Raw genomic sequence first — 57671 nt, 5'->3', positions numbered from 1 at the left:
CGGTGACTTCGGCTTCGATCTGCGATTCCAGGCAGAACACATGCCCGTCGTCCTGGGTGAAACCGCGCACGCGCAGGATGCCGTGCAGCGCGCCGGACGGCTCGTTGCGGTGACAGGCGCCGAACTCGCCGTAGCGGATCGGCAGGTCGCGGTAGCTGTGCAGGCCCTGGTTGAACACCTGCACGTGGCCGGGGCAGTTCATCGGCTTGACCGCGTAGGTGCGCTTCTCCGACTCGGTGAAGAACATCGCATCCTGGTAGTTGTCCCAGTGGCCGGACTTCTGCCACAGCGACACGTCCAGGATCTGCGGGCAGCGCACCTCGCCGTAGCCGCTGTCGCGGTAGACCTTGCGCATGTACTGCTCGACCACCTGCCACAGCGACCAGCCCTTGGGATGCCAGAACACCAGGCCGGGCGCCTCTTCCTGCAGATGGAACAGGTCCTGCTGCTTGCCGATGCGGCGATGGTCGCGCTTGTCGGCTTCCTCCATGCGCAGGATGTAGGCGTCCAGCTGCTTCTTGTCGGCCCAGGCGGTGCCGTAGATGCGCTGCAGCTGCTCGTTCTTGGCATCGCCACGCCAGTAGGCGCCGGAAATGCGGGTCAGCTTGAAGGCCTTGAGGAAGCGCGTGTTGGGTACGTGCGGGCCGCGGCACATGTCCACGTATTCCTGGTGGTAGTACAGGCCCATCGCGGTGATGTCGGCGGACATGTCCTCGATCAGGCGCAGCTTGTACTCCTCGCCGCGCTGGGTGAACACCTCGATCACCTCGGCGCGCGGGGTGACCTTCTTGATCACCTCGTAGTCCTGAGCGATCAGCTCCTGCATGCGCTGCTCGATCGCGGCCATGTCTTCGGGCGTGAACGGGCGCTCGCTGTAGATGTCGTAGTAGAAGCCTTCGGCGATGACCGGGCCGATCACCATCTTGACCTCCGGGTACAGCTGCTTGACCGCATGCCCGACCAGATGCGCGCAGGAGTGGCGGATGATCTCCACGCCTTCGGGGTCCTTGGCGGTGATGATGCGCAGGCTGGCATCGTGGTCGATGACGTCGCTGGCATCGACCAGCTGGCCGTCGACCTGGCCGGCGATGGTCGCCTTGGCCAGGCCGGCGCCGATCGACTGGGCGACCTGCATCACCGAGACGGGGGATTCGAATTCGCGGCGGCTGCCGTCGGGGAGCGTGATGTTGATCATGGGCAAGAATGAGGTCTGGGCTGGCTGCAGCGCGATGGCTGCAAGGGAGATCTGCCCGTTGCGGGACAGGCTCGGATAAAGGGGTGGCGAGAGGTGGTGCAGAAACAACGCCGTGCAGGCGCCTTGCCAACTGGCGCGGCCGGGATCAGCGGTGGGCGGTGGTAGTGCTCATGTCGCACGCTGGGCCGGCGCGGGGCGCGGGCCACCTTCTCGCAAGGGGTCTTGAGGAGAATGGTAAACCAATCAGCCCGCCGTTGCGCATGCCGGCACCGGGCCGGCGGGCGCGTGGCATGATGCCGGCCACCTGTGCTGCCAGTACCGACCATGACCATCAAGGGTAAAGCCACCTCGCTGGATATCGCCTACCTGGCCGGCGTGTCGCAGCCGACCGTGTCGCGCGCACTGCGCGGCAGCCCGATGGTCAACGAAGAAACCCGCAAGCGCATCCTGCGCATCGCCAACGAGTTGAACTACAAGGTCGACAAGAACGCCTCGTCGCTACGGCTGCGCAATGCGGGCACGCTGGCGCTGCTGTTTTTCGAAGACCCCACCGCCGACGATTCGCTGATCAACCCGTTCTTCCATTCGATGCTGGGCTCGATCACCCGCGCCTGCGCGCTGCAGGGCTACGACCTGCTGGTGTCGTTCCAGCAGCTGTCCAAGGACTGGCAGGCCGATTACGAAGACAGCAACAAGGCCGACGGCATCATCCTGCTCGGCTACGGCGACTACCAGCAGTCGCGCCAGCGGCTGCAGCTGCTGGTCGAGCAAGGCACGCATTTCGTGCGCTGGGGCGCGGCGCTGCCGGGGCAGCCGGGCATTTCGATCGGCAGCGACAACTATCAGGGCGGGCTGGACATCACCGCGCATCTGCTCGCGCAGGGCTGCCGCCGCATCGCCTTTCTCGGCCACGCGTCCAATCATTACCCCGAGTTCGAAGAGCGCTACCGCGGCTACGTGGCCGCGCTCAAGCAACAGGCGTTGGTGGCCGATCGCGCGCTGCAGTTCGACGCGATCACTACCGAGTCGTCCGGCCATGCCGCGTGCCTGGCGCTGCTCGACAGTGGCCTGGCCTTCGATGCGGTGTGCGCGGCCAGCGACCTGATTGCGATCGGCGCCATGCGCGCCTTGCGCGAGCGCGGCTTGCGGGTGCCGCAGGATGTCGCGGTGAGCGGCTTCGACGATATCGCCCTGGCGGCGTCGGTGGCGCCGGCGTTGTCGACGGTGCAGCAGGACACCAAGCAGGCCGGCACGCTGCTGGTGGAAAGCCTGGTGGCGCTGATCCGCGGCGAAGCGGCGCAAAGCCGCACGATCCCGGTGAAACTGGCCGTGCGCGACTCCTCGCGTAGCAACGGCCTGCAACCGCCGTTGGGCTGGACGCCGTCGCCGGCAACGGAGCCCGGCGATGTGGTGTGCGCACAGACGGCCAGCGGAGTTGCAGGACGCTGAGCGTCGGGAATTGGGAATTGGGAATTGGGAATCGTTAGAGCATGCATGGCTGGCTGCAGGATGGATCGCGGCCCACCGAACCCTGTGTAGGAGCGCGCTTGCGCGCGATGGAGCGCGATGGAGCACTACCGGTAACGCCCCAGCGCGCGCAAGCGCGCTCCTACCGGTTGCGCGGATCGCGCGCAGCTTGTTCGTTGATCGGCGTATGCAAAAGAAGATACGCCCATGCGTGCGTGGCGGGCTGCGAGTCTGGTCGCGGCCATCGAATGCTTCGTAGGAGCGCACCCGGGCGCGACGGAGCATTCCCGGCAAGCCCTGTCGCGCCCGGGTGCGCTCCTACCTGTTGCGGGCGTCGCGCGCGGCTTGCTTGGCCATCTGCAGATCAAGCTGCTTGCGCAAGGCCGGATCGGTGACCGGCGCATCCGAGAGCAGCACGCGCACGCCGTGCGCGGGCACCGCGGCCAGCAGCCGACGTTGCACCCGCACCTGCTCGCCGCTCACCGCATCGCGCCAGGTGCCGGGCTGCAGAAAACGCGTCACTGCGATGGTCGCCGCTGCGTCGCCCTTGTTGAGCAGCACCAACGCCGTCTGGTTGGCGCCCGCATGCTGATAGACCCGCAAGAACGCCGCCTGATCCCCGCGTAGCAGCACATCCACCTGTACGCCGCGCTGCAATGCCGGCGTATCGCGACGCAGCCGCGCGATCTGCTGCAGCGGGCCGAAGATCGGGCTTTGCGGCGCGGTGCGGATGCGCTCCTGGCCAAAATAGTTGCGGTTGCCTGCATGTTCGGCACGCCCGCGCATGAAGCCGGTTTCCGAGCCGTAGTAGATCACCGGGATGCCGCGCGCGGTAAACAGCCAGTTGTGCGCGTCGATAAAACCGGTGTCGCTGGCATCCAGGCGCGCCATGTCGTGGTTGTCGTAGAAGCTCATCAGCTCGTACGGATTGGCATACGGCCCCTGGCGCAGAAACAACGGCGTGGCGAGCTTTTCGAACCCGGCCTGCTCATGGCCGAAGACAGCGGAAAGCTGCTGCTTCAACGGGAAATCCAGCACGCTGACGCCGGCATTGCGCGCCCAGGTATGCCCGGCAATCTTGTTGGCGTCGTAATCGAAGGCCTCGCCGAACATGAAGAACCCGGGACGTTTTTCGCGGATGCGTGCCACGAACGCATGCCAGAAGCGATCAGGCATCCAGCCGATGGTGTCGATACGAAACGCGTCGGCGCCCTGCTCCATCCACTGCAGATACGCGCCGGCCAGGTAATCGAGTACTGCAGGATTGTTTTCGTTGAGATCGGACAGCTCGGCCAGGCCGCCGCCGGTGTTGTAGAACGCATGCAGCGGAGTGTGCTGCGGATCCAGCTGCGCAGGCGGCAGATTCTGGTGGTCGGCGACCAGGCGACCAGCGGCGTCGTACACCATGCCGAAGCCAGGCTGCGCCACCGGCATGGTATAGGCCGGGGAGCCATGATTGCCCACGATATCCAGTACCACTTTCAACTGGTGGGCATGCATGGCGCGGGTGAAGCCGGCGAAGTCCAGGCCCGGGCTGAGCAGATGCTCATCGAGCTTGTAGAAGTTCACGCCCCAGTAGCCGTGATAGCCGGTCTTGCCGTGGTCGCTGAGCGTACTGCCGCAGCTGATCGGCTTGCCGCCGGTGAAGGCCTGATCCGGATTGTCGACAATCGGCGTGATCCAGACCGCGCCGAATCCCATGCCGCGGATGTAGTCGGCATGGTCGACGATGCCCTTGAAATCGCCACCCAGATAACCGATGTTGTCGCCAAGGCCATCGGCACAAGGCGTCGGCACATCGAAGGTGCGATGCGCACCGCCCTGGTCGCGTTGATCGTTGCCGGGGTCGCCATTGACGAAACGGTCGGTGACCACGAAATACACCGCGTCGGCGGCAAACGGCTCCAGCGTGCCGTAGTAATCGCCAGGTGCAGCCGCTGCGTTCGCCGCGCCTGCACACATCATCACTCCAGCCATCATCACATGACGCATCACTGCCCTCCCGAGGCCACTGGAACCCGCACCACGCACACGCCGGCAATGAGCAAGCTGGCGCCGCCGATGGCCAGCGCATAGATCGGCTGACCGTCGAGCCAGACGCGCAACACGAAGCCCAGCGCGCTGGCCGCGACCAGCTGCGGAATCACGATGAAGAAATTGAAGATGCCCATGTACACGCCCATCTTGGCGGCGGGCACGCTGTCGGACAGCAGGGCGTAGGGCAGCGACAGGATCGAGGCCCAGGCAAAGCCCACGCCCAGCATCGACAACAACAGCCACTGCGGGTCGCGGATCACCAGCATCGACAGCAGCCCGGCAGCGCCAAGCCACAGATTGCACAGATGGCTCCAGCGCAGGCCGATCGCGCGCACCAACACTGGAATGACCAAGGCCGCCAACGCCGCAAACCCGTTGTAGGCCCCAAACAGCACGCCCACCCAGTTCGCGCCATCGTTATAAGCGGCCGATGCGGTGTCGTTCGCACCGAAGTGCACCTGGGTGACCGCGGCGGTGGTGTAGATCCACATCGCAAACAGCGCAAACCAGGAGAAGAACTGCACCCAGGCCAGGCGCCGCATCGTCAGCGGCATGCTGCGCACGTCCTGCACGATCGCCACCAACATGCTGGTGGACGGCAGCACGCGCGCCAATGCAAGCAACGCCCCGTACGCCACGCACAGCCCGGCCAGCACGTAGAGCATGCGGTCGCCGTGCTGCCATGCGATCGCAGCAGCAAGCAGCGCACCGATGCCGCACCAGAGCACACCTGCACGCGGCGACGGCAAGCTGCCGGCGATTGCCGCAGTGGCGACAGGCGGATGTGCATCGTCGAAGCTTGCCAGCTGCTGCGGGCTGTATTCGCGCGTGCGCAACACCGTCCAGCTGATCGACAGAAACAGCACCGCTGCACCGAGGTAAAAAGCGTAGCGCACGCTGTCGGGCAACTGTCCTGGCGGCGCGGTATTGGCCACGCCCCAGTGGGCGAGCAGCCATGGGAGGAAGCTCGCCACGATTGCACCGACGCCGATGAAGAAGCTTTGCATCGCATAGCCGGCGGGCCGCTGCGTGGGCGGCAGCTGGTCGCCGACCAGGGCGCGGAATGGCTCCATCGAGATGTTGATCGAGGCATCCAGCATCCACAACGTGCCGGCGGCAACCCATAGCATCGGCGCGTTGGGCATCACCAGCAAGGCCAATGTGGTGAAGACCGCGCCGACCATGAAATACGGGCGCCGGCGGCCCCATCGGGTCCAGGTGCGGTCCGACAGGTAGCCGATGATGGGCTGCACGATCAGTCCGGTCAGCGGTGCGGCGATCCACAAGCCGGGCACGTCGTCGACCTGTGCACCCAGGGTCTGGAAGATGCGGCTGGCGTTGGCGTTCTGCAGCGCAAAGCCGAACTGGATGCCGAGAAAGCCGAAGCACATGTTCCAGATCTGCCAGAAACGCAGGCGTGGCTTGGCGGTCATTGCGCAGCCTCCGTGCTCGCCGCAGGTCCGACCAGCAGCGCGCTCACCTGCGCGGTATTGACCACGCCATCGCGACCGCCGCGGCCGCCGTTGTACTGCGCAAAATGCGCCAGCGCACTCATGTTGAAGCCATCTTCCAGCCGGAACCGGCATGGCTGCCCGGCCACCGCAGTGAAGCCGACCTGCGTGGACAACTGCTCGCCCACGCTATGCGGCATCACCACGACCTGCGCTTGCAGTGCCTGCCCGGGGCATTCCAGCACCAGCCGCTTGACCGCCGCAGTGACGCCGGTATTGATCGGGCCGTTGGCGTTGCGATAACGCAGCGATACGCGATGCCAGCCCGCGTGTGTGGGAGTCCAGGCCCAGACCTGGCTACCCGCGACTTCCTGCAACGGGCCGAGCGTCAACGATGGACTGTGCAGCGATTCCAGGCCATCGGCGCGGCGGGTCAGGCTGAGCACATGCAGCAGGCCGTCGTCGCGCAGGTCCCAGTGCCGCGTGGCGTTCAGTGCCTGCCCATCCATGTACAACGTCGCCCCTTCCGGAATCGCGATGCGGTAGCCGTCGCCCTGCCGTTGCGCAACAGGCGTTTCGGGCGTACCGGGTGCGAACACCTGGTCTGGCTGCGGTGGAACCGTGGTGTCGGCCTTGCGGCCGACCAGATGCACCAGCGTAGTCTGGCCTAGTTGCTCGACCTCCCCCGCCACCAGCAACTCACCTGCATCCGCCGTCGGCCGCTGCAGCACATACCGGCGGGCACCCTGTTCAAGCACGATCTGCTGGCGCTCGCCAAACAACAACGGCAGCAACACCCGCGGCAGTTTCGGAGCGACGCTGCCATCGGCGCCCACGCCGAACACGCCTTCCAGCACGGCGGAGAGATAACCGGCAACCGACCACAACTGCCGCGGCGAATTCACCACCGGGCCGCTGCGGGCGCCCTCCTCCACGTGCACGGCCAGGCTTTGCATCTCGTAGTTTTCCATGTTGGAGCCGGCCAACGCGCTGCCGCGCATCAACGACTGCAGCTCCAGCGCAATACGCGGCGCATCGTCCAGCTGGCGTGCGGCGCGCAACGCATAAGCGCTGACGAAGGGCCATACGGCACGGTTGTGGTAGATCGGCTGCTCGGCTTCCTGCGGCCACACCACCGGGCTGCCGCCGGCAACCATCGGATACCTGCGCAGTGCGATACGCGCGCGATCTTTCGGAAATACATCGGCCAGCACGCCGAGCGACACGCCGAGCAGATCGACCTTGGCGTAGCGCACCGGGTGCGCGGCATTGCCCAGGTAGCTCACGTACTGCTTGCTGCGCGCATTCCAGAAGCGCGCAGCGATGGCCTGGCGCAAGGCATCTGCCCACTGGGCGTACTGGTCCGCGCGCGCATCGCCATGCTGGCGCGCCAGTTGCTCGGCCAGACGCAGGGCCTGGTAGTGCAACACGTTGGTGGACAAGGCAAAGGACTCGGCGATGAAACGCACGTCCTTACGCGTCCACCGCGGATAGGTCTGCTCGCGCCAATCCAGGAACGAGGTTTCGCCACGGTAGAGCCCGATCCGCGCATCGAACACCGCGGCACGGTCTTGCGCGATGGTGTCCTGTAATGCACGCCAGACCTCTTCAGCGAATGGCTCATCGTCCAGCAGGCCACGCGCGGCGAGGAACCACACCACACGGTCGCTGCTGATCGGCCAGCTGCCACCGGAGCCGGTGTCCTGCGCAACGAACAGTCCCGGCGTCTGCCCATCGCGCGCCGCCGACAGCTTGAAGCGCAGCGCATTGCGCGTACGCTCCGGCTCCAGCCGCGCCAACGCCAGATCGGCGGCGAAGCTGACATCGCGCGTCCATACGTAAGGCCAGCGCTCACCGGTTTCGAAACACGCGCATGCCACCGGCTTGCCGTCATTGAAGGCCGGATCGCGGATCGCATCGACGCGGTCGTCGGCCATTTCCTGCTGGGCCAGCGCAAACAAGGCATCGAACAATGGACTGGCAGTGTGCGTACGCATCGGTTGCGGCCCGATACGACGCTCGCCCTGCGGCCAGCGCAGCACGAACCCACCGTCTTCGAGCGCCTGAGCCTGCGCGCGGCGGCCCTGGAATTCCAGCTCGTCGGCCAATACCGGCGAGCTTGCCGCAACACCCAGCGTTGCAGCCATGCAGATCATCTTCAGCATCGACGCGGCGAGACGGCTTGCACCGTCGGCCTCCCTCCCTCGTTGCACGCGTTGTAGTGCGCGGCACTGGCGTGCCACGGGCGCGGACCCTCCCAGGTGCCGTGGCGCCATGGTAGACGCGCACCCCGGGGTTCGGCACCACTGCATACGTATTCATGGCATTGGCCGCAGTGCAGCATGGCCCATCCACGCCGCGTCATTGCATAGTCGCCACTGACGCAATGGCCGCCTTGGGAGGGGATATGCCGCTGTCTTCACGTCGCGTGCGTTCGACATCGAGCGCCGCAAGCAGTGCGCGCCTGCTTGCCCTGCTGCTGCTCGGCAGCCTTGCCGGCATCGCGCAGGCCGAGCGCATCGCCATCAGCGCGGATTCGCCTGGCAAGATCCTGCAGGTCACGCTGGAAGTGGATGGCGGCACACCCTACTACCACGTGCAACGCCTGGGCCAGCCGGTGCTGGAGCGCTCGCGCCTGGGCTTCCAGTTACGCGACGGCCGGCTGGACCGCGGCCTGGTCGTCCTCTCGCAGGCGCGCCAGCATCATGACGACACCTGGGAACAACCCTGGGGCGAGACGCGCCTGGTGCGCAACCACTACAACGAACTACGCGTCAGCCTGGGCGAACCCGGTGGCGCGCAACGCAGGATCGATGTGATCTTCCGCGTGTACGACGATGGCATCGGCCTGCGCTATCACTTTCCCGAACAAGCGGGATTACGCGAAGCCATCATCGACGAGGAAATCATCGAATTCGCCATCGCGCAGCCGTCCGAAGCGTGGTGGATTCCTGCAGGCGAGCCGATCCACTACGAATACCTGTATCAGCGCACGCCGTTGAACCAGGTCGCGCTGGCGCATACGCCACTCACCTTGCGTACCGAGAGCGGGCTGCACATCGCGCTGCATGAGGCGGCGCTGGTCGATTACGCCGGCATGTGGCTGCGCCGTACCGAAGGCCGGCGCCTGCGCGCGCAATTGTCACCCGCTGCCGAAGGCTGGAAGGTGCGGCGCACGCTGCCCTTCGACACGCCGTGGCGCACGCTGCAGATCGCCGACCAGGCCACCGGCCTGGTGGAATCCAACCTGATCCTCAACCTCAACGCGCCCAACGCCGTGGGCGACGTGAGCTGGGTCAAGCCGTCCAAGTATGTCGGGGTGTGGTGGTCCATGCATCTCAACCAGCAGACCTGGGCAACCGGGCCGACCCACGGCGCCACCACCGCCAACACCAGGCGCTACATCGATTTTGCCGCGGCGCACGGCTTTCGTGGCGTGCTGGTGGAAGGCTGGAATCCGGGCTGGAACGGCGAATGGTTCGGCAACGGCGGCAGCTTCGACTTTACCCGGCCGACGCCGGATTTCGACCTGCCCGCACTGAGCAAATACGCCGCCGGCAAGGGCGTGCATCTGATCGGCCATCATGAAACGGGGTGCGCAGTGGATCATTACGAAGACCAGATCGCCGAAGCGATGGACCTGTACGCCCGCTTCGGCGTGGACTCGGTCAAGACTGGCTATGTCTGCGACGACGGCCAGGTGGAACGTCGCAACCCGGCAGGCGGCACACCGCTGCGCGAATGGCACGACGGCCAATGGATGGCGCGCCATCATCTGCGCGTGGTACGCGAGGCTGCCGAGCGGCATATCGCCGTCAATGCGCACGAGCCGATCAAGGACACCGGCCTGCGCCGCACCTATCCCAACTGGATCTCGCGCGAAGGCGCGCGCGGCATGGAATACAACGCCTGGGGCCAGCCACCGAATCCGCCCGAGCACGAGGTCAACCTGGTGTTCACCCGCCTGCTCGCCGGGCCGATGGATTACACGCCCGGCATCCTCAGCCTGAAAGGCCGCGACGGCCAGGCGATTCCCAGCACGCTCGCGCGCCAGCTGGCGCTGTACGTGACGCTTTACAGCCCGATCCAGATGGCCGCCGATCTGCCCGAGCATTATCTGCAACATCGTGACGCCTTCCGCTTCATCGAGGACGTGGCGGTGGATTGGGACCAGACCCGTGCCTTGAATGGCGAAGTCGGCGACTACGTCACCATCGCCCGCAAGGACCGGCATAGCCGTGACTGGTTCCTGGGCAGCATCACCGACGAGCATGGCCGGCTGCTGCAGGTGCCGCTCGGATTTCTTGAGCCTGGCGTGCGGTACACCGCGCAGATCTATCGCGACGGCGACGATGCGGACTATGTCGGCAACCCATTCGCCTTCGTGCGCGAACAACGCCAGGTCAGCAGCGTTGACACGCTGGAACTGCGTCTTGCGCCAGGCGGTGGGCAGGCGATTCGCTTCGTGCCGATGGATGGGAAGCGCTGACTTGGTCACAACGGCTTGCCGAGGCGGCCTTCAACGCGACCGATGATTGCATCACGCAGCGGCACTGCAGCCGCTGCGGATCGCGCAATGATGTTGCCTCACGCCGGGCGCACCTCGTACCGCGCTGCGGCGGAGCTTGCGTGGAATCGATTTCAGCGCAATCAGCCGGGTTGAATACGTATGCAGTGCCCGTTTGCGTGCAGGTGCCGTGTCTACCATACGTCGCAGTCGTGATGCCCGTGGTGGCGCGCGATGCAATGCATCCAGGCGTCTGCCGGATCGAAAAATCAAAGAACAACATGTACCTGGGAGGGGAAAATGTTGAAGCACAAGCGCTCCGCGCTGAGTATCGCCCTGGCCGTTGCCATGGCACCGACGTTGGCGGCCGCACAATCGGCGGCGCCGGCGCAAGCAACCGACACCGAACAAACTGCTTCCGAAAACACCGCCGGCGCGGTGACCGAGCTGGACAAGGTCCAGGTCACCGGCCTGCGCCGCGCGATCGAGGGCGCCATCTCGGTCAAGCGGGATTCCACCTCGATCGTGGAAGCCATTTCCGCCGAAGACATCGGCCGCCTGCCGGACGTGAGCATCGCCGAATCGCTGGCGCGCCTGCCTGGCCTGGCTGCACAGCGTGTCGCCGGTCGCGCGCAGGTGATCAGTGTGCGCGGGCTGTCGCCGGATTTTTCCACCACCCTGCTCAACGGCCGCGAAGTGGTCAGCACCGGTGACAACCGCAGTGTGGAATTCGACCAATACCCGTCCGAACTGGTCAGCGGCGTCACCGTCTACAAGACGCCCGATGCCGGCCTGGTCGGCCAGGGCTTGTCCGGCACCGTCGACATGCAGACCGCACGCCCGCTCAGCTACAACGAGCGCGTGATCGCCATCGGTGGCCGTTACCAGCGCAACTCGCTGGGCAAGGCCGCCAACGTCGATCCGTACGGCAACCGCTTCAATATCAGTTACATCGACCAGTTCGCCGACCGCACCATCGGCCTGACCATCGGCTACGCCCACACCGACATGCCGATCCAGGAAAACCAGGTGGGACTGTACGAGCCCTGGCAACCGGTCAATGCGCAGCGCCCGCGCCCCGGCGTGGCCGATGGCATGTACTTTTCCGACGGCATCAAGGCATTGCGCCGCACCGGCAACCAGAAGCGCGACGGCGTCATGGCCACGTTGCAGTACCGCCCATCCAACGCGTGGACTAGCACGCTCGACGCCTTCCACACCGAAGCCGAGCAGATCGACACCGCCAACCAGTTCGAGCTCAACTTGAGCAACTACAACGGTGGCTATACGCCGGGCTTGAACATCAGCAACGTGCGCGTCAACGGCAGCAACAGCTTCGTCGGCGGCACCGCCAGCGGCGTCTACCCACTGGTCCGCGGCATGTACAACAAGCGCGAAGACACCATCGACGCGTTTGGCTGGAACAACGAGATCTCCGCCGGCGCGGTCAAGCTCATCGCCGACCTGAACTACTCCAAGGCCACCCGCGACGAATTGAACCTGGAGAACAATCTCCAACGTGCGCCCATGCCGCAGCTGGACACCGTGGGTGTGTCTGTCGTCGGCAACGGTTTCTCGCAGCTGGCGCCGGGCATGAATTATTCCAGTCCCGACGCGCTGTTTCTGACCAACACCATCTATGGTTCCGGCTACGGCAAGGTGCCGCGCGTGGAGGATGTGCTCAAGGGCGCACGCCTGCAGGCCAGCTTCCCGATGCCCGACGCGTTGAGCTGGTTTTCGGATCTGGATGTGGGCGTCAACTACGCCAACCGCGAAAAGCAGAAGACCCAGCCCGAAGGCAACATCACCCTCGGCGCGCAGGGCGAATCCACCATCGCGCCGGACCTGCAGTACGCGCCTGTCAATCTGGGCTTTGCCGGCATCGGCTCCCTGCCCGCCTGGAACGTGCCGGCGGTAGTCTCGCGCTACATGCTGTTCAACCCCAGCGACGACGCCTCGTTCCTGGTATCCAAGGCCTGGACGGTCGAAGAGAAGATCACCACCGCCTGGGTGCGTGCGAATCTCGATACCGAATGGGGCGATGTGGGCGTGCGCGGCAATCTCGGCGTGCAGTTGCAGAGCGCCGATCAGTCCTCGCGCGCGAGCTATTGGGACGCGTCGCAGCCGGTGGGCAGCGAAGTGCGCCCGATCGACGACGGCAAGACCTACCGCGACTGGTTGCCCAGCCTGAACCTCGCGTTCCAGTTCCCGTACGAGCAGACCTTGCGTTTTGCAATGGCAAAGCAGGTTGCACGTCCGCGCGTGGATCAGCTGCGCGCCTCGCTGGAATTCGGTGTCGACACCTCCACCGGCCGCCCCGGTGCCAGCGGCGGTAACCCGATGCTGGACCCCTGGCGCGCGAACGCCATCGATCTTTCCTACGAAAAATATTTTGCCGAGCGCGCCTACGTGGCCGCCGCGTTCTTCTACAAGGACCTGAAGAGCTACATCTACACCCAGAGCCGCGACAACTACGATTTTTCCGCATTGGTCGCCGGTTACGTGCCGCCGCCGGGCTCGGCGCCGGTGCTGACCACCGGTACCTTCAGTGCCCCGTTCAACGGCAAGGGCGGCACGCTGCGCGGCGTCGAACTCACTGCTTCGCTGCCGCTGGATCTGGTCTTCGCTCCCTTGGAAGGTTTCGGCATCCAGGCCAGCGCCACCTTCAACGACAGCGACGTCAAGATTCGTGACCCGGAAAGTGCTTCCAGCGTTGGTGACGGCGAAATCAGCCTGCCCGGCCTGTCCGAACGCGTCTACAACCTCACCGCCTACTACGAGCACAAGGGCTTCGAGGCACGCGTCAGCCAGCGTCGGCGCTCGGACTTCATCGGCGAAATCGGCAACTTCAACGGCAACCGCACGCTGCGCTACGTCGTCGGCGAAAACATCACCGACGCGCAGATCAGCTACAGCTTCAGCGACAGCAGCGATCTCGCCGGCCTGACCCTGCTGCTGCAGGCCAGCAACCTCAGCAACTCGCCTTACCGCACCTACGCCGAAACCAAGGACCGTCCACTGGAATACATCGAATGGGGCCGCACCTTCGTGCTGGGGGTCAACTACAAATTTTGACGGGATGTGAGCTGCAAGCGATGCACTGATTGGCTACGTCGTTAGTTGTGGCTACATCGTGCCGGTAGCCGTAACGTCACCTGTGGCTGCAGCGTCACTTGTGGCTATCGTGGCCCCTAGCTACAGCGTTACTTGAGGCTGCATCATTATCTGTAGCTGACTCACTGCCTGTAGCTGACTAGTTGCCTGTGGCTGCAGCGTTCCCTGCGTGCCAGTGAGCTGACCGCCCACGGCGCCAGCCCTCTGCACCAAAGCCCCTCTCCCACTGGGAGAGGGGTTGGGCGGCGCAAGCGCAGCGTGCACCCACGCAGTGCCCAGCGTTGCTCCATGGGCCGTCACTCAGGAGGCGGCCCTGCTGAGCAATAAACAACGATCACCTTTTTGACCGGCCTGGCGCCATCAATCAAAAGAAACCCGCCGACGTGATGTCGGCGGGTTTCTTTTTCAAGGTTTCTTTGCCCGAATCTGTATCCACTCTGTATCCACTTCTAAAAAACGCCCAAGATCAACCGCCGATCACGGCATTACCGGATGTAAAAGCAGCGCTATTCGCACGGCATCGGCCTGGGGCATCGCGATAGCACCAAGACTGCCCGCAACACATCCATCCTCGCAGTCGATCACCATCGACCTGTACCTACCAGTCGGACATCCCGGACGTATGCAAGGCATCACCGCGTGCCGCGTCCGAACAGCAGCAAGGGGATCCATGAAAGGCTCGCGCAGCCCGCGTCGCACTGCAGGTAGCCAGCGAACCAAAGAACTCCGAGGTAAAGAAAAGCGAGGCATCTTTTCAGGAATGCCTCGCTACGTAGAAGGCGATCACGCAACCACAGCTACCGGTCACGATGCCACGTCAGCCACCTTCGATCGCGCACACCACCGCATGCCCGGCCAGGCGCAGGTGGCCATGGTCGATGGCTCCGCGCTCCACGCCCGGCACATCGACTTGCCTCCACGCGCCAGCCGGAAGCCCAAGTTCGGCCCTGTGCGCCGACAGATTGAATGCCAGCAACATCACCCGGCCGGCATGCTCGCGCCGGAACATCAACACAGGCTCGGCAGTGTCGTAGAACGTGATCGCACCCTCGCGCAACGCAGGCTCGCCCTTGCGCCAGGCCAGGAACTGGCGCACCGCGCTGAGCACGGACAACGGATCGTTCTGCTGCACACTCACCGCGTTCGCACGATGCGCCTCAACCAGCGGCAACCACGGCTTGCCGCTGCTGAAGCCTGCCGACGGCGCGTCCGTCCACGGCATCGGCGTGCGGCAGCCATCGCGGCCCTTGAAGGTTGGCCAGAAGGTGATGCCATACGGATCGCGCAGATCCTCGAATGCCACCTCCGCCTCGCCCAGGCCCAGCTCCTCGCCCTGGTACAGGCAGATCGACCCGCGCAGCGAGCACAGCATCGCCACCACCATCCGCGCGAATGCCGGCGACGCATCTGACCCACCCCAGCGGGTCACCGCGCGCACCACATCGTGGTTGGAAATGGCCCAGCACGGCCAGCCCTCCAGCATCGTGGCCTCGAGCCGGCTCACCGTCTCGCGGATATAGGCCGCGCTGTAGTCCTGCACCAGCAGCTCGAAGCTGTAGCCCATGTGCAGGCGGCCATGAGCGGTGTACTCGGCAGTGGTCGCCAACGAGTCTTCCGACGAGATCTCGCCAAGACTCACGGCATGCGGATAGAGGTCCAGCAGCCCGCGTAGGCGCTCCAGGAAGGCCAGATTTTCTGGCTGCGTGTTGTTGAAGTAGTGGTACTGATACGCGTACGGATTGTCGGCACTGAAGCCGCGCCCCACCCGCTTGTCGGCCGGCTTGGCCGGATTGTCACGCAACTGCGCATCGTGGAAGCAGAAGTTGATCGCATCCAGGCGGAACCCATCCACCCCGCGATCCAGCCAGAAGCGTACGTTGTCCAGCGTCGCCTGTTGCACCTCGGTGTTGTGGAAATTGAGGTCTGGCTGATCCACCAGGAAGTTGTGCAGGTAATACTGTTCCCGCCGCGGCTCCCACTGCCACGCCACCCCACCGAACAGCGACAACCAATTGTTCGGCGGCGTCCCGTCCTCACGCGGATCGGCCCACACGTACCAATCCGCCTTTGCGTTGGTCCTGTCCTGCCGGCTCTCCTGGAACCACGCATGCGCGATCGAGGTGTGGCTCAACACCTGGTCGATCATCACCTTCAAGCCGAGGCCATGCGCCTTGTCGAGCAGCCGATCGAAATCGTCCAGCGTCCCAAACAGCGGATCCACTGCACGATAGTCCGCGATGTCGTAGCCGAAGTCGGCCATCGGCGACTTGAAGAACGGCGAAATCCAGATCGCATCCACGCCCAACCCGGCGATGTAGTCGAGTTTGGCGATGATGCCAGGCAGATCGCCCACCCCATCGCCATTGGAATCCAGAAAACTGCGCGGATAAATCTGATAGATGACGGCCCCGCGCCACCATGGTGTCTGCGACATGTACGCCCCTCCCGGGCCATTGCAGGCGCCAGAACATGCGCCCAGCCAAGGCAGCTAGGGTAGCGGCGCCCGTAGCGTACGGCGCATTTGTGCATACGTATTCATGTCGCTAGGCAGCGACGCTTCGATCGCTCAAAAAGCTACATCACAATTCGCAGCATTTCACTATTCACCATGCGGGCATGACATGCAAAAGACGGCAACCCCAAGCGCATCGAAGCGTTGCATGTAAAAATTTCTGTTCAGCAACTGAAACTGGCGGCTGATTGACACTAAAAGCGACCTGTTACGAAGCTGCCAGCAACCGATGCATCACCCGCCCGTTAATCTGCGACGGGTTTTAGACACATTGCGCATACCGACTCGAGCTTATGCGTGATCCTCAAGGCCAGCGTCTTTGGCACGCTTGCGTTTACCTGAGCCCTTTCGGTTCGCATAAAAGTCTTCCAGCCACTGCTCTGGCGTCAGCTGGTCTACGCTTACACCCAGCTTGTCGGCTTTCCGCGACAAAATTTGATGCATGATTTCGATGTTGTCGGTTGAGGATGAAATCACTGAAAGGGCATCATCCATCCCACGCAGGTTGAGCTGGCACACCGCCGAGGCATGGCCTTGCTTGACCAGGAAGCAGCGCGAGCGTTCGTCCAGCGACACCACCACCTGATACTCGGCGTCAGTGAGCTTGAGCCCTTCCATATAGTCGTCGCGGCTGGCGCTGGGATTGGGCAGTAGGACCATGGTTGCCGTCTGTTCGATCAACGCGGCTGCGATGTCGCTCGCCAGTGCGTCTTCCGGGCTCTGCGTGGCGAAGATGCCCAGACCGTTCTGCTTACGGATCGTCTTCTGCTTGTTCTTGGCGAATTCCTTCAGCCCACCCTTGCCGTCCAGGATCTTCCAGAACTCGTCCATGACATAGATCAATGGACGCCCGTCGATCAGCGCTTCCAGGCGATGCAGCAAATAGTTGATCACCGGCACGCGCACTTCGGCGTTATCGATCACATCGGTGTAGTCGAAACCAATGATCGATGCGCGCGTCAGGTCGACGGTGTCCACCGGGTTGTCGAATACCCAGCCCAATGAATTGCCGGCAGTCCAGCGGCGCAGGCGTGCATACAGCCCATCGTCGCCCATGTTGGGCAGGCTCTTGCGGAAGTTGCTCATGCTGCGCAGATGCATCGGTGTATCCAGCATACCTTCCACCGCGCGATAGATATCTTCTTCCTCGCGTGCGCTGTACTCGGTCTTGCCGCCTAGCACCTTGATCAGCTCGGCCAGGAATTGCGTGTTGGCCTCGTTGCGTTCGCACTGGAACGGATTGAAGCCAGTCGGCGCGCCGTTTTCCAGCGCCAGATAGTTACCGCCGCAAGCGCGCACGAAGATCTCCGCGCCGCGATCCTTGTCGAAAAAGAAGATCGTCGGGACTGGGTCGAACTTCTGCACCTGGCTCAACAGGAAGTTGATCAGCGCCGTCTTACCGGTACCGGACTTGCCGATCACCATGGTGTTGCCGATCGCCTTCTCTCCCAAGGAATTCTCGGCCGGGTGCGTGGCATGGAAGTTGAAGTAATACGGTTGACCATTGGTGGTCTGCAGCGTAGTGACGCAATCGCCCCACGGATTGTTGTGCAGCTTGCCTTGGGCAAAATTGTGCAGCGGCGACAGGCCCAGGAAGTTGAGCGAACTCAGATTGGCAATACGCGTACGGAAGCGCCAGTTGCCCGGCAGCTGCGCGTAGAACGACGAGGCAATTGCCAAGTCTTCCTTGGATGACACGAAGCCCGCATTGGAGAGCTCTGCACGCGTGGTCGCGATTTGCCGGGCGAGTTTTTCCTGGCTGTCAGCGTACACCGCAATGGTGAAGTGATATTCGCCCAGCACGAAGTTACCCGAGGCCACGTCATCCATTGCCAGATCCAGATCGCGGATCTGGCTGGAGGATTTGTCGCCCGATGAAATCATCATGCCCTTGGTACGCTCCAGCACTTTCAGTGCGTCATGGCGACCGACAGGGCTGAATGAGTGAGTGACCACATATTCAAAATCTAGATACTTCAAGCCATTGAGTATGCCGGGATAGGTCCCGTCGGCGTATTCCTTGACATTTAGGATAGCCCCGAAATGATTGATGCCATCAGGCGTGCGGATGACAAAGTCACCGGTCTTGTTGGCGAACATGTGCTTACTGACGGGCAGGTACGCCGGAACCGGCGCCTGCAGTACCGGAACCGGCTCGTCGATCCGATTCAATAGATAGCCAAGGAACTCCAGCGTTTCGGAGAAAACAATTCCATTCTTTGCCTCGTACATTCCAAGTCGATAGGGCGAATAGTCTTTTAGCACCGCTTCCACGTTAGTCGCCAGCTCGATCACCTTCGCAATCGCCTGTTCTTCTTCGACCCGAATTCTGGCAGGATCGCTGGATTTCTCGACCAACCGACGCCCGGTAACCACCGGGCGGTAAATCATGCTGAAATACAATTCATTCTGCATGATTTTCTGGGAAGACAGCGTTGAGTAATACTCATTGGACAGCGACTGATTGAACGCCTGCTTGAAACGGCCGGAATTGCTGATCTTGCGACGACGTCGAACATCATGTGCCCAGAACGCAACGTTGGCGAAATCCGGCGCGCGCAGGGTCTGTACAAGACGGTTGAACGTATTGTGCCGCTGCTCCAGCTCAAACTCGTCACGTCCAACGAAGGGCAGGCCCGCAAGATGCCAGATCAACAGATAGTCACCGCCGGTCGTTTTTAGAACGGACGGTGCTACGTGCGTCGAAACGGAGACGAATTCGCTGATCGGACTATCTGGGCTGAACATGGCCTTACCAATTTAAGAGGAAGCATCTGATGATGCAGTCGTGTAAAGCGCCAACCCCACGCGACTTGCGGGCGTGGGGTTGGTTAGCGGCCTACTTGCTTACTGACGTTTTCCAGCGGGGTTCTTTCGATACTCATTGGGACTGAACACCCACATTCCCGAGTAACGCTGGGCATTTCGCACACGCATACGAAACAACCACCGTAGTCCCAACAGCCTGAAGATCATCTCGTCTCGCTTGGCTACTTGCTGCAGGGCAAAAATAATGACTGGAATTGTCAACAGATACCAAAGATCGAAATACATCCCCAGCAGCAGGCCACTGCCGGCTCCGATGAAAAACGGGATATAAGGCACTCCCAGGAACATCGCCGGACGGGTACACCCACGGAAGAGAACGTCTTTATGCATAGTACTGAGTGATTTGCAGCAGCGTCATCGACGCAGTGTTGCAATCCTGTCCACCACCTTCCTTGCCAATCACCATGTTGGCGATCTGGGCAGCAGCACCAATCAGGACACCACCGATCAAAATCGGAGAAACTTCAGAAATTCGCTTGTGAGCAAACGCAATTTGGTAGCCGGCAATAATCACTGCAATCGTGACAACAAGCGCTGAGCCCATGTTCAACAGACCATTGACGTTTTCAAGGAAGCCACACATCTTATCGCCGGTTTCTCCGAGACCGCCTTCTGCGGAGGCCCCACCCGCAACTAGTAGCAAGGAAGTGAATGCCAGCGCTTTCAGGGCCTGGGTTCCGATCATCTTGGCGTCAGCGGCCGTCTTCTTGTTAATTTCAAACTTCATATCAATCTCCTTGGGGAACAGGGGGGGTCTGATAGCCAATCCTTGGCAGCTTTTCCTTCCTGGTTAAAAAACGAATGCGGCATCTTTTTGCTGTGTCGCAGGCATCGGTTGCGCCGGTGCCATGCTGGCTGGCGCTTGGTTCATTACGGTTGGCGCTTGTTGCACGCCGGCAGGTAGGGCAACACCCCGCCCCTGTCCGGTTGCCTTGACCACATATAGTCCGTCGTCGGCTGTACTGGCCTGGGATACGTGGGGCGATGGCAGTTGTGTCGGCGTGGGCGATGCAATCATAGGGCCCTGCTGTGAAGCTTCTGTGCGCCCGGGATTTGCGAGATCCTGAATCCGACGTGCAACGATCGCATCAGCCAGCTCGGCGGCTGCCTGACGCAAGGGTTTTTCGACACGGACCTTGATCGGGCGGTTCGGAATCACGGTGATCGGCTCGGCCCCCGAAGATGCGACCGACTGACGAATGGAGGCATAGATCTTCTGGACATAACCATGCTTGAAGCCGGTTTCGAAGTTGCCCGAGTAGTAGCAACTGAACGACTTGCCCCAGTTGGCACCGGATCGCGAGTGGCACTCGGCCAGGATCCTGGATGCAGCGACCAGGTTGGGACACTTGGCAAAAGCCATCTCATAACTGGTCAGCCCGTACTTCTGCAGGTTGTAGCGATTGACCTGACCAAGCCCCAGGGAGAAATTGTAGCCCTTCTGTTCCAGCATCTTGGCCGTGGCTACCGCCTCTTCGAGCCCACGCGGTTCGCGTGCCAGCCGGCCACCGACTACGCCGATGGCGTACGGATTGCGCGAAGACTCCACGCGAACGACGTGCTGCATGACCTCGCCTGGGACGGCAAGTCCAGTACAACCCATCAATTCCATGCCAGGCAGCATAACGGTCTCCTTGAAACTGGATCGACGTCAATCATTGGCGGCCGTCAGCCGCCACGCAGAGTTCTTGCCGGATCGAAATCGATTCCGGTAATAAAGCGGCGCCCGGCGTGCGCCTTGATGTGCACCACGATATCGATGGTCATACGCAGCAGCCGTTTGATCACCTCGAATTCCAGCCCGGAGCCTTCGTTGGACGCTTTCACCATGAGCGCCAGCTGGTCCCAGGTCTGCTCGACGCTGCCGGCATGGCAACTGGTGATCGAACCAGGATGGCCGGATGCACAGTTACGGATGAAATAAAACGATTCATCGCCACGCAGCTCGGCCAGGATGATCCGATCCGGCTTCATGCGCAGGCAGGCTTCCATACAACTCTTGGCAGTCACATTACTCGCACTTTGGCCACCTTTCGAATACAAAAGGTGCACCGAATTGGGCTGACTGATGAATAGCTCGCGGGCGTCTTCAATGGTGACCAGGCGCTCCTCGTTCGGAATGTGATTGACCAGCGCCTTCATGAAGGTGGTCTTGCCACTACCGGTTGCACCGGCGACCACCACATTCTTCTTGTAAAGCACCGCTTTCTTGAAGAACTCGGAGTACTCCTTGTTGCGACGCAACTCGAGCAGTTCACGGTCGTGATCGCTGACATCGGCAGCCTGCTCGAGTACCTGGTCAAAAAACCCGTCGCTTGTGTACTGCTCGAGGGTCTTGGTGTGTTTGGAGGGCAGGCGAATCGTGATCGAGACCTTGCCGGCATCGCAGGCAGGCGGAATGACGAACTGCGCACGCTGGCCCGTCGGGAAGGTCAGAGAGACCACCGGATCGGCGTCAGTGATGCGCTGCCCGGTGTTGCTTTCGTTGACGACCGCCGTACAGAACTGCCGGGCCCGATCAAAGGTCAGCGACGGCACATCCATGCGTTGCCAGCCATTGATCGTCTCCAGGTATAGCTCACCGGGACGATTGATGCAGATTTCCGTGACCTCGGGCGAATTCAAATAGTCCAGGATCCCCAGTACGGAGTACTGGTAATCCAGGAAATCATTCGAGATCCGCGCCGTCGGAGAATCGTCAATCGTCATGGCGGTCGTCGCGCTCACTTGGGCAGCACCGCCGAAAAATCGACGTCTTTTGCAACGTAAACGTTCAGGACCGTTCCTTGATTGATCGTCAGCGTTGCAGGGCGACGACCGGATTTCTCTACCGCCTGTTGCGCAAGTTGCTGCACGCTTTGGGCGGTGTTGCTCTCGAACGGCTGCTGCGTGATGACACCGGAACCCACACCGATGGTGGTCGTCTCCGGACCGTACTCCGCGGCCGCGTACTTGAAAGCATCGCTTAAAAGGCTGATGAACAACGCCGAAGCGATCTTGTTGCCCCAGTGAGCGTCATACTGGCCAGGATGACCAGCACTGCCGAGCGTGTCGATACCCGGGCCGACCAGAGTGACATCGAGCCCGGTTGGAGTAGTCACGCGATCCCAGACGACCTGCAGGCGCCGGGTCGTGGGTTCGCCTGCACCATACTGACCCAGCATCTTCGAACCCTTCGGCAACAGCAGATTGTGCCCATTGATCGAATAAACCGGTTCGGTAACGATACAGGACGTATAGCCGCCAAAGTCGGAAATGATCCGGGTTTCCAGAATGCAACGGATATAGGTACCGCGCACGAGCAAACCGTCAGGATTGCTGATCGGCTTGGCCAGCGTCACCTGCTCATCCTCTTGAGCTCCAGGCTGTGCGCCAGTCTGACCCGACATCCCGGGAGTGCCCGAAGCATTGCCGCCGGCTGCAGCGGACTGCTCGGCCAGAATGCGTCGTTCCAGCAAGGTCGGAGCGCGCGGACGCTCTGGAGCTTCGGCTGGCATGCTGTCGTTTTCGTCGATAGGCATCGGCGGCAGCGGCGGCAAACTCGGTTGTTGCGCAAGAGGCACCGGAGCCGTCTCGACGGGTGAGGTCATATTTTGCGGAAGTGCAGGCGCGACAACCGTCTCGGCACGCGGCTTCACCGGTGCAGAATCGTCAGAGCCCTGCTTTGCCAACCAGAAAATAGCCAAAAGTAACAGGCCGGCAACCAGTGCGAGAAAAACCAGCGCCTTCCGGTTCAACCGTTTGATGTCGCTGGACCGCAACACAGGCTCAGTCGAATCCAGATCCGGCTCCGCAGCCGCCTGCTGGCGTGCAAAGTACGGATTACTGCGCTCGTCGTACTCGTTCGTTACGGGCTCATCCGATCGGTTGTCCCGGGAGCGCTCATCAGGGCTGTTTGGAATGTTGGAGTTCACTTTTGCTTGTTCCTTCGCAGACCGACGACATTATCGCCATGACGAACTACCAGAAAGGGGTAGGTTCCATGAACGATCAAGGTATTACCCTCAACGGTCGTATTCACGAGAAAGTCCTCGCTATGCTCTTTCTCACGAGCAAATACCGCTGGGAAATTACCTGTGGGAAATCGCGTTAAATCCATATTGATATAAGTGAACTTACCGTCGTCATAGACTCGGCTCGGAATCAACCAGGACTTTTTGCTTCGCGTAGCAAAGTCATAGTCGTAATAGTAGCGACGATCCTTGAGAATCTTCGCATTCAACAGAGGACCATCCTTAGCGGCAGCTGCATCCTCGACATTGTTGAAGCTCGTATCCTTGGGGTAACTGAATACCACTTTGTATTGTACGCCGGCCTGTTTGGCCTGCTCCAGGCGTTGCCAATCGGTCGCAACAACCTTGAGCTCGAGGATATAAGAATGCGTAGCCGTACGAATCATCATATTCGTATCGACGTCGACGTTCTTGGGCTTCAGATAAAAGACGTTTTCACGACGTGTCAGCTCCCAGCCTCCGGTGAAACCGGTGCTGTAGTCGAGAATCTTTTCATTGGGACTGAGTTCGATCTGGGTGGTGATGCCCAGTCCGGTACGCACCTGATAGATACGGTCGGGTGCATATTCGTATTCTTGTACGACCTGAGCTGCAGCCGAGAATGCGCACAATGCAAGTGGCAACACTGCAGCCAATGCCGCCCTGTAAGGGTTAGAGGGTTTCATCGACCGCTTGCTCCATTGACATTGTTCGGCATCCCTTGGGGTTGGATCGTGGGCTGAGCTTGAGTTTGGCCGGCCGGCTGAGGCTGTGCCTGGCCAGGATATCCGGGCTGCTGTTGCACTGGAACGCTACCAGGAGCCGCCTGCATGCCCTGCTGCGCCGGGACACTAGCTGGCGTTGCAGCGCCAGCGGCATTCGGATCAACCATGCCAGGAGTCATCGGCTGTTGATAAGCTGCGGCCTGTGGTGCAGCTTGCGCCTGCGTGCTGATCGCGGACGGCGCGGCAGGCAAGGCCGAGTAATCGTTATCGACACGATAATCGGTCACCCGGAAACCAAGGGGATTTTCCACCCTAAGGCTATCACTCATCTGCAGGTTATCCTGGTAAGCGAACCCCATAGTCGCAATCTTGTTGTCCAGAAGCGTAGTTACAGTAGATGTCTTATCGTAAACATTCCGCTGAAAACGCACCGTCGCACCCGTATACGGCTTACCTTTGCCACCGATAAGGGTGATGCTGAGAATATTGATGCGGATTGCACGCAGCCTTCCATAGGTATTGAAAGGCCTCGTTGGATTATTACCGGCGTGCAGTGCGCGATACTCGGCAAGCACATTCGTTGCCGCCATCGCAGCAACCGTATTCCAGTCACGATCACCGATCGTAGACGCATCGAATGACTCACGGGCCAGGATGAAACGCGCGATATTGCTACGCGCCAATGCCTCGCTGGTGCTGATGGTGCGTCCGCCATAATTCGCTTCGAGCTTGGCAATGGTGCTGGTGCCAGAATACGCGTCAGCCATTACCAGGTACGGCACCTTCTCCTTCAGCGGCAACATGTAGTAGTAACCGCCGGCCGTCATGACGGTAATGAGCATGGAAACGGTCGCCACCATCCATGCGCGCTTTTCGCTGCGGCGTGCGAGATCGGCAATGTTGACCTCGTAGTTCACCGCTTTCTGGACGGCCGCACCAACCTGGGCAGATCCGTCCTTTTCACTGACCTTCTTACGCAACATGTATAGATCCGTCACCGTAGGGCCTTGTCAGGCCTGAAACTATCGCCGCGAAGAGCACGGACGCATGGGAGGCTTGAGCCGACTCGCCGACCGAATGCTGGAGAGCATCGGATCAGCAGTCAGCTCTTAGAGTTTGGCTCCAGACGACACCGGCACCGGCTGTACCAACAGCTTGTTGGCGGAGACCGAGACCGATACCCCTTGCGCCGCGTACACCGCGCTCAGCTCGGTTGCGGCTTGCTGCACGCTGGTGGTGCTGATATTGGAAACCGGAGCGATCAGGGTGTAATCCGAAGGCAGGTTGTAGGACAGCTGCATGTTGGAATCCGCAGCCCACCGTTCCAGCATCGTCTTCAGCGTGCCGTCCATCGGCGTGGCCTGATACGTATAGGAGGTGTAAAGCGGAATCTCAGTGGGCGCTTCGTCAAAGTGATTGACGTGCTTCCAACGTCCACCAAAATCGGGAGCAGGCTTGGTCGCGCACGCGCTGACCAACGCAGCGACCACCAAGACCAGCGACAGCTTGGGCACACACATCGGATTCACTCTGACTTCTCCAACTCATGAGATTTCGTGCTTACGGCGAACAGCACGACGGCCCCGCTCACCGTCAGGTGGCGGAGGGAATTTGCCTTCGATGCAACTTGCGGGCGCACATATCCATCCGAGCCAGCCGAAACAGGCCAGCCGGCACCGCACATGCGCGTCAACGAAAAAAATGAATACACTGCAGAACCATCCATAGCCTTACTCCTGTGCGGCCCCGTCTGGCGCCGCCCCCCTTTAACAAAAAATCAACATTGCGCAAATTCTGGGTAACTTTGCCCTCAACGTACGCATGAGTCAAGAATCGCCGGCATGTCGCCCCATCCATTTCGTGACCAAAATCACACTTTTATGGAAAGCGTTTTCACATCCGTCCTGGGCAACAGTCGTGCGGTGAAATAGCGATCTTCGTAGTAGCGGATCTTGTCGCACTTCACCGGGTGCGGGATGCCCTCGTACAGGAAGACCTCTTTCTCGTTGCCCATTGCCTTGAGTTCCTGCGGAAGCATCAGGGCCCGCCGCTCCTCCGAAACGCTACGGGTAGTCTCCCTGCCGCGGGTGACGTTCTTTTTCTTGATGGTGGTGTAGCCCAACATCTCGGAGTAGTCGTTCGCATCCTGCTGCTCGCGCGGCGCATACAGGATCTGCAGCGCATGGTTGGTGATGATGGTGCGCGACAGATCCTTGCCGTAGGTCGCGTCCAGCTGCGCCATGCTCTGGATGATGGGCAGCAAACGAAGGTTGTAGCCCGCCATGTAGGCAACCGCAGTGGCGATGATGTCGACCTTGCCGATCGAGGTGAATTCGTCCATCAACAGCAGGCATTGGTATTTCAGCTCTGGATTGGACTTCGGCAGCTCGCGCGTGTTGAGGTTGATGATCTGGCTGAAGAGCAAGTTGATGATGAGCCGGCTTTCGGCCAGCTTGTTGGGCTGGATGCCGATGTAGATCGTCATCTTCTTCTTGCGCAGGTCGGTGAGCAGGAAGTCGTCCGCGCTGGTTGCCGCATCCAGGACCGGGTTGATCCATGCGTTGAGCGGCTCTTTCAGGGTGCCCATGATGGACGCGAAGGTCTCATCGGCCTGTGACAGCATGTTGGCAAATGCCGAGCGTGCATTGCTGCTGAGGAACCTGCGCTCGGACAGCGACTTGAGGTACTTCTTGAGGTCTGTGCCATCTCCCGACGACAGGCGGTAGATGCCGCCAAGCGTGGGAGCCCCTGCCCCACCCGGGAAGCCGAGCGACAACTCCTCGTCCTGGTTTTCGAACAGATACAGGGCGAACGCCATGAAGGCATTACGCGCCTGACTGACCCAGAATTTCTGGTCATCCGACCCGTCCGGATACAGCATCGCGGCGATGCTCATCAGATCCGACACACGAAAGGCGGGGTCGCTGGACACGTAGGTCAGCGGATTCCACCGATGCGTACGACGGTCTTCGGCAAAAGGATTGAAGAGGAACACCTCATGCCCCTGACTGGCGCGCCAGCCACTGGTGAGGTCGAAGTTCTCCTGCTTGATGTCCAGGACCACGACCGATTCCTGGTACTCCAGCAGGTTGGGAATGACCACGCCGACGCCCTTGCCGGAACGCGTTGGCGCAGCGAGGATCACGAACTGTTGCCCGCTCAGCCGTACAAGCTTGCCGTTGAACTTGCCGACGACGATGCCGTTACCACTAGGCTTGAAAAGACCGTGCTTGGAGAGGTCTGCCGCTCCGGCAAAGCGCGCATCACCATGCAGCGCCCGTGCCTTCGGCTTGACCAGGAGCACGACCGTGATGGCCCAGATGATCCCGGGCAGACCAAAGCCGAGAATGCCGGACATCTTGATCTTGGTTGCGTAAGGCGCCACTTCCGGCAAGCCCAGCGCCTTGACGTAGCGGTAGTAGGTATCCCAGGCGTACAGCCCGGTATCGAGCCGCAACAACAGAAGCGTCAGATACCCGGACAGGAAATATCCAACAAGCAATGTCACCAGGGTGGCGACTGCAATTAGTTTGGCTTTGGACACGCGCCCCTACTCCTTGGCTTACTTCTCAACGGCAATTAGCGACGGACGACGGGCTTGTGATCGACCAGATCCGCCTTGCGCCCGCCGCTCTCGCTCTCGACGAGCGAGTCGATCCAGACTCTGGCTTGATCCAGCGACAGGTCCGGCGTGAGCCGGGTTCCGGCATCCGTCACGACGGCATAGGCAACCACAGCGTCAGGCGCGTAAGTATCCTCCCGGGTGATTGCCACGACACGGTACCCGCCCCTGGTCAGCACGGTGTGCTGATACTCGTCCATCGCCAGCCTTCCTTTTCTTCAGCGCGGAGGCGATGCTAAAGCAAGACGTGTGATGGAGAAAGCGGTTTCGGCGAAGCCGGCTCAACAGCGCCTGCTTTCGACGCAAGGCGAGGATCGGGATGCGTCAGTGCTGGAGGAATTCGGTTGGTACTTGAAGTGCTTTCAAAGCCACACACATGCCTGGCGGTGACAACTCGCCTTGTGGATGAGGTGCCCAGCTATGGGTGCGGTGCCCAGCACCGCGACGAAACAACGTTGAACAGCGACCCGAGCCTGACCTAGGAATCTTGCCGCACGGGCGCAAGAGCGCCCGGCCTGCCAAGCCAGCGTGCAGCCGCCCGTGACGCCTAGCCGCTGCACGATGTTCGATTCAACACGATTGGGCGACGCCAAGGATGGAAGCGAAAGCGATCGTCGAAGACCTGGCAAAGGACGCACGGACGCTGCGAGCGCAAATGCATGAGCCAACCTGGTATCCGCGGCAGCAGTCACTGCCGATGTTGAAGCCACTCAAGTCGCCATGCCGTCTGGACTTGGAGTGGTGGGCGGTACAGGGTTCGAACCTGTGACCCCTACCATGTCAAGGTAGTGCTCTACCGCTGAGCTAACCGCCCGTTTCCTGCATCAGCATTGCGCTGTGCAGGGCGCGCATTCTAGCGCAGGGTTTGGATCGCCACAAGCCCTCCCTGCATCCGAACTGCGACGCTGTTGCCCTGCCCTACGCCAGACTGGCAGCTTTCAGTTTCTGGATCTGGTCGCGAATCTGCGCGGCCGCCTCGAACTCCAGGTCCTTGGCGTGCTGGTACATCTGCTGCTCCAGGCTCTTGAGCTTGCCGGCGACCTGGGCAGGCCCCATCGCGCGGTAATCGGGCATTTCCTCCGCCACCTGACGCGACTTCGAGCGTCCCTTGCCTGCCTTCTTCTCGGCGGCATCCTCGCGCGCACCTTCCATGATGTCGGAGATCGGACGCGCCACCGATTTGGGCGTGATGCCATGTTCCAGGTTGTACTCGACCTGCTTCTCGCGGCGACGGTCGGTTTCGTCGATCGCGGCCTGCATCGAGCGCGTCATCTTGTCGGCATACAGAATGGCCTTGCCGCGCAGGTTGCGCGCGGCGCGGCCAATGGTCTGAATCAACGAACCGGTCGAACGCAGGAAGCCTTCCTTGTCCGCGTCCAGGATCGCCACCAACGACACTTCCGGCATATCCAGACCTTCGCGCAACAGATTGATGCCGACCAGCACGTCGAACTTGCCCAGGCGCAGGTCGCGGATGATCTCCACGCGCTCCACCGTGTCGATATCCGAATGCAGATAGCGCACGCGGATGCCATGCTCGCCGAGGTACTCGGTAAGGTTCTCGGACATGCGCTTGGTCAGCGTCGTCACCAGCACACGGTCGCCGAGCTTGATGCGCTCGTGGATTTCGGACATCAGGTCGTCCACCTGCGTTCCGACCGGGCGAATTTCGACCACCGGATCGATCAGCCCGGTCGGGCGCACCACCAGCTCGGTGATCTCGCCGGCGGACTCACGCAGCTCGTAGGGCCCCGGCGTGGCCGACACATAGATGCTGCGCGGCGAGCGCGCCTCCCATTCCTCGAAACGCAGCGGCCGGTTGTCCAGCGCCGACGGCAGACGGAAACCGAATTCCACCAGCGTCTCCTTGCGCGAGCGGTCGCCCTTGTACATCGCGCCGATCTGCGGAATGGTCACATGCGACTCGTCGATGACCAGTAGCGCGTCCGGCGGCAAGTAGTCGAACAAGGTCGGCGGCGGCTCGCCGGGTGCCTTGCCGGTGAGATGCCGCGAATAGTTTTCGATACCGTTGCAGAAGCCCACTTCGGCCATCATCTCCAGATCGAACTGGGTGCGCTGCGCCAGGCGCTGCGCTTCGACCAGCTTGTTCTGCGAGTACAGCTGCTCCAAGCGCTCCTTCAATTCCTCCTTGATCGTATCCACCGCACTCAGCGTGCGCTCGCGCGTGGTCGCGTAGTGCGTCTTGGGGTACACGGTGTAGCGCTGCAGCTTGCGCAGCGTTTCGCCGGTCAGCGGATCGAACAGGGTCAGCCGCTCGATGTCGCCATCGAACAACTCGATCCGCAGCGCTTCGGTGTCGGATTCGGCCGGGAACACGTCCAGCACTTCGCCACGCACGCGGAACGCGCCGCGGGTCAGTTCGAATTCATTGCGGGTGTACTGCAGGTCGGTGAGGTGGCGGATCAACTGGCGTTGGTCGATGTGCTCGCCCACCGACAGGATCAGGCGCAGCGACAGATAGTCTTCCGGCGCGCCCAGGCCATAGATCGCCGACACCGTGGCCACCACCAGCGAATCGCGACGCGACAGCAGGGTCTTGGTCGCCGACAGACGCATCTGCTCAATGTGCTCGTTGATCGAACTGTCCTTCTCGATGAAGGTGTCCGACGACGGCACATAGGCCTCGGGCTGGTAGTAGTCGTAGTAGCTGACGAAGTACTCCACCGCGTTGTGCGGAAAGAACGACTTGAACTCGCCGTACAGCTGCGCCGCCAGCGTCTTGTTCGGCGCCATCACCAGGGTGGGCTTCTGCACCTGCTGGATCACGTTGGCAATGGTGTAGGTCTTGCCGGAGCCGGTCACGCCCAACAGGGTCTGCTTGGCCAAGCCGGCCTCGAAGCTGGCGACCAGCTTGTCGATGGCGGCAGGCTGATCGCCGGCTGGGGAGTACGGGGATACGAGCTGAAAACGGTCGGTCATGGAGCGGATCTCGGGGGAGGACTGCACGAACGGCGGATGCCACTTTCGGTAAAAGTCTGACACCCCATCACTGAGAGCCGGCCTTACCTGGGCCATAGACGCCGTAGAGACTGCTTGCTCCGAGCCAGGGAGCAGGACGGTGAAAGCAGTGACTCGTTCGTGCGCAAAAGGGTACACGGCAGTACAGCTAGTGATCGTGATGGCGATCATCGGAATCATGGCGGCCATCGGCCTGCCTAGCTTCAATGCTTTGATCGAATGGCAGCGAGCACAGGCACGGGTTCACGTGCTTACCGTACATCTGGCGATGGCCAGGAGCATGGCCATCACGCATCGCCTGCCGGTTAGCGTCTGCCCATCCGTTGACGGCGAGAATTGCCGACCAGACAAGGACTGGAGCCGGGGATGGATTCTTTTCAAAGATCCAGCGCGTAGTGGGCAGCCTGCGGACGCAGGCTCGATCCTGCGGATCGAGCAGTATGCTGCGAGCGACAACATCAGCATCACTGGAACGATCGGCCGATCGCTTGTCCGCTTTCTTCCGAACGGCCGCAATAGCGGCACCAACATCACGATCAGCCTCTGCACGGGCGCGCAACGCCTGGCGGATGTCATCGTCAACAACTCAGGGCGGACGCGCTCTGTCCGCTACAGGCAACCAACCGCCTGCCCTGCACGGTGAGTTCCAGCAAAAACAAAGAGGCCGCGACTAGTCGCGGCCTCTTCAACATCTTGGCGCCCGAAGTTGGACTCGAACCAACGACCCCCTGATTAACAGTCAAGTGCTCTAACCGGCTGAGCTATTCGGGCGGGGAGGCGTATTCTAGATGCAAGAGTTCGATAGTGCAACACCCAAGGCTGGCTACCAGCAACCCGGGGTGACAGAGGCACTCGGCGTCTTCACGCCTGCCTGATTCAGCGTCATCGTGCCGCACGTATCCCTGGCCTGATTGCCTTGTGGCGCGGCAGTTATCGTGAAGGTGGACTGGTTACCAACGAACCTGATGGTGTATTGGGCAGTACCGCCCTCACGCGGCGACTGGATGGTCGTCGAGCCATTGCCGAAGAGAAAACTCGCATAGGTGTTGTTCGTCGTGTGCGAGCGCTCCGCCAATTGCGCGTATTCGACCAGGTCTGCCTTGGCCTGCGCGCGGCGCGACTTGCGGATATGCTCGGCATAGGACGGATACGCCACTGCCGCCAGAATTCCGACGATAGCGACGACCACCATCAACTCAATCAAGGTGAAACCATCGCCCTTAGCATACTGGGACAGCCGATGCGGGACAAAACGAGATAGGCGTAGCGACATTGAGGACCTCCGTCACTGAATCTGGCGCCAAGATTGGCGGCCGCAAGGATAAGGAACATACATGGGCGCGGCGCCTGCGACGTTGACGACCATCCAGCAACCGGAGCCTGCCGGGACAGCTGGCGCGGCCGAGCCATCCTTTGGATTGACTTGGGGCTCAAGCCGGGGCACGACTGAGACGCCTACATCCTTGACCGGAGCGTTCCCACCGGTGTTGAGAGAAATACCAGCAGAACCTGTGGCAAGCGTGGAACCACCGATGCTCCCCATTCGAACTCCAGACAATGCGCCTACGCCAGTCCGCGGATTCAGGCCAAACAACCAATTCACACCATCGGTACTGCAGCCGCTATTTGCAGCCAGCGGCGCATACGTTGGCATGAAGAGAATTCCCGAGACAAGCTCCGGATAACCCACAAATCGTTCACCGGCCGGGAGATCTACATACCATCCCAGCGATATTGCAGGGACAGTGCCTACCTGCAAGGTGCGCGTCCCGCCGGTGGTCGTGACTGAATATGGCGTCAGGCTCGTCCTGGTTAAGGTCGTAGTGATCACGCCATCCACCTGATCCGTAAAACCATACAAGCTCTGTATGTGCTGCGCGGAGCTTGGCAGGCTGTCGTCGTTGAACGAAAAACTACCGGTACCAAATAATACGAGGACCCCGCCGTTTTCACCGGAAGCCACCTGCAGTCCGCCGGTAATAGGTTGCCGATAGGTGCGCCCACCTTCAGCATACGTCCCCGTGGTGAATGCAGGCACAGTCACCGAAGCTTCGGTCGAGGTGAGATCAAACTTCCAGATGGCACCACGAAGATCGGCAGCATAAACCGTATCGGCATAACCATCACGTGTACGAGCCGGCAAACCAGACGGGTCGATCGCCAGGTTGTCTACCCGATCCAGGACAGTAATATTACCCAGCCCGTTCCGGCCACTAATAGAGTTCCCAGACTCCGTTGCTTCGATCATACGAACGACCGGAGTTGAGGACGTTCCGATGTCCACCACGAACAGGACAGCCTTGCCGCTGGCGCTGTCATAGCCGTTCCCGAAGATCGCTTTCCAGCTCACCGCGCCGTTGGCAGCACGCACCGGGACAATGACAGGCTTGCCGAGCACGTGTCCGATATTGGAACGCACCGTGGCATCACCACTGAGATCGTTAATCTCCCACAGGCGACTCCCACTCCCAAACGCCCCCGGGTTGGTCACATCCAGCGCAAACGCGCCGCGGCCACCAGCTCCAGTCGTACCAACCAGTGTCGTCTTCCAGCTGTTGTTGTAGTAGGTATCTCCTACCGCAAGCGGACCATCGACGAAATAGCGATGATCAAACGGCTGAGCAGACGCCTTGTTGGGTTGATAGGGCAGTAGCAGATTACCCATGTGACCATAGGATGTTGCTGGAATATAAGCAAAGCGCTCACGCCCACCACCACCGACCACCGTCCCACTACCATTCATGCCGCCGTCGAAGCCATGCAGCATGCCGTCGTTGGCCCCCGCGTACACCATGTACCCCTGATTGGCGCGCTTGGAATTTAAGTAGTTGGTATAGGTCGTTCCCATTGTCCCTCCCAGAGCACGGTATCCGTAGTCATCGATAGGCGCACTGATCAACGGTGTGGAGTTGATGATGTCGCCTAGGACAGTGGTTCGGTCCCGCAACTTGCCCTTCTGCTGCACCTCACCGCTTCGGTCGCCCAATAGATAACTAGCCGCTGTCGCCGCCGTTGCTCCAAGATTGACCAAATCTTGCTCCGAGCAAATAGCCTGACCAGGATATAGCGTCCGTGATAACCCGCAAAGACCACTCAAACTAATTGTCGTACCATCAAATTTACGAACATTAGTGCCGTCACTGAAGAAAACATTGCGGGCAGTAGGTGCAGGCATTTGTTCGGAGGCTTCCCAAAACGGGGTAAAACGGGCGTCTCTTGTTTCAGGATCGACGGAAGCCTGACTGGCCTTCAGCTTACTGGACCAATCGGTCCCGTTATTTCTAATCTGATACTCAGGTGACACGGTCAGGGAGCCCGCACCAATGCGAGCACCCGTTAAGGCTAGCGTTCCAGAAGGAGAATTCGCTGCACTGGCTGCCGACAGAACTCGGCGCATCGCACTAGTCACCTCATCAGGGCTCTTGGCATTAATGAACTGACCGCGACTATTAATAGTGGCATGCCAGAGCTCGTCGATTACGCGACCGTCATCGTCCGCAGTTGGATTACCGTTGCTGTTCCAATCGGGGGGATTGGCATATGGATCGCCAGTGGCCGCTTGATTAACTTCGTAGATATTCCCCTGCGCACCCAAAGTGATCGCATAGAAATTCATATGCAAATTTTTCTGACAGTCCAGCCGCTTCCAGTCGGCGGACGTCTTGGAGAGTGTCGCGCACTTGTCGTCCACGGGCACAAGTCCGGCCGGGAAACTTGGACCAGTCACCAGTGGAGTAGAATTGCCAGAATAGTAGCCCGCAGCTATGTCGGCAATCGTATTGCTATAAGAGTCAGCGAATGGGGCGCCAGAGAAATCCACCGTGCCGGTAGAGTCGGCATTGCCATACCCACTGACGGTGTTGTTAGCATTCGTATATCCGTCGGTGAACAACATGCCGCCATTCTTTTGGCATGCACGTAGCACCGGCGCACCATCCCCGACCCGCAAAAACTGTCTCCCCAGGTAATCGACGGCTGTACGATTTGGCGTACCTCCATTCGGCTTGAGACGGTAAATCAAATCGAACAACGAGGTGCGCGCGGCGTCGTCATCCATGTCATACATGGTCGCCGGAGTCAAGTTATTGATAGTGAAATAGCCGACCCGCATCTTGTCGACGTCGGCTAAAGATCGGGAAGCGGACCCGACGATTGATAAGATACGATTATGGTTATATTGAAACCAATTGGCAAAATTTTGCCGCGCATCATTATACGCAGCAGTATTGGACCCATAATTCGCTAGCAGTATCTGGTAACGACGCATATTACAACCAGGACCACAGGCATTTGCGATGATTGGCCTATTGACGTCACTGGTCAGATATCCAGTCGGAGCTGGGGCATCTACAGGCAGATAAAAAGTTGCCGGCACGTAACCCATTTGCACCGCACAGTTCGCCGTGACTGAGACTGTTGAATTCAAGGTAACCCAGCGCCCGCCACTACTTGGCAAGCCATTACCGGTGGTTGAGTTACATGAACGCGCACTCGATCGATAACGTGTCCCAGCAGGAATTGTCATTCCCGTCAAAAACTGGAAAGACTCGCCATCGCCCTCACGATAGGCAAGGTCATACAGAGTGTTATACCCTACGCTGAAATCATTGCCATAGACAAGAGGATTACGCGGATCGACTCGGGCTTGGTCGAATGCTGCGGCTGGCCAAAGGTTGGCGCTTGTCGACGTCTGCGCTGGAGGAGTCCATGGCTCATAAAGAACGCTGGGATTATAGTAGCCAGCATTGTAAGTTGGCGAGCGGGCAAACCCGAAAATATCAAGCGGAGGAATTGCACGACCAAAGGAATAAGACGAATTGTACCCAGAGTGCGGAAACAAATAGACATAGCAATCGAGAACGTTACTTGCACATGAGTCACTGGAATTAAAAAACACACCAGCCGAACTAAAGAAGCTGCTACCACTCCATTGCAGCCGCCCGTCCCCGCCCTTGAAAATGCGTTCGAACGTCATTGAATTCGAGTCGTCCACCGCCATGATAAATGCTGGCGGAATTGAGGTCGCATTATTCAGCGGAGCTTGCGCCAAAGCCCCCTGTCCCTGCGCAGCAATTAAGCCGTAAATGAAATAGCCACCAATTGCCACAAAGACGATTGCAGAGACAACGGCAGTTCGAAAAATGCGACGGGACATGCCGGCAGCCTCAGAGCTTGAAAATGGTGTCGATCGATGCCGATGACGAGGCATCTGTTGCGGCATCGTTAGCAAATGTAGTGATTTGGTACACTGGAGTCACTGGATCGAGTGGATCCCCCATCGCAAGCGACCCTCCACCGATGATGCACGAGTCAATGCGCCGTACATTGACTGCCTCATTCACCGCCGTTGCCTTGCTGCGCCCCCATGCGACCGGATCAAATGCGGTATCACAGTTCTGCTGAATATCGGTATCAACCAAAGGGGCGCCCGTTGGCGCATCCGTGCGGTTGGCGATGGCCTCAATGGCACGCTCGCTCCGACGCGTCACGCCTTCAGCATGTTGGAAGGCAATATTGGTCGCCAAGTAATTGGACGCCATTTTTTCCTGCATCCCTGCCACTTGCATTCCGGCAATTCCGATTAACGCCAACAGGATTAGCATGATCAGTGCAACGTAGAGCACCGCGCCACGAGGGCGAGCGGGCATAGGACGTAGGCGGGCGTGAGCATTCATGAGTTAGTTCCCGAACAGTCGATTACGCAAGGCGATCGTGGACTCGTACGTCATTCTGTACCGCCCGTCAGTTTGGGCAGGTGGCGCAAAAGACACTCCCAATGCACTTGGATAGCGCACTGAACTTACTGGTCTCTCTGCCGTAGCAGATGAGGGACTACGGGCAAGAATGCCGACCTGGACCTGCCCCACTCGCCGCCACTGCCCAGCCGCTGCAGCATCTGTACCAATGGAAACATCACTTGCGATCGCCTGTGTGTTGATGTTCCCCAATGGTGGGGAGGTTGTGGACATGCTGGCGGTTTGATCAAGACCGAACAGCAGTTGCATGTTCTCGATACCTTCAACCAGTTCCTCGGGCGTTCCGTAATCGTCCACGCCGTTTGAGCGCGCCCGCATCAGCGCCGGCTCGCCCGTTGTTGCGGAGGTCCCAACGTAATACACCAGCGATTCCGCTCGGTATATCAACGCTTGGCCGGTTGGCCTTGCCGAGTAGTTTGATAAATTGGTTCCGTTGGCGGTGATCTTGCCGCTGGCATAGACCCCCTTGAACACCGTTGCATGGGCACAATCAGCGATTCCAAATACAGTCGGAGTCGCCTGGCCACCCTCGGTCAGACGCACGCCGTTAGTGGCGTTGAAGCTGACCACGCTGTTACTGCCCGACGTCAGCGCAGTGATCGGCACGCTCTCTGGAGCCAAGTAGCGTAAAACCAGGATGTCGCTGCCGCCGCGCGGATTGAGCTTGGAAATCGATGCGGGAAGATTTGTTGGTGCCGCCCAGGTGGCTCCGATAGTCAGAACGCCGGGCGGCTTGGTATTAGGCGCTTCGTAGCCTTGCACGCTGACGCTGAAATCCAATGGATGACCCGAACCGCTTGCGGCGCCGGTGGTGACGACCGGGTCCCCCTCACCACGCACGAAATGTGCTTGGTCATTGACGCAGCCAAAATGTCCTGCCATGCGTATGTCGCGCTGCAGGAACTCAAGGGCAAACCGCCCGTTCTCCTGCGCGCGTGCACTCCCTTCCGCAAGCATTGATGCAGTACGGGATGCCGAGAAGATCTGGATCACACCCAGCATCAATACCAAGCCGATCACCATGGCGATCATCATCTCGATCAAACTGATGCCGGCAAACGCACGCTTGGATGGAACGCTACAAGTCATAGCTGAGACACCAGCGTGAACGTTGTGAGCGCATCCGGGTTGCTTGCATCCCAACGCTGATCCCCCCAACTAATGCCCACGGTGACCTGCCCGTTGGCGTTAAGCACCGTCGCACTGGCACCCTCGCCTAATGCCTGCACTACCTGACACTTCCAGCGTGCGACATTGGTTGCGATCGTGAGATTTGTCCCAAGCGGGCGGCTGCAGCTGGCAACAGTGACCGTGTTTGCGGCAAAGGTGGCGTCGGTATACCAGGACGATTGGAAGCGATTGCTGCGCATCTGGTCCAGCAAGTCGTAAGCCAGGTTGGTGGCCTGAGTGCGATAGTTGGCGCTCTGCACAAAACGCACGTTGGCGGTCTGCAACAGCGCAAACCCGAGCAAACCAAACGCAAGAACGATGATGGCGATCAGCACTTCGAGCAGGCTAAAGCCATCGGAACGAGCGCGCGATACAAAGGATCGGGGGAGCGTCACTGGCAAGTGCCTTTCTGGGATGTGATCTGGCCGGCGCCGTTGACGACCAACGTGCGACGCAATGCCTGCCCATCACACGTGGTTGGCTGCAGCGTTATCTGCTGATTTGTGGAAGCAAGCCTGCGCCCGCGTCCATCGAATGCAATCGTTGCGCCGGACGGACCGGAATTGCTTAGCGACGGGTCAATTGAGACGAAACGCAAGACGGTGTCGCCACCCTTGAAAGCTCCATCTCCGTCGGTATCCGCCCAAGCCAGCATCCCGCTCCCCCAGTTGTTGTCGCATGCGGTCCCCGATGCGGTACCGCAAACCCCACCACCTCGGCGATTGCGTATCGCCTCACTGCGCGCGAGAGACAGCAGCCCGAGGGTCTCATTGGCGCTACTGGCTACGCGATTGGAGCGTATTACTCCACGAAAGCTTGGAAGCGCGATCGTAAGCAAAATCGCCAACACGGCGATCGCAATGATCAATTCCACAAGTGTGAAGCCGGTAGATCGGCGAAAAGACATTGGACGCTCCCCAGCGTGACCTGACCAAGATGCTTCGACCGCCCCTCAAGAACAAGCAGTGGGGGGACGAGCGGTCGTTTTAGGGTTGTCGGCGTGCGCGTGGGGACGAACCGGGCCTAGGGTTCGTACCCAGCCCGGCTTTTCCCTTCTCCAGAATGGTGGTCTACATCCAGCAGGCCTTAAGTCACCACCCGATAACAAGGCCGGTAATCGCCCGAAATCTTCATCCGGCGCTGTTCGACGAAGCCGCGCAGCAGCTCGTCCAGGGCCTGCATGATGTCCGGGTCGCCATTGATCTCGAACGGGCCGAATTCCTCGATGCGGCGCATGCCGTCTTCCTTGACGTTGCCGGCGACGATACCGGAGAAGGCGCGGCGCAGGTCGGCAGCCAGGGCGGGCGCCGGGCGGCCGTGGTGCAGATCCAGGGCGGCCATGGCCTCGTGGCTGGGTTCGAATGGCTGCTGGTACTCGAGCGGGATGTGTACCGACCAGTTGAAGTAGTACGAATCCTTCTGTTCCTTGCGGTGCGCGCGCACCTGGTGGATGCCCTCGGCCATGCGACGCGCCACGGCGACCGGGTCGCCAACGATGATCTCGTAGCGGGAAGCGACAGCTTCGCCCAGGGTGAGCCGGATGAAGCGGTCGATCTGCTCGAAATACGGCGCGGCAATGGTCGGGCCGGTCAGGATCAGCGGGAACGGCAGGTCGGCGTTCTCCTCGCGCAGCAGGATGCCGAGCAGGTAGAGGATTTCCTCGGCCGTGCCGACGCCCCCCGGAAACACCAGGATGCCGTGGCCGATGCGGACGAAGGCTTCCAGGCGCTTTTCGATGTCCGGCATGATCACCAGGTGGTTGACGATCGGATTCGGCGACTCGGCGGCGATGATGCCCGGCTCGGTCACGCCGATGTAGCGCGTGTGATGCTTGCGCTGCTTGGCGTGCGCGATGGTGGCACCCTTCATCGGGCCCTTCATCGCGCCCGGCCCGCAGCCGGTGCAGATGTCCAGGCCACGCAAGCCCAGCTCGTAGCCCACCTGCTTGGTGTAGAGGTACTCGTCGCGCGAAATGGAATGGCCACCCCAGCACACGACCAGGTTCGGGTCCGACGGCTGCAGGATGCGCGCGTTGCGCAGCTGGCCGAAGACCGCGTTGGTGATGCCTTCGCTGGTGTCCAGATCCCCGCGCTGGGCTTCCAGCTCGATCGCCATGTAGGCCAGGTCGCGCACCACGGCGAACAGCAGCTCGGCCACGCCGCGGATGATCTCGCCATCGACAAAGGCCATCGCCGGTGCGTTGCTCAGATCGATACGGATGCCACGGTCCTGCTGGTTCACCTGGATATCGAAATCCGGATACAGGTCGCGCGCGGCGCGCGGGTCGTCCGACGCGCTGCCGCTGGTGAGCACGGCCAGCGCGCAACGGCGCAACAGCTCGTGCATGCCGCCGCTGGAGGCGTCGCGTAGACGCGCCACTTCCGCCTTGGACAATACGTCCAGGCCACCACGCGGATAGATCCGCGCATCCACCACCGGCAGCGCCCGTGCTGCCGTACTGCTGAGTTCCATAGCTTGCTCCTGTCGTATCTCAGAACTTTAGCGTACTCACCCGCACAAAAGAAAACGGCCGGGAGAACCCGGCCGTTTTTGCAAGCTTCGACACGCTAGCCAGCTTTAGAACTGATAGCGGAAGCCCAGCTGCAGCGCCCAGCGGGAGATGCCGCGATCGTCGTAGACCGTGGACTGGTCCGGGGTATTGAAGCGGTACACGTACTTGCCGCTGGCCGCATCGACACCACCGTATTCCACGACACCACGCATGCCGGGGAAGCCATACTCTTCGACGCGGCCCCACTTCTTGTTGAGCAGGTTGCCGACGTTCATGACGTCAAGCCAGAGAGAGGCCTTGTTGTCCTTGAAGAAGCCGGGGATCTCCTGCTCGATGTGCAGGTCGAACTGGTTGATCCAGGAGTTGCGCGCGCCGTTGCGCTCGGCCACCTGACCACGGCGGGCAGCCAGATACTCGTTGCCTTCGATGTAGTTCCAGAACGCCTGTTCTTCTCGAGCGGTACCGAACAGCACATCGCCGCGGCCGGCCGGGATATACAACAGGTCGTTCAGGCGGCCGTCGCCATTGGCGTCGTTGTCGAACGCATAGCTATACGGGCGACCATTGCGGCCTTGGTAGATCAGGCCCAACTTGGTCTCGTAGTCGCCGAAGAACGCATGCTTCCAGTTCAACGTGCCGAGGATGCTGTTCTTCACTTCGTACGCAGCGGTCGAGGCAACATTTTCGTTGGCCTGGAAGACCGCATTGTTGCCCAGCTGCGAACCCGAGGTCGAACTGGTCAGGCCGCTGACTTCGTCGGCGTCGGTGTAGGTGTAGTACAAGCCCCACGACCAGTCGCCGCCATTGAAGGGTTTGTTCAGGCCGACGGTGAAGCTCTCGCTGCCGCCCTTATCGGTTGGGCGCGCGATGATGGCATCGTTGAAGCGCCCATCACGCGAGCCGCGCGCATCGACCACCGAGGCGGTTCCGCGCACACAAGCCGCCGGAGCGCCCGCACCGGTCGGATTACGGCCGTCGTCCAACCAGCAGGCCGGATTCAAGCCTGCAGTATTCCAGTACAGGTTACGACCATCCTGACCCACGCGGCTGGTATTGCCCAGATTGAGCTGCTGGTAGTAGATCGCCTCGTTGACCTTGGTCACCACCGCCTCGGCAGATGCCACGATGCCGTACCAGGGCAGCTCGGTATCGAATGCCAGGTTGGCCTTCCATACCGACGGCTGACCCAGCTTGCTGTCGACGAAATCGACGGACTGCGTAGCGCCATTCAACGAACCATTACCGATCGGCTGGTTATTGATGTCAGGCGTGAAACGAATGCCATTGGTGTTCACCAGTGTCTGGCTGGAGAAGTTGTAATCGGTGTACGCCAGGCCGGTGTTGGAGTACGGGTTGGACAACCACACGGTTGCCGCGGCCCCCTGGAACAGGCCCACGCCGCCGCGCAGTTGGGTCGGGCGGTCGCTGTCGAAGGTGTAGTTGAAACCGAAGCGCGGCTCAAACAGGCCGTTGCCATCGATGGTCTGATCGTTACGGAAGCCGAACAGCGTCGACGCGGTCGCGTTGTAGGCCGGGCTGTTCTTGACCATCGGTTCGTCGTAACGCACACCGAACGTCAGCGTCAGGTTGTTGTTGACGGCCCAGGTGTCCTGCAGGAAGACGCCGACATTGCGCATGCCCCAGTCTGCGGCGATGTCGTCGATGTTGCCGCTGTTGGACCGCGAATAACGATAGTTCAGCGGGCGATTGGCCGCGTAGTCGGCAACCGAGTTGAACGTGTAGGAACCGAAGACGCGCTGGCCGAACAGGTTGAACAGATCGTTGTCTTCGTAGTCGAAGCCGAACTTGACGGTGTGGTCGTTCAAGAACAACGTGCCGGCAAAGAACGCATTCCACGTTTCGGTACGCAGTTCGTTGGCCTGGGTGCTCTGCTCGGTGCCCAGGTTGACGGTGTTGTTACCGATGCGCACAGCAACGGCCGGCAGCTGCGATGCAGCAGTACGCACGGCCGAGTAGTCGCGGTAAGACACCTTGGCTTCGGTCGAGAAGGTGTCGGTCCAATCGCTGAACAACTGGGCCGTATAGGTCTTGAGGCTGAAGTCGCGCACGTAGTGATACGAATTCAGCGACAGCGCCTGATTGCCGAAACCGTTGAGGTTGGCAGTGCTCTGCTCGCTCTCGCCATAACGGAACGAGGCGCGATGCTTGTCGGAGATGTTCCAGTCAAGCTTGAAGCCCTTTTCTTCCGAATCCGAATCCAGCGCTGGCAGCGCCAGGGTTCCCGGGTCAAACCCGTAGACGTTACGTGAGATGTCGATGATCCGATCGATGTCCGCCTGCGGGATCTGCACGATGTTGCTCGCGCCAGAACCGATCGGGCCGTAGCCGGAGGCTCCGGTGAACACGCCCTTGCCCTTGTACTTTTCGTAGTTGGCGAAGAAGAACAGCTTGTCCTTGATGACCGGGCCGCCCAGGGTCAGGCCGTAGGTGGTTTCGTTATCGAACAGCTGCGGGCGGATATCGTTCTGGTTCTTGCCCGACCAATCGTTCTCACGGTAGGTGCCGTACACCGAACCGTGGAACTCGTTGGTACCGGACTTGGTGACCGCATTGATCACGCCGCCGGTGGCGCCGGTGATGGTGACGTCGTAGTTGGCGACGTCGACGGAGATTTCGTCGATGACATCCATCGAGAACGGCTGGCGCGGCGTCGGCAAGCCGTTGGATTCCAGGCCGAACGCGTCGTTGGTGCTGATACCGTCGACACGGATCAGGTTGAAGCGCGGATTCTGGCCGCCCACGGAAATTTCATTCCGCGCCTTGTCGGTCTGCGCCACGCGCGGATCCAGACGTACGTAGTCCTGCAGGTTACGGTTGATCGAGGGCAGCGATTCGATCTGCTCGCGGGTCACATTGGTACCGGTGCCCATCTTGTTCGCACTGAACAGCGCCGAGCCGTAATCGCCGCCGATGGCCTGCACCGCGCCCAGCGTGGTCACGTCACCGCCCAGGGATGCGTCGACGCTATTGACCTGATTGAGGTTCAGGTACACGCCCTCTTCCGTCTTCGTCCCTTCACCCGACTTGGTGATCGTGATGGTGTACGGCCCGCCCACACGCAGGCCGCGCGCGTTGTAGCGTCCACTGGCATCGGTGGTGGCGCGGCTGACGGTTCCCGATTCGACGTGGGTGATCGTCACTTCGGCATTTGGCACCGGCTGACCGCCGCTGCTGGTAACCAGGCCAGCGACGCCGGCAGAGGTGCTCTGAGCGAACACGGGGGCGGCGGCGAGCGCGGCAACAAGGCCAAGCGTCAGCTTGGACATGCGAAGACAACGGGGGTGGGTCATTTCGGTAGCCTCGATACAGGTTGGGCAGTGACAAAAAGGCGCAGTCAGCCCAACCGTTCCCGGGGGTGGGCTGCCGATGATCTGGGGTCCCTCGCCGCGCGGCGGTTGCTGCCGCAACGGTTAACAACAGATTAACACGCTAAGGCCTGATTGTGACGGCGGCGTGACAAAGTTCGCGCAGTGCAACATGAACTTCGCATGTGAAGGCGTAAACGCCAGCTTGCGCAAAGTCGCGCGGCATCTGCGACCGGTGTCGCGCTATTGAGACGTTTGATCGAAAACAGGGCTCATTTGGCCCGAAAGCGCGGCAAGGGCTGTCGAAGGCCCTTGTTACAGAGGCACCCCGGCGCCGCCGGCGGCTTGCACCGCTACGCGTCAGTGGCGTGGCTTCAGATTCTCGCTAGGCAGTGTCACAGGTCGCTCCCATGCCCTGCCCGCCTATCACCGACCGGCTCAGATCGACACCGGCAGCTTGAAATACGTCCCCAGGCCATCCAGGAACATCTGCACCGAAATGGCCACCAGCAACATGCCCATCAGGCGCTCGATCGCGGTCAGTGCGCGATGACCGAGCAGTTTGTACAACAGCGGGGCCGAGGCCAGGATGGTGGAGGCACCGATCCAGGCGATCATCAAGGCCAGGCTCCAATCCCAGAGCCGGGTGGGTTCGTTGCTGCCCATCAGCATCACCGCCGCCATCCCGGACGGGCCGGCCACCAGCGGGATCGCCAGCGGCACGATGAAGGGCTCGCCATCGGGTATCTCGCCCATCAGGCCTTCCGGACGCGGGAAGATCATGCGGATGCCGATCAGGAACAGCACGATGCCGCCGGCGATCGCCACCGACTCCTGGCGCAGGTGCATCAGCTCCAGTGCGTACTTGCCGCCCCACAGAAACGCCATCAGCACGCACAAGGCGATCAGCAACTCGCGCGCGAGCACGAAGCGCTGCCGCTTCGGTGGCAGCGGCTTGAGCACGCTGAGAAACACCGGGATGTTGCCCAGCGGGTCGAGGATCAGGAACAGCAGCAGCGCCGCCGAAAGAATGGTCATGCGGAAGGGCTCCAGATCGCACCGCGGTGCGAAGCACCTGCCATGGACAACAAGGTGACGCAGGCGGACGCATAGCGCGCGGGGTCCACCGCGTCGCTGTCTTCCTGATGGGTAAAGGCGCGCGCGCGCAAGGCGGTGCGCATCGGGCCGGGCTGCAGTCCGCTGATGCGGACCGGGCCGGCGGCGGTTTCGTGATGCAGGCTGGCGAGCAGGCCACGCTGCGCATGCTGGGCAGCGCCATAGGCGCCCCAATAGGCCTGGCCAACGCGTGCAGGGTCGTCGACGACGAAGACCACCGCCGCATCGGCTTGCTGCCGCAGCAGCGGCAGGCAGGCCTGGGTCAACCAGGCGCGCGCGGTGAGGTTGACATGCAGGTTGCGTGCGAAGTCGGCAGGTGCCGCAAGTTCGGCCGGGGTCAGGCCGGCGAAGTCGGCAGCGCAGTGCAGCAGGCCATGCAGGCCACCCAGCTCGGATTGCAGCCGTTGCGCCAGCGCGGCGTAGTCGTCCGGCGTGGCGCCGGCCAGATCCAGCGGATACAGCAACGGCTCCGGACCGAGCTTGGCAACGGCGTCATAGACGCGCTCCAGCGGGCGCAGCTTGCGGCCCAGCAGCACCACGGTCACACCGGCCACTGCGCATGCCTGCGCAGCGGCTGCGCCAAGACCGCCCGCTGCGCCGGTGATCAGCACCACGCGCCCGGCAAGCGCCGACGCATCGGGCTGGGCCTGCGCCAGGCTCACGGCTGGTAGGCCTCGCTGACAATGCGCTTGAGCTCGCCGGCCTCGAACAGTTCCAGCGTGATGTCGCAACCGCCGATCAACTCGCCGTGGATGAACAATTGCGGGAAGGTTGGCCAGTTGGAATAGCGCGGCAGATTGGCGCGTACTTCGGGCTCTTCGAGCACGTTGACCGTGCGCAACTGATCGGCGCCGGCAGCGACCAGGGCCTGCACGGCGCGGCTGGAAAAACCGCACATCGGAAATTGCGGGGTGCCTTTCATGAACAGCACGATCGGGTGTTGTTCGACTTCGGCCTGGATCCGTTCCATCACCGGCATTGGACTCTCCTGACTGGGAGCGGCAGGCCCGACCGCCGGGTCGGATAGACTTCCGCAAAGGCGCGCATTGTAAGCCCTCGGCGCGACCTGTCGCCGTACTCCCTTCGCTGCCCTTGCCATCATGCCGATCGAACACCTTGCACTGCCCTACTCCCGCGCCGCTCTGGAGCCGCATCTTTCCGCCGCCACCCTGGAGGCGCACCACGGCGTCTGTTACCGCAGCGAGGTCGATCGGCTCAATGCACGCATCGAAGGCAGCGAGTTCGCCGAGCTGACGCTGGAAGACATCATCGCGCAGGCGCAGGGCACGCTGTTCCATCTGGCTGCGCAGGTGTGGAACCACACGTTCTACTGGCAGTGCCTGCGCCCACGTGGCGGCGGCGAGCCGCTGGGCCGGCTGGCCGACCGCATTGCCAAATCATTCGGCGACTTCGTGCACTTCAGGCAGGAATTCAACCGCGTCGCCCTGGGCACCTTCGGCTCGGGCTGGGTGTGGCTGGTGCAGCGGCCGGATGGCACGTTGGCGATCGTCGCCACGCCGAATGCCTCCACGCCGCTCACCGGCCCGGACACGCCGTTGCTCGCCTGCGACCTCTGGGAGCATGCGTACTACCTGGACTACCGGCAGGACCGCGCGCAATACCTGGACGCATTCTGGAAGCTGATCAACTGGGACTTCGTGGCCAGCCGGCTGGGCTAGCCGCTTGCGCGGTTGCAACAGGTCAACGTCCAATTGACTGGTTGCGACGGCGCACCCGGCGGCATCGCGCACTGCGGTCCAGCTCCGCCACGACCCTGCGCGTGCGCCGGGTCGCAGCGGCGCCAACGCTCATTCTGCGACTGACCCTTCGCTCAAGCGCGCAAGCACCGGACTGACCTGTGCCTCACGCTGCAGCACGGTGCCTGCGTCGCCCACTGCCTGCGCAAGCGCCTGCGGCGTCTCGGCGCGCAGCGTGGCATGGCCGACCTTGCGGCCCTCGCGCGATTGCTTGCCGTAGTCGTGCCAATGCCCACCGGGCACCGCCAGGAATGCGGCAGCATCCGGCATCGCACCCAGCCAGTTGAGCATGCAGGCATGTCCACGCATCGCGGTGCTGCCGAGCGGCAAACCGAGCACCGCACGCACGTGATTTTCGAACTGCGAGGTCTCGGCACCTTCGATGGTCCAGTGCCCGGAGTTGTGGACGCGCGGCGCCATCTCGTTGGCGAGCAGTTGGCCATCGCGCACGAACAGCTCGAGCGCGAAGACGCCCACGTAGTCCACGCGCTCGGCGATCGCGCGCGCATGCGCCTCTGCCACCGCCTGCAACCCGGCATCCACATGCGCCGGCGCAAGACTGGCCGAGAGCACACCGTCCACATGCCAGTTTTCAGTCAGCGGCCAGGCACGGAACTCGCCATCGCGCCCACGCACGGCCACCACGCTGACCTCGCGCTCGAACGGTACGAAGGCTTCCACGATCAGGCCGACCCTGGCGGCCTGCGCGCCGAGCGCGTCCCACGCGGCATCGGCATCGGCCGGCGTCTTGATGCGGAACTGGCCCTTGCCGTCGTAACCGAAGCGGCGCGTCTTGAGCACGCACGGCGTGCCGATACGGGCCAACGCGGCATCCAGTCCCGCACGGTCGTCGATGGCGGCGAACGCGGGCACCGGAATGCCGAGCTCGCGGAACAGGGTCTTTTCGCTGAGCCGGTCCTGCGCCACCGCCAACGCGGCAGCACTGGGAAACACCGGCACCTGCGCGGCCAATTGCTGCGCGCTGGCAGCCGGCACGTTTTCGAAATCGAAGGTGATCACATCCACGTGTGCGGCGAATGCGGCAAGCGCGGCGGTGTCGTCGAAGGCGCCTGCCTGCAGCGGCGCCACCTGCCCTGCGCAGCCGTCAGCGGCCGGGTCGAACACCGCAAACCGCAAGCCCAGCGGCGCGCCGGCCAGTACCAGCATGCGGGCCAACTGGCCGCCGCCCAGAATACCGACCGTGGTCATTGGCGCGGGTCGTCGCTGGCCATGACATCGTCGGTCTGCCTGGCGCGGAACTGCGCCAGTGCCTGACCGATCTGCGCCTGCTCCGGCGCCAGCATCGCAGCGGCGAACAAGGCCGCATTCGCCGCGCCGGCGTTGCCGATCGCAAACGTCGCCACCGGAATCCCGGCCGGCATCTGCACGATCGACAGCAGCGAATCCATGCCGTTGAGCGCCTTGGACTGCACCGGCACACCGAGCACCGGCACCGCCGTCTTGGCCGCCAGCATGCCAGGCAGGTGCGCTGCGCCACCGGCGCCGGCGATGATCGCGCGCAGGCCACGGTCGCCCGCCTGCTCTGCATAGCTGAACAACACATCCGGTGTGCGGTGCGCCGAGACCACCTTGACTTCGTACGGCACGCCCAGCGCATCGAGCTTCTGAGCTGCGTGTTGCATGGTTTCCCAATCGGAACGGGAACCCATCACGATGCCGACCAGCGGCGCGGAGTGGTTGGAGGTCATGGCCCTGCCCTGCGGTAAAGACGTATTCTAGCCATCTTCCACGCAAGACAAGACTTCGATGGATCGCAAACTGCTCGACCTGCTGTGCTCGCCCGACACCCGCCAGCCGCTCTCGCTGCTCGACGGCAAGGGCCTGGAGGCACTCAATACCGCCATCGCCGGCGGAACCCTGCAGCGTGCCGACGGCACGGCGCAGACACAGCCGCTGCGCGAGGCGCTGATCACGCGCGACCGCAAGCAGGTCTTCCGCGTCGACGACGGCATTCCGGTGCTGCTGGCCGAAGAAGCGATCGGCACAGCGCAGATCGCCGACTTCCCCGAAAAGTGACGTCTTCCGCAAGCACGGCCGTGCCGGAGGCGCCGCCGGCCGCGCTGGTGGATGCCGATGTGGCGCGCGCGCTGGCCGAGGACATCGGCACAGGCGATGTGACTGCGGCGTTGTTGCCCGATCAGCCAGACAGCGCGTACCTGCTGTGCAAGCAGGATGCCGTGATCGCCGGGCGGCCCTGGTTCGACGCCACGCACCGCGCGCTCGATCCGCAGGTGCGTATCGACTGGCAGGTGCACGAGGGCCAGCACGTTGCCGCCGGCACGGTGCTGGCGCTGCTGCATGGCCGCAGCCGCAGCCTGGTCAGTGCCGAGCGCACCTCGCTCAACTTCCTGCAGACGCTGTCGGCTACCGCCACCACCACCGCTGCATACGTCGCCGCCGTGGCCGGCACCGGCACGCGCATCCTGGATACGCGCAAGACGCTGCCGGGCCTGCGCGCCGCGCAGAAATACGCCGTGCGTTGCGGTGGCGGCGACAATCACCGCATCGGGCTGTTCGACACGGTGATGCTCAAGGAAAACCATATCCGCGCCGCCGGCTCGTTGAGCGCCGCCGTGCATGCCGCACGTGCGCAGCAACCGCAGTTGCCGCTGGTGGTGGAGGTGGAAACCCTGGAGCAGCTGCGCGAGGCCTTGCAGGTCGGGTGTACGCGCATCCTGATCGACGATTTCGACCCGGCACTGCGGCGCGAGGCAGTGCGCATCGTTGCCGCCCTGCCGCGCGACCAACGCATTCCGCTGGAAGTCTCCGGCAGCGTGGATCTGGCCGGCATTGCCGCCATTGCGGCCGATGGCGTGGATTGCATTTCCATCGGCGGGCTCACCAAGCACGTGCACGCCGTCGATCTGTCGCTCAAACTCGGCCCGCCGCCGCACTGATTTCACGCGTGCCCGCAGCCGGCTCTGTCAGCCTGCTGCGATTGTTCTGTGCAGGATCTGCGATGACTGTAAAACCTTGGCCGTGGCTCTGTCTGGTGTTGGCCGCATGGGGCGGCACCGCGGCCGCCGCGGAAGTCTGCGACGTGCCGCCACGCTTCGGCACCAGCCCTGCTGCAATCGCCATCGTGCGCAATGCCTGCAACGAGCATCGCTTGTGGCAACGCCCGTTTATCGATGCCAAGGGGCGTCTGGCCAGCCTGGGCGTGACCGAAGCCGAATCAGGCTATCTCGCCGACCATGGCGTGGTCGCGTGGCAACGCGTGGCAGGCTACTGGCGCGACAGCGGCACGCTCGCATCGATGGGCGGGCGCCCGGGCGCGTCGAGCTGCGCGGCACTGGATGGCACGCGCTACACCGCCAGCGATTGCCGTGCGTTCCTGGTCGACAACCCGTGGTCGGCTGCCTTCATCTCCTGGGTGATGACACAGGCCGGCCTGAGCGGCTTCCATCGCTCTGCACGCCATCTGGATTACATCCGCAGCGCCTACAACGATGGCGCCAGTGGGCCCTACCAGTTCACCGACCCGGCGGTGGAGAAGCCCGCTCCCGGCGATCTGCTGTGCCTGTTGCGCGGGCGCAGTGTCGCGCTGGGCTACGCCGGCCTCAGGGCCGGGCTTGGCGGCAGCGCGCCGATGCCGTGGCAATCGCATTGCGACGTAGTGATAGCCGCCAACGTCGGTGGCGATCGCACCCTGTACCTGATCGGCGGCAACGTGTTCAACACCGTGATGATGCGCAAGATGCCGCTGGACCGCGCCGGCCGCGTGGTATTGCCGGCACCGCAGTCCGACGGCAGCCAGGACCAGAGCGAGGACGGCCTGGGCATCGCCAGCGAGTGCACGCCGGCCCACGAGGAACTCTGCGATTTCAATCGACGCGACTGGGCGGCCCTGTTGAAGCTGCGCCCGGATGCGGCGATGACTGCACCTCCGCCGGTCGAGCCACTGCCTTCGCCAACCATCTTGCCCGCAACGATGCCGCCGGGTTTTCCACGCGTCGTGCCACCGCGTCCGGAAACACAGCCCGCGCCGACCCAGCAGCCCGGGTAAGCAAGGCTCGAAGCCCCTCTCCCGTCGGGAGAGGGGTTGGGGGGTGAGGGTACGGAAGCGAAGCCCTGGCGAAGGTTCGACCACACGAGGCTTCGCCCGCACCCTCATCCGCCCCTGCGGGGCACCTTCTCCCGCAGGAGAAGGATCAAGGCACCGGCGATTGCCCTAAACACCCAATAAAAAAGCGGGCCGAAGCCCGCTTTTCGTAACGCGTCAAACCGTGGCGATTACTCGGCCGATGCCGGCAGGCCTTCGCCTTCTTCCACTGCCTTGATCGACAGACGGATACGGCCCTGCTTGTCCACTTCCAGCACCTTGACGCGGACCAGATCGCCTTCCTTCAGCTTGTCGCCGACCTTCTCCACGCGCTCGCTGGAGATCTGCGAGACGTGCACCAGGCCGTCCTTGCCCGGCAGGATGGTGACGAATGCACCGAAGTCCATGATCTTGGCGACCTTGCCCTCGTAGATGCGACCCGGCTCCACGTCCGAGGTGATCTGCTCGATGCGCGACTTCGCAGCCTGCGCAGCGATGGCGTTGACCGACGCGATGATGATCGTGCCGTCGTCCTGGATATCAATCTGCGTGCCGGTTTCCTTGGTAATGGCCTGGATGGTCGAGCCACCCTTGCCGATCACTTCGCGGATCTTGTCCGGGTGGATCTTGATGGTCAGCAGGCGCGGGGCGTAATCGCTCAGTTCCTGACGCGGGGTGGTCAGGGCATGCGCCATCTCGCCGAGGATGTGCAGACGGCCGGCCTTGGCCTGCTGCAATGCCTGCTTCATGATCTCTTCGGTGATGCCTTCGATCTTGATGTCCATCTGCAGCGCGGACACGCCTTCGGCAGTACCGGCCACCTTGAAGTCCATGTCGCCGAGGTGATCTTCGTCACCCAGGATGTCCGACAGCACGACGAAGTCGTTGCCTTCCTTGACCAGACCCATCGCGATACCCGCGACCGGCGCCTTGATCGGCACGCCGGCATCCATCAGTGCCAGCGAGCTGCCGCAGACCGAGGCCATCGAGGACGAACCGTTGGACTCGGTGATTTCCGAGACCACGCGGATGGTGTACGGGAATTCTTCCAGGCTCGGCATCACGGCCAGCACGCCGCGCTTGGCCAGACGGCCGTGGCCGATCTCGCGACGCTTCGGCGCACCGAAACGACCGCACTCGCCCACCGAATACGGAGGGAAGTTGTAATGGAACAGGAAGTTTTCCTTGTACTCGCCCGAGACGGCGTCGATGACCTGACCGTCGCGTGCGGTGCCGAGCGTGGTGATCACGATCGCCTGGGTCTCGCCGCGGGTGAACAGCGCCGAGCCATGGGTACGCGGCAGCACGCCCGCCTTGGCGCTGATCGGACGCACGGTATCCAGTGCACGGCCGTCGATGCGCACCTTGGTGCTCAGCACCGAGCCACGCATGGTCTGGTATTCCAGTTCGCCGAATTCCTTGGACAGATCACCGGCAGCCCAGCCTTCGACGGTGGCGCGCGGTGCCAGCGCACCCAGCACGTCCTTCTTGATCGCCGAAATCGCATCACGGCGCTGCAGCTTGTCGCGCACCTGGAATGCCGACGCGAGCTGATCGCCCACCGCTTCCTTCAGCGCGGCGATCATGCCGTCATTCTTGGCCGGAGCCACCCAGTCGGACGGCTTGGTGCCGGCTTCGACGGTCAGCTCATTGATGATGTTGATGACCTTCTGCATCTCGCGATGGCCGAACGTCACCGCGCCCAGCATCACTTCTTCCGACAGCAGCTCGGCTTCGGACTCGACCATCAGCACCGCGTTGGCGGTACCGGCCACGACCAGCTCCAGCTGCGAATCCTTCAGCTCGGTCACGGTCGGGTTGAGGATGTATTCGCCATTCTTGTAGCCGACCTTCGCCGCAGCGATCGGGCCGTTGAACGGGGTGCCGGCCAGCGACAGCGCGGCCGATGCGCCGATCAGCGCGGCGATATCGCCGTCGATGTCCGGGTTCATCGACATCACGGTGGCGATGATCTGCACTTCGTTCTTGTAGTCCTCCGGGAACAGCGGACGGATCGGGCGATCGATCAGGCGCGAGATCAACGTTTCCTTCTCGGTCGCACGTCCTTCGCGCTTGAAGAAGCCGCCCGGGATGCGGCCGCCGGCGTAGAACTTCTCCTGATAATCGACCGTCAGAGGAAAGAAGTCCTGCCCTTCGCGCGCACTCTTGGCGGCGACGGCGGTGACCAGCAGTACGGTGTCGTCGAACTTGACGATGACGGCGCCGCCTGCCTGGCGAGCGATTTCGCCCGTCTCCAGGGTGACGGTGTGCTTGCCGTACTGGAAGGTTTTGGTGATTTTTGCCACGGAGGTTTTTTCCCTTAGGTGTTGCTGTCTTCGTTGGACCGTCGTCGACCCATGCCGAGAACGGGCGGCCGGGAGGCTCCGGCCCATGAACTGCATGCTGCAGATAACGTAATGCGAATGACCAAAACAAAGCCGCGGCGCATCGCTGCGCCGCGGCGGTAGGACTCGATTAGCGGCGCAGGCCGAGCTTCTCGATCAAGGACTTGTAACGCTCGTTGTCCTTCTTCTTCAGGTAGTCGAGCAGGCTGCGGCGGCGGTTGACCATCTGCAGCAGGCCACGACGGCTGTGGTGATCCTTCTTGTGGGTCTTGAAGTGGCCGGTCAGCAGCTCGATGCGCGCGGTCAGCAGGGCGACCTGCACTTCCGGCGAACCGGTGTCCTGGGCGCTGCGCTTGTTGTCTTCAATAACTTTCTGGGTGTCGACGGACATGATGTTTACTCGATAGATGCGTGGTCGACAGGAACGTGCATGACGCACCGCCGGACTCGCCGTTTGCTTGGGATGAGCGCGCTTGGCGCTGAGGTGCCCCGATCGGGGCCGCAAAATTGTAACGTCGTGCGGCCCCGGGGACAAGTTGACTAAACCTTAACAAGACGCCACTTCGTTCAGTCCATTGAACAATCGCTGCGGCGACAAGCGCCCCTCCGCGTCCACCAGGCCTAGCCCGGAGGGGGTTCCGTCGGGTCCGAACACAGCCACCTGGCCGGTCGGAAATGCCGCATCGCGCAGACGCTGGCCCATGCGAAAACGTGCCGCGTGCGCGGCATCGAGCACGATCCGCGCAAAATCGGCCAGTCCGGCCTCGATCGGCAGCAGCAGGTCCTGTGCGTCGGTGCCCGCTTCCAGGGCAGCCGACAGCGCCTCCAGCGTGATCATCTGCGGCGTGCGAAACGGCTCGACCCAGAGCCGGCGCAGCGAGGCGATATGCGCACCGCAGCCGAGCACTTCGCCCAGATCGCGCGCCAGGCTGCGGATATAGGTGCCCGAGCCGCAGGTCACGCGCAGTTGCAGCCGCGGCGCGGCGTAGCCGATCACGTCGATCGCCTGCACCTCGACCTCGCGCACCGGCGCCTCGATCGCCTCGCCACGGCGCGCCTTGGCGTACAGCGGCTCGCCGCCCTGCTTGAGCGCGGAATAGATCGGCGCCTGTTGGCGGATGCGCCCGATGAAGGGCGTCAGCGCTGCACGCAGCGCGTCTTCGTCCAGTGCGGGCACTGCACGCTCGCGCAGGACCTGACCATCGGCATCGTCGGTATCGGTGGTGACACCCAGCACGACCTCGGCATCGTAGGCCTTGGCAGAACCGAGCAGCAGGCCGGCAATCTTGGTCGCCTCGCCCAGACACAGCGGCAGCAGGCCGGTGGCCAGCGGGTCCAGGCTGCCGGTGTGGCCGCCCTTTTCGGCACGCAGCAAGCGACGCGCGGACTGCAAGGCCGTGTTGGAGCTGACTCCAGCCGGCTTGTCGAGCAACAGGATGCCGTGCAACGGGCGATAGACGATGCGGGGTTTCAAGAGATCAGTGCTCGAAGCGGGCACCGTGCGCGCCCGTTGAAATCAGGGCCGCTGGTCAACAGGCGGCCGGCCGGCAGCGCTCAGCGCTGCTCGGCGTCCTCGTCGCTGGACGCGGCCTCGGGGCCGACATCGTCCAGGTCACGCAGCAGGTTGTCGATACGCTCGCCGCGGTCGACCGAATCGTCGTAATGGAAATGCAGCTCGGGCACATGCCGCAGCTTCATCGCGCGTGCCAGCTGCGTCCGCAGCTGACCGGCGATTTCCTTGAGCCCCTTGACCGCTTCGGCCGAGCGCTCCTGCTGCAGCGCGGTGACGAACACCTTGGCATGCGCCAGGTCGCGGCTGATTTCGACGTCGGACACGCTGACCGACGGCAGGCCGTGGTCGCGCACGGCCGCGTGCACGATCGTGCCGAGGTCGCGGCGCACCTGCGCCGAAACACGGTCGGTGCGATGGAATGATTTGGTTGGCATGGTCGTGGACCTGGTTGATTCGGAGGGCCAGTTGGCACCGAAGCCAAAAACGGACGCGGGCGGCCATGCCGCCCTCGCCTTGCAGAACTTGCGTTACGGAACGACTCCGCTCGACGGAGTCCGGGGCCCGCAGGCCCCGGCAACCGTTACAGCGTGCGGGCGACTTCGATACGCTCGAAGCACTCGATCTGATCGCCGGCCTTGACGTCGTTGTAGGCCTTCACGCCGATACCGCATTCGGTACCGTTGCGCACTTCCTCGACGTTTTCCTTGAAGCGGCGCAACGATTCCAGCTCGCCCTCGAACACCACGACGCTGTCGCGGAGCACGCGGATCGGCTTGCTGCGCTTCACCACGCCTTCGATGATCATGCAGCCTGCAACCGCACCGAACTTGGAGCTGCGGAACACGTCGCGAACCTGCGCGATACCGATGATCTCTTCGCGGATTTCCACGCCGAGCAGACCGGACGCCACCTGCTTCACCTGGTCGATCACGTCATAGATGATCGAGAAGTAACGCAGATCGATGCCGTTGGACTCGACGATCTTGCGCGCCGAGGCATCGGCACGCACGTTGAAGCCGATGATCGTGGCCTTGGAAGCCGCCGCCGAATTCGCATCGGACTCGGTGATGCCGCCCACGCCGGAGTGGATCACGTTGATGCGGATGTCGTCGTTGGACAATGCCACCAGCGACTGCTTCAGCGCTTCCACCGAACCCTGCACGTCGGCCTTGATCACCAGGTTCAGCACCTGCTGGCCTTCGCCCTTGCCCATCTGGGCCAGGATGTCTTCCATGCGGTTGCTGGCCGAGGCGACCAGGCGCGACTCGCGGCGCTTGGTTTCGCGCTGCTGCGCCACGTCCTTGGCAAGACGCTCGTCGTCGACGACCACGAAGTCATCACCGGCTTCCGGCACGCCGGACAGGCCGAGCACCTGCACCGGAATCGATGGGCCGGCCGAGGCCGGCTGATGGCCGGTCTCGTCGAACAGCGCACGCACACGGCCGTACTGGATACCGCAGACCAGGTAATCGCCACGCTTCAGCGCGCCCTGCTGCACCAGCACCGTTGCGACCGGGCCACGGCCCTTGTCCAGCGAGGACTCGATGACGGTACCGCTGGCGCGGCCTTCGGCCACCGCCTTGAGTTCCAGCACTTCGGCCTGCAGCGAGATCGCGTCCAGCAACGTGTCCACACCGGTACCGAGCTTGGCCGACACCTCGATGAACTGGGTATCGCCGCCGAACTCTTCGGCCACCACGTTTTCAGCCAGCAATTCATTCTTGACCCGCAGCGGATCCGCGCCGGCCTTGTCGATCTTGTTGACCGCCACGATCAACGGAACGCCCGCCGCCTTGGCATGCGCCACCGCTTCCTTGGTCTGCGGCATCACGCCGTCATCGGCCGCGACCACCAGCACCACGATGTCGGTGATCTTGGCGCCACGGGCACGCATCGAGGTAAACGCGGCATGGCCGGGCGTATCCAGGAAGCTGATGACGCCACGGCCGGTTTCGACGTGGTACGCACCGATGTGCTGGGTGATGCCGCCGGCTTCGCCCGAGGCAATCTTGGTGCGACGGATGTAATCCAGCAACGAGGTCTTGCCGTGATCGACGTGACCCATGATGGTCACCACCGGCGGACGCGAGGTGGTCTCGCCCTGCGCATCCTCGGCATGCGCCAGCAGCGCATCCTCGAAGTCGGCATTGTCGGCACGCACGGCCTTGTGGCCGAGCTCTTCGGTCACCAGCGCGGCGGTGTCATGGTCGATGCTCTGGGTGATGGTCGCCATGACGCCCATCTTGAACAGCGCCTTGACCACGTCGCCGCCCTTGAGCGCGAGCTTCTGCGCCAGGTCGGCCACAGTGATGGTGTCGCCGATCGCCACTTCGCGCACCACCGGTGCGGTCGGACGCTCGAACCCGTGCGGACCGCTGTTGCCCTGGTTGCCGCCACGGCCGCTGTCGTTGCCACGGCGCGAGGACGACGAACCGGGACGACCGGTCGGCTTGCCGCGCACATTGGAACGACGCGCACGATCAGCCGCAGACAGATGCAACTGCCCGGCGAAACGCTTGGTCGCATCGTCGTCTTCGACACCGGCCACCATGACGTGCGAACCGCGCGTCTTGTGCTTGGCCGCATTGGAACGATCGTCCGGGCGCGCCGGCGTGGCCGGGCGCGATGCCGGCGACGCGCCAGCCGGACGGGCCGGACGCGGTGCCGACGACGGCGAAGACGGTGCACGCGCGGCAGGCGCCGACGGCGTCGGCGCAGCAGCAACCGGGGCCGGCGCACTGGCAGCCGCAGCGGCTTCCTCGGCAGCCTTGCGCTCGGCTTCTGCACGGTCCTTGGCGGCCTGCTCTTCTTCCCGCTTGCGCTGAATCGCTTCATCGCGCAGACGATCGCTTTCGGCCAGCGCCTGCTGCTCGTCGAGATTGCGCTGACGCGAAGCGGCGAGCTTGGCCAGGATGTCGGCGCGCTCCTCGTCCGGCGTCATCGGCGCCGGGCGCCCGCCGCCTTCGTTTTCGGACTTCACGTAGGTGCGCTTCTGCCGCACTTCCACGTTGACCGTGGTCTTGGTGCGGCCGGCGCTGACCGTGACTTCCTGCAGCTTGCGCCGGTTGAGCGTGATCTTCTTGGCTGCTTCGCTCGCCGCTTCGGCGGGCGTGTCGGCCTTGCCATGCGTACGGCGCAGGAAGCCAAGCAGTTTCATCTTCTCGGTGCTGGTCACGACCTGGTCGGGACCGCTGAACTTCATTCCGGCCTCGGCCAGTTGAACCAGCAGTTTATCGACCGGCGTATTGACCAGTTCGGCAAGCTTGCGGATGGTGGTTTGCTGCGACATTCGGATCCTATGATCTGGTTGGCGCCCCCTCGCCCAGAGCAAGGGAAACGCTGATTCTAAGCCCTGATGGGGTCAGGGCGCGGTTCATTGCCGGCTCATTCGCCGCGCTCCAAACGGGCGATCTCCTCGGCGCGGGCCGCCAGGATCAGCGCCGCGGCGCGCTCCTGGGTCAAGCCCTCGATGCCGAAGTCGACGATCTCGTCCGCTGCCAGGTCGGACAAGTCCTCGCTGGTGCGCACGCCGTGCTCGGCCAGAGCAAAGGCCGTTTCCTCGTCCATCCCCTCCAGCGCCAGCAGGTCCTCGGTGGGCTGAGTTCCTTCCAGGCCTTCTTCTTCTGCCAGCGCGGCGTTGAGCAACGCATCGCGGGCACGGGCGCGCAACTCTTCGACGATGT

The 57671-nt window shown here is 62.1% G+C and carries 44 protein-coding genes and 2 tRNA genes (2 of these 46 running past the window's edge); 8 read left to right on the top strand and 38 right to left on the bottom strand.

What is annotated here, in order from left to right; all coding sequences use genetic code 11:
* Nucleotides 1–1195 carry the 5' portion of a threonine--tRNA ligase gene (gene thrS / locus EO170_RS07825; protein ID WP_126943809.1) on the bottom strand. 710 nt of this gene lie to the left of the window's left edge, so 1195 of the gene's 1905 nt are visible here — the first part of the coding sequence; the start codon lies at nt 1193–1195; its stop codon lies beyond the left edge, outside the window.
* Nucleotides 1196–1519: 324 nt separating this feature from the next.
* Here thrS and EO170_RS07820 point away from each other — a divergent pair, with 324 nt between their 5' ends.
* Nucleotides 1520–2644 carry a LacI family DNA-binding transcriptional regulator gene (locus EO170_RS07820; RefSeq protein WP_126943806.1) on the top strand — a complete coding sequence of 375 codons (1125 nt, stop codon included), beginning with the start codon at nt 1520–1522 and terminating at the stop codon, nt 2642–2644.
* A 336-nt stretch (nt 2645–2980) separates the two neighbouring features.
* Here the strand turns inward: EO170_RS07820 and EO170_RS07815 are convergent, their stop codons facing one another.
* From EO170_RS07815 to EO170_RS07805, 3 genes are read right to left on the bottom strand one after another with little or no spacing between them, the layout of a single operon-like run.
* On the bottom strand, nt 2981–4642 hold the full coding sequence (locus EO170_RS07815; RefSeq protein ID WP_164740967.1) for an alpha-amylase family glycosyl hydrolase: 1662 nt from the start codon (nt 4640–4642) through the stop codon (nt 2981–2983).
* A gap of 11 nt (nt 4643–4653) precedes the next feature.
* A complete protein-coding gene (locus EO170_RS07810) occupies nt 4654–6132 on the bottom strand; it encodes an MFS transporter (RefSeq protein ID WP_126943803.1) in 1479 nt (492 codons plus the stop codon).
* Nucleotides 6129–8315 (bottom strand): Six-hairpin glycosidase-like protein, encoded by a 2187-nt coding sequence (locus tag EO170_RS07805; protein WP_126943800.1) that lies wholly within the window; start codon nt 8313–8315, stop codon nt 6129–6131. The genes EO170_RS07810 and EO170_RS07805 overlap by 4 nt, the downstream gene beginning before the upstream one ends.
* A 242-nt stretch (nt 8316–8557) precedes the next feature.
* On the opposite strand from EO170_RS07805, the gene EO170_RS07800 reads away from it, so the two are divergent.
* Both EO170_RS07800 and EO170_RS07795 read left to right on the top strand, forming a co-directional pair.
* On the top strand, nt 8558–10639 hold the full coding sequence (locus tag EO170_RS07800; RefSeq protein ID WP_126943797.1) for a glycoside hydrolase family 97 protein: 2082 nt from the start codon (nt 8558–8560) through the stop codon (nt 10637–10639).
* 318 nt (nt 10640–10957) lie between these two features.
* A complete protein-coding gene (locus EO170_RS07795; protein WP_164740955.1) occupies nt 10958–13732 on the top strand; it encodes a TonB-dependent receptor in 2775 nt (924 codons plus the stop codon).
* A gap of 856 nt (nt 13733–14588) precedes the next feature.
* On the opposite strand, the gene EO170_RS07790 is transcribed toward EO170_RS07795, so the two are convergent.
* The 14 genes from EO170_RS07790 to uvrB all read right to left on the bottom strand — a co-directional run bounded on the left by EO170_RS07790 (nt 14589) and on the right by uvrB (nt 30391).
* A complete protein-coding gene (locus tag EO170_RS07790) occupies nt 14589–16205 on the bottom strand; it encodes an alpha-glucosidase (RefSeq protein WP_126943791.1) in 1617 nt (538 codons plus the stop codon).
* A gap of 369 nt (nt 16206–16574) precedes the next feature.
* Nucleotides 16575–19031 (bottom strand): VirB4 family type IV secretion/conjugal transfer ATPase, encoded by a 2457-nt coding sequence (locus tag EO170_RS07785; RefSeq protein ID WP_126943788.1) that lies wholly within the window; start codon nt 19029–19031, stop codon nt 16575–16577.
* A gap of 99 nt (nt 19032–19130) precedes the next feature.
* Nucleotides 19131–19442 (bottom strand): VirB3 family type IV secretion system protein, encoded by a 312-nt coding sequence (locus tag EO170_RS07780; RefSeq protein ID WP_119128555.1) that lies wholly within the window; start codon nt 19440–19442, stop codon nt 19131–19133.
* Nucleotides 19435–19839, bottom strand: coding sequence for a TrbC/VirB2 family protein (locus EO170_RS07775; protein ID WP_119128844.1), 405 nt, complete (start codon nt 19837–19839; stop codon nt 19435–19437). The genes EO170_RS07780 and EO170_RS07775 overlap by 8 nt, the downstream gene beginning before the upstream one ends.
* 63 nt (nt 19840–19902) lie before the next feature.
* Nucleotides 19903–20724, bottom strand: a complete 822-nt coding sequence (locus EO170_RS07770; protein ID WP_164740159.1) for a lytic transglycosylase domain-containing protein — start codon at nt 20722–20724, stop codon at nt 19903–19905.
* 56 nt (nt 20725–20780) lie between these two features.
* Nucleotides 20781–21821, bottom strand: coding sequence for a P-type DNA transfer ATPase VirB11 (gene virB11 / locus EO170_RS07765; RefSeq protein ID WP_164740954.1), 1041 nt, complete (start codon nt 21819–21821; stop codon nt 20781–20783).
* A gap of 14 nt (nt 21822–21835) precedes the next feature.
* Nucleotides 21836–23026 carry a TrbI/VirB10 family protein gene (locus EO170_RS07760; protein WP_115677512.1) on the bottom strand — a complete coding sequence of 397 codons (1191 nt, stop codon included), beginning with the start codon at nt 23024–23026 and terminating at the stop codon, nt 21836–21838.
* Nucleotides 23023–23790, bottom strand: a complete 768-nt coding sequence (locus EO170_RS07755; RefSeq protein WP_115677513.1) for a TrbG/VirB9 family P-type conjugative transfer protein — start codon at nt 23788–23790, stop codon at nt 23023–23025. Before EO170_RS07755 ends, EO170_RS07760 begins: the two co-directional genes overlap by 4 nt.
* The gene (locus EO170_RS07750; RefSeq protein WP_164740953.1) at nt 23787–24812 is read right to left on the bottom strand and encodes a type IV secretion system protein; all 1026 of its coding nucleotides are present in this window, start codon (nt 24810–24812) and stop codon (nt 23787–23789) included. Before EO170_RS07750 ends, EO170_RS07755 begins: the two co-directional genes overlap by 4 nt.
* 126 nt (nt 24813–24938) lie before the next feature.
* On the bottom strand, nt 24939–25349 hold the full coding sequence (locus tag EO170_RS07745) for a TcpQ domain-containing protein (protein WP_115677515.1): 411 nt from the start codon (nt 25347–25349) through the stop codon (nt 24939–24941).
* Nucleotides 25350–25699: 350 nt separating this feature from the next.
* Complete coding sequence (locus EO170_RS07740; RefSeq protein WP_119128551.1) at nt 25700–27373, bottom strand: type IV secretory system conjugative DNA transfer family protein; 1674 nt, start codon at nt 27371–27373, stop codon at nt 25700–25702.
* 35 nt (nt 27374–27408) lie between these two features.
* A complete protein-coding gene (locus EO170_RS07735; protein ID WP_104581988.1) occupies nt 27409–27651 on the bottom strand; it encodes a hypothetical protein in 243 nt (80 codons plus the stop codon).
* Between the two features lie 539 nt (nt 27652–28190).
* Nucleotides 28191–28265: transfer RNA gene (locus EO170_RS07730), tRNA-Val, on the bottom strand.
* A 104-nt stretch (nt 28266–28369) separates the two neighbouring features.
* A complete protein-coding gene (gene uvrB / locus EO170_RS07725) occupies nt 28370–30391 on the bottom strand; it encodes an excinuclease ABC subunit UvrB (RefSeq protein WP_104581987.1) in 2022 nt (673 codons plus the stop codon).
* 139 nt (nt 30392–30530) lie between these two features.
* On the opposite strand from uvrB, the gene EO170_RS07720 reads away from it, so the two are divergent.
* Entirely contained in the window at nt 30531–31073 is a 543-nt protein-coding gene (locus EO170_RS07720; RefSeq protein ID WP_164740952.1) for a GspH/FimT family pseudopilin, read from the top strand.
* A gap of 51 nt (nt 31074–31124) precedes the next feature.
* Here the strand turns inward: EO170_RS07720 and EO170_RS07715 are convergent.
* The 12 genes from EO170_RS07715 to grxD all read right to left on the bottom strand — a co-directional run bounded on the left by EO170_RS07715 (nt 31125) and on the right by grxD (nt 45289).
* Nucleotides 31125–31201 (bottom strand) — tRNA-Asn (locus tag EO170_RS07715).
* 52 nt (nt 31202–31253) lie between these two features.
* Nucleotides 31254–31703 carry a type IV pilin protein gene (locus tag EO170_RS07710; RefSeq protein WP_104581986.1) on the bottom strand — a complete coding sequence of 150 codons (450 nt, stop codon included), beginning with the start codon at nt 31701–31703 and terminating at the stop codon, nt 31254–31256.
* Nucleotides 31704–31715: 12 nt separating this feature from the next.
* On the bottom strand, nt 31716–35585 hold the full coding sequence (locus EO170_RS07705) for a PilC/PilY family type IV pilus protein (RefSeq protein ID WP_241239395.1): 3870 nt from the start codon (nt 35583–35585) through the stop codon (nt 31716–31718).
* Between the two features lie 10 nt (nt 35586–35595).
* Nucleotides 35596–36105, bottom strand: a complete 510-nt coding sequence (locus tag EO170_RS07700) for a PilX N-terminal domain-containing pilus assembly protein (RefSeq protein ID WP_104581983.1) — start codon at nt 36103–36105, stop codon at nt 35596–35598.
* 3 nt (nt 36106–36108) lie between these two features.
* Nucleotides 36109–37275 (bottom strand): PilW family protein, encoded by a 1167-nt coding sequence (locus EO170_RS07695; protein WP_126943785.1) that lies wholly within the window; start codon nt 37273–37275, stop codon nt 36109–36111.
* Complete coding sequence (gene pilV, locus EO170_RS07690) at nt 37272–37751, bottom strand: type IV pilus modification protein PilV (RefSeq protein WP_126943975.1); 480 nt, start codon at nt 37749–37751, stop codon at nt 37272–37274. The genes EO170_RS07695 and pilV overlap by 4 nt, the downstream gene beginning before the upstream one ends.
* The gene (locus EO170_RS07685; protein WP_126943782.1) at nt 37748–38263 is read right to left on the bottom strand and encodes a Tfp pilus assembly protein FimT/FimU; all 516 of its coding nucleotides are present in this window, start codon (nt 38261–38263) and stop codon (nt 37748–37750) included. The genes pilV and EO170_RS07685 overlap by 4 nt, the downstream gene beginning before the upstream one ends.
* Nucleotides 38264–38442: 179 nt before the next feature.
* Nucleotides 38443–39828, bottom strand: a complete 1386-nt coding sequence (gene ppnN, locus EO170_RS07680) for a nucleotide 5'-monophosphate nucleosidase PpnN (RefSeq protein ID WP_104647998.1) — start codon at nt 39826–39828, stop codon at nt 38443–38445.
* A gap of 105 nt (nt 39829–39933) precedes the next feature.
* On the bottom strand, nt 39934–43179 hold the full coding sequence (locus EO170_RS07675; RefSeq protein WP_126943779.1) for a TonB-dependent receptor: 3246 nt from the start codon (nt 43177–43179) through the stop codon (nt 39934–39936).
* Between the two features lie 453 nt (nt 43180–43632).
* Complete coding sequence (locus EO170_RS07670) at nt 43633–44232, bottom strand: YhgN family NAAT transporter (RefSeq protein WP_005996031.1); 600 nt, start codon at nt 44230–44232, stop codon at nt 43633–43635.
* On the bottom strand, nt 44229–44972 hold the full coding sequence (locus tag EO170_RS07665) for an SDR family NAD(P)-dependent oxidoreductase (RefSeq protein WP_126943776.1): 744 nt from the start codon (nt 44970–44972) through the stop codon (nt 44229–44231). Before EO170_RS07665 ends, EO170_RS07670 begins: the two co-directional genes overlap by 4 nt.
* The gene (gene grxD / locus EO170_RS07660; RefSeq protein ID WP_006450539.1) at nt 44969–45289 is read right to left on the bottom strand and encodes a Grx4 family monothiol glutaredoxin; all 321 of its coding nucleotides are present in this window, start codon (nt 45287–45289) and stop codon (nt 44969–44971) included. Before grxD ends, EO170_RS07665 begins: the two co-directional genes overlap by 4 nt.
* A 121-nt stretch (nt 45290–45410) precedes the next feature.
* Between grxD and EO170_RS07655 the strand changes: the two genes are divergently transcribed.
* On the top strand, nt 45411–45989 hold the full coding sequence (locus tag EO170_RS07655; protein WP_104581977.1) for a Fe-Mn family superoxide dismutase: 579 nt from the start codon (nt 45411–45413) through the stop codon (nt 45987–45989).
* A gap of 129 nt (nt 45990–46118) precedes the next feature.
* Here the strand turns inward: EO170_RS07655 and EO170_RS07650 are convergent, their stop codons facing one another.
* Nucleotides 46119–47276, bottom strand: coding sequence for a 5-(carboxyamino)imidazole ribonucleotide synthase (locus EO170_RS07650; RefSeq protein ID WP_126943773.1), 1158 nt, complete (start codon nt 47274–47276; stop codon nt 46119–46121).
* Nucleotides 47273–47776, bottom strand: coding sequence for a 5-(carboxyamino)imidazole ribonucleotide mutase (gene purE / locus EO170_RS07645; protein ID WP_104581975.1), 504 nt, complete (start codon nt 47774–47776; stop codon nt 47273–47275). The genes EO170_RS07650 and purE overlap by 4 nt, the downstream gene beginning before the upstream one ends.
* A 58-nt stretch (nt 47777–47834) precedes the next feature.
* On the opposite strand from purE, the gene EO170_RS07640 reads away from it, so the two are divergent.
* The 3 genes from EO170_RS07640 to EO170_RS07630 all read left to right on the top strand — a co-directional run bounded on the left by EO170_RS07640 (nt 47835) and on the right by EO170_RS07630 (nt 50094).
* Entirely contained in the window at nt 47835–48104 is a 270-nt protein-coding gene (locus EO170_RS07640) for a Trm112 family protein (RefSeq protein ID WP_104648003.1), read from the top strand.
* Nucleotides 48101–48985, top strand: a complete 885-nt coding sequence (gene nadC, locus EO170_RS07635; protein ID WP_164740951.1) for a carboxylating nicotinate-nucleotide diphosphorylase — start codon at nt 48101–48103, stop codon at nt 48983–48985. Before EO170_RS07640 ends, nadC begins: the two co-directional genes overlap by 4 nt.
* Nucleotides 48986–49047: 62 nt before the next feature.
* Nucleotides 49048–50094: a DUF2272 domain-containing protein gene (locus tag EO170_RS07630; RefSeq protein ID WP_164740950.1), complete on the top strand. Its 1047-nt coding sequence runs from the start codon at nt 49048–49050 to the stop codon at nt 50092–50094.
* Between the two features lie 227 nt (nt 50095–50321).
* On the opposite strand, the gene pnp is transcribed toward EO170_RS07630, so the two are convergent.
* The 6 genes from pnp to nusA all read right to left on the bottom strand — a co-directional run.
* Complete coding sequence (gene pnp, locus EO170_RS07625; protein WP_104581972.1) at nt 50322–52436, bottom strand: polyribonucleotide nucleotidyltransferase; 2115 nt, start codon at nt 52434–52436, stop codon at nt 50322–50324.
* 169 nt (nt 52437–52605) lie between these two features.
* Nucleotides 52606–52866, bottom strand: a complete 261-nt coding sequence (gene rpsO, locus EO170_RS07620) for a 30S ribosomal protein S15 (protein WP_003485583.1) — start codon at nt 52864–52866, stop codon at nt 52606–52608.
* A gap of 156 nt (nt 52867–53022) precedes the next feature.
* The gene (gene truB, locus EO170_RS07615; RefSeq protein ID WP_119131320.1) at nt 53023–53949 is read right to left on the bottom strand and encodes a tRNA pseudouridine(55) synthase TruB; all 927 of its coding nucleotides are present in this window, start codon (nt 53947–53949) and stop codon (nt 53023–53025) included.
* Nucleotides 53950–54029: 80 nt separating this feature from the next.
* On the bottom strand, nt 54030–54422 hold the full coding sequence (gene rbfA, locus EO170_RS07610) for a 30S ribosome-binding factor RbfA (RefSeq protein ID WP_024937968.1): 393 nt from the start codon (nt 54420–54422) through the stop codon (nt 54030–54032).
* Nucleotides 54423–54568: 146 nt separating this feature from the next.
* A complete protein-coding gene (gene infB, locus EO170_RS07605; RefSeq protein ID WP_164739843.1) occupies nt 54569–57277 on the bottom strand; it encodes a translation initiation factor IF-2 in 2709 nt (902 codons plus the stop codon).
* Between the two features lie 95 nt (nt 57278–57372).
* Nucleotides 57373–57671, bottom strand: the final stretch of a protein-coding gene (gene nusA / locus EO170_RS07600; RefSeq protein WP_016903006.1) for a transcription termination factor NusA. The gene runs 1213 nt beyond the window's last position; the window shows 299 of its 1512 coding nt (coding positions 1214–1512); its start codon lies off the right edge, out of view — the gene reads right to left on this strand; its stop codon occupies nt 57373–57375.

The sequence above is a fragment of the Xanthomonas sp. BRIP62409 genome, from assembly GCF_003992965.1.
Taxonomy (GTDB): Bacteria; Pseudomonadota; Gammaproteobacteria; order Xanthomonadales; family Xanthomonadaceae; genus Xanthomonas; species Xanthomonas euroxanthea.
This window is presented reverse-complemented; position numbering and strand designations above follow the sequence as displayed.

Excerpts from the sequence above, each read along its gene's own strand:
- EO170_RS07820 (WP_126943806.1), top strand. The coding sequence starts at position 1,520 with ATGACCATCAAGGGTAAAGCCACCTCGCTGGATATCGCCTACCTGGCC.
- EO170_RS07815 (WP_164740967.1), bottom strand. The coding sequence starts at position 4,642 with ATGATGGCTGGAGTGATGATGTGTGCAGGCGCGGCGAACGCAGCGGCT.
- EO170_RS07810 (WP_126943803.1), bottom strand. The coding sequence starts at position 6,132 with ATGACCGCCAAGCCACGCCTGCGTTTCTGGCAGATCTGGAACATGTGC.
- EO170_RS07805 (WP_126943800.1), bottom strand. The coding sequence starts at position 8,315 with ATGCTGAAGATGATCTGCATGGCTGCAACGCTGGGTGTTGCGGCAAGC.
- EO170_RS07800 (WP_126943797.1), top strand. The coding sequence starts at position 8,558 with ATGCCGCTGTCTTCACGTCGCGTGCGTTCGACATCGAGCGCCGCAAGC.
- EO170_RS07795 (WP_164740955.1), top strand. The coding sequence starts at position 10,958 with ATGTTGAAGCACAAGCGCTCCGCGCTGAGTATCGCCCTGGCCGTTGCC.
- EO170_RS07790 (WP_126943791.1), bottom strand. The coding sequence starts at position 16,205 with ATGTCGCAGACACCATGGTGGCGCGGGGCCGTCATCTATCAGATTTAT.
- EO170_RS07785 (WP_126943788.1), bottom strand. The coding sequence starts at position 19,031 with ATGTTCAGCCCAGATAGTCCGATCAGCGAATTCGTCTCCGTTTCGACG.
- EO170_RS07780 (WP_119128555.1), bottom strand. The coding sequence starts at position 19,442 with ATGCATAAAGACGTTCTCTTCCGTGGGTGTACCCGTCCGGCGATGTTC.
- EO170_RS07775 (WP_119128844.1), bottom strand. The coding sequence starts at position 19,839 with ATGAAGTTTGAAATTAACAAGAAGACGGCCGCTGACGCCAAGATGATC.
- EO170_RS07770 (WP_164740159.1), bottom strand. The coding sequence starts at position 20,724 with ATGGAATTGATGGGTTGTACTGGACTTGCCGTCCCAGGCGAGGTCATG.
- virB11 (WP_164740954.1), bottom strand. The coding sequence starts at position 21,821 with ATGACGATTGACGATTCTCCGACGGCGCGGATCTCGAATGATTTCCTG.
- EO170_RS07755 (WP_115677513.1), bottom strand. The coding sequence starts at position 23,790 with ATGAAACCCTCTAACCCTTACAGGGCGGCATTGGCTGCAGTGTTGCCA.
- EO170_RS07750 (WP_164740953.1), bottom strand. The coding sequence starts at position 24,812 with ATGTTGCGTAAGAAGGTCAGTGAAAAGGACGGATCTGCCCAGGTTGGT.
- EO170_RS07745 (WP_115677515.1), bottom strand. The coding sequence starts at position 25,349 with ATGTGTGTGCCCAAGCTGTCGCTGGTCTTGGTGGTCGCTGCGTTGGTC.
- EO170_RS07735 (WP_104581988.1), bottom strand. The coding sequence starts at position 27,651 with ATGGACGAGTATCAGCACACCGTGCTGACCAGGGGCGGGTACCGTGTC.
- uvrB (WP_104581987.1), bottom strand. The coding sequence starts at position 30,391 with ATGACCGACCGTTTTCAGCTCGTATCCCCGTACTCCCCAGCCGGCGAT.
- EO170_RS07710 (WP_104581986.1), bottom strand. The coding sequence starts at position 31,703 with ATGTCGCTACGCCTATCTCGTTTTGTCCCGCATCGGCTGTCCCAGTAT.
- EO170_RS07705 (WP_241239395.1), bottom strand. The coding sequence starts at position 35,585 with ATGTCCCGTCGCATTTTTCGAACTGCCGTTGTCTCTGCAATCGTCTTT.
- EO170_RS07700 (WP_104581983.1), bottom strand. The coding sequence starts at position 36,105 with ATGAATGCTCACGCCCGCCTACGTCCTATGCCCGCTCGCCCTCGTGGC.
- EO170_RS07695 (WP_126943785.1), bottom strand. The coding sequence starts at position 37,275 with ATGACTTGTAGCGTTCCATCCAAGCGTGCGTTTGCCGGCATCAGTTTG.
- EO170_RS07685 (WP_126943782.1), bottom strand. The coding sequence starts at position 38,263 with ATGTCTTTTCGCCGATCTACCGGCTTCACACTTGTGGAATTGATCATT.
- ppnN (WP_104647998.1), bottom strand. The coding sequence starts at position 39,828 with ATGGAACTCAGCAGTACGGCAGCACGGGCGCTGCCGGTGGTGGATGCG.
- EO170_RS07675 (WP_126943779.1), bottom strand. The coding sequence starts at position 43,179 with ATGACCCACCCCCGTTGTCTTCGCATGTCCAAGCTGACGCTTGGCCTT.
- EO170_RS07670 (WP_005996031.1), bottom strand. The coding sequence starts at position 44,232 with ATGACCATTCTTTCGGCGGCGCTGCTGCTGTTCCTGATCCTCGACCCG.
- grxD (WP_006450539.1), bottom strand. The coding sequence starts at position 45,289 with ATGCCGGTGATGGAACGGATCCAGGCCGAAGTCGAACAACACCCGATC.
- EO170_RS07655 (WP_104581977.1), top strand. The coding sequence starts at position 45,411 with ATGCCGATCGAACACCTTGCACTGCCCTACTCCCGCGCCGCTCTGGAG.
- EO170_RS07650 (WP_126943773.1), bottom strand. The coding sequence starts at position 47,276 with ATGACCACGGTCGGTATTCTGGGCGGCGGCCAGTTGGCCCGCATGCTG.
- purE (WP_104581975.1), bottom strand. The coding sequence starts at position 47,776 with ATGACCTCCAACCACTCCGCGCCGCTGGTCGGCATCGTGATGGGTTCC.
- EO170_RS07640 (WP_104648003.1), top strand. The coding sequence starts at position 47,835 with ATGGATCGCAAACTGCTCGACCTGCTGTGCTCGCCCGACACCCGCCAG.
- EO170_RS07630 (WP_164740950.1), top strand. The coding sequence starts at position 49,048 with ATGACTGTAAAACCTTGGCCGTGGCTCTGTCTGGTGTTGGCCGCATGG.
- rpsO (WP_003485583.1), bottom strand. The coding sequence starts at position 52,866 with ATGTCCGTCGACACCCAGAAAGTTATTGAAGACAACAAGCGCAGCGCC.
- rbfA (WP_024937968.1), bottom strand. The coding sequence starts at position 54,422 with ATGCCAACCAAATCATTCCATCGCACCGACCGTGTTTCGGCGCAGGTG.
- infB (WP_164739843.1), bottom strand. The coding sequence starts at position 57,277 with ATGTCGCAGCAAACCACCATCCGCAAGCTTGCCGAACTGGTCAATACG.